Source organism: Bacteroides sp. AM37-9, from assembly GCF_003603455.1.
Classification (GTDB): Bacteria; Bacteroidota; Bacteroidia; order Bacteroidales; family Bacteroidaceae; genus Bacteroides; species Bacteroides xylanisolvens.
Genome location: NZ_QTNF01000048.1, coordinates 1 through 41,323, shown reverse-complemented (window position 1 = coordinate 41,323; position 41,323 = coordinate 1). Strand labels below are relative to the sequence as shown.

The window sequence follows — 41,323 nt, the reverse complement described above, 5'->3', positions numbered from 1 at the left end:
CAACTAATATCACTGTTTAACAATCAATTACGCGACTTTACAGGTCACACCCAGGTCTTGTTCAAATTGAGCATAATCGTGTAGGCAGATTCGTAGGCATCCGAGATGTCCGCCATGAATTTCGGGTTGATGGGATTGCACCTGTGCGAACGTCGCGGATCATCGAAATTGATGACATAAAATTCCGGCTTCACTTTGTAATTCTGAGTGTGTTTAAGTAGATGGTTATAAGCAATTTCGGACAAATCTGGAAACTTATAATCGTAAATATACATGGCGAAGGATTTTTCAATCTGCTGTTTTATGTAGTTGTTTACCACTGCGTAGCTCTTACCCGAGCCGGGAGTTCCAAGCACGATGGACGCACGAAAAACATTTACAACATTAATCCATCCGTTCCATTCCCTGCCTTGATAGACGAACTTTGTCGGCAGGTTGACGGAATACTCGTTCTCCATGAGCCGTGTCTCCTGCATGAAACTCTCGTTGGCGGTATTGAATACATCTTCCATGAGGTTGTGTTTCAGCATCCGGCTTATCCACACGCCGGACATCAACAACAGGATATACCCGGCTGTAAGTGTTGCCGTGTACAAGGTGGCATTGACCATCGGACTGAACGGCAGGTCGAGCATCCACCAGTTCATGAAAAACAGCACCAATCCGGCAAGGAAAGAGGCATATATTTTCTGCCATGTCATCTTCTGATTCTTTACGCCTTTTGTTCCCAAACACGAGAGGGCAAGGAATATGACGGCAAATACTTTTGTGATGAGCAGGTTGCTGAAAAGCCCCGCTGTCCTCTGGAAATTCAGGAGTATCCTGTCGACTACCCCGATATTGATACCCATATCCACGAATGAACGGTAGCAGTACCAATAGACGTGGATGACAATAAACACGATGGATATGGCACGCATGAACTCCATGACCTTGGCCAGTCCCCTCAAATCATCTTCTTGTTGCATAATGAATATAGTTTTAATGGTTTATAAAATCTGTAATCAGGATATTCCGCGGGAACGGCGTTTCTTTTTCTTCTTGCGTTGCAGCCTGCGGGCAAGCGCCTCTTCCTGCGGGTCGGGACCGTTGGCGTCAATGCCGAAGATTCCGAAAGCCTGTTCGATGGAGCTTTCCATTTCGGAGGAGAAAACGCCTTGCCGATTAAGAGCAGGCATTGGCATATCCAAGTCAGGCATATTGGTCGGACTGTTAAACAGCCGCTCAAAAGCGTTTGCCGAAAACTCTTTTCCAAGTCGGGAACCGTTATATACCTCACGGTTCTTATGGTCGATGAAAGTTGCGCCATAGATACGTCCTTCATCATTTTCACGGAATACCACATCAATACCTTTCCCGGCGAGCAAACGGGTGAACTCCTCCTTGTTTCCACGGCATCCGTGCATGGCAAGCGCCACTTCGTTCCGTATCTTCGGTTGCCATTTCTTGTTCTTGTATTCACGGGCGTTGTACCCGATACGCTTTTCCAATCCCTCGTAGCCGTAGCGTTTTTCGATAAGAGAAGATTTGACGGGCGTACATATCGGCTTGCCACTATCATCGGTCATCGTATAGACAATTCCATTATAGGGTGTTCCTTCAAATTCGCCTTTTACTTGTTTCGCCTCGATATTGAAACAGGAGAGCAAGGCGCTGTACTCGCCGAAAGACTGGAAACGATAAGTGGAGAATACACTCTTGACGATATTGGAAACCTGCCGCTTCACATCACCATTTTGGTAGTCAGCCTTTTTCAGATACGGCTCCAATAGTTCCTTGCGCTTGTCATCCACCTGTTTCAACCCGAATTTCTTTTCCAGTTCCCGGCAGGCTTTCATCGAGCGGTTCCACTCGTAGGCGTCGTCTATCTTTTCACCTTTTTCGTTCACGCAGGTGGAAACGATATGGATATGCCTCCGGTCTATGTCCTCGTGCATATATACAATGTAAGGCTGGTTGCCATAGCCCATTCGCTGCATATACTCCCTGGCCAGTTCCGTGAATTGCAAATCCGTGAGCCGGTCGTCCAAAGAAGGGTTCAACGATATATGCAGGACTGGCTTTTCTGTATTCTTGTTGGCAAGCAGGTAGTTGTCAAACGCCCACAGGGTCTGTTGCATGACACGCTCCGTGTTCCCCGACACATTGGCAATCATGCGGTTCCCGTAAATGATGCGGGCTGTATTGTCGTTCACTTTCTGCAGGTTGTAGATGATTGCACCGTAGAGCGAAGCACCTCTGTTGATTTTAGCCACCATTTTCCTCCTCCTTCCGTTGTTTTATCAGATAGTTTTCTTCAAACTCACGGGTCAGCATGATAATCCGCTTGCTCAGCAACACTAAGTCTATTGTTGCTTTTTCCAGATTACGGAGCAGGACGAAAGCCCGTTTCTCCCCGAAATTTGTCTTTACGGCTTTCACCGTCTGGTTGTAGTTGTTGCCGATACTCTGGAATTGGTGGTAGAAATTGGTCAGGCGGATATAATAATCCATCGTCGCCTTGTCTATTCTCACCACCTTGATTTCCTTGCCGAAAATCATTGTCTTGATAAACTTGGAGCGTTCTTTCAATCCTGATTTTTGGAATTGAATATCAAAACGTCCGTTCTCTTCCGAGTTCAACCGTACCACATAACGATGCACGGCAGGGTCGGATTTTGGTTTCCTGCCTGCGCTTTTTCTTGAGTTTTTCTTCTTGTTTTCTTCCATACGCATTGATATTTTCAGTTTCTAATCTTCCGGCCCCGGATTCACGACTTTGGAGTGAATCCTCCCCGAGCCGTCAGGCGAGTGGCAAGTTGTTTTGAGTGCCCGAATTTATTTCGGGTGCCTCAAAACACAACTTGCTATGTTCGCTTGAACATGAATTTTCCTTCGTCAAATTAAGTTTTGACCTTCAGCCTCATTCTTCGGCTTCGGGAAACCTCCGCAGCGGTATCCGTTCCGTTGCCGGTGCAAAGTTATGGCGGTTTATCCTATTGTAAAATAGCGGGTTATATGTAACGTGATGACAAATGATGACACAGGTCGTCACCTCCCTTAAAACATAGTGCAGGTATGAAAAAATACCCTTTTATTTGCAGCGTGAACGGTAAAACAAACCAATAATCAAGTGGCTGTCCGTTGTATTGTCGGTTAGCGAAAACACTTGTTGCAACAGGTGGGCAGTGATTGTTTACTTGCTTTGTTGGGGCAGATAACTATCGGTTGGTCGGTTTGCCGGTTGGTGAGCACAAAGTAACCATATCACTAACAAACCTTGTCACAAAGCAAACAACAGACAAGTAAAACAATAGTGTAATAAACCATTAAAAAAGTTCAGTTATGAAGAAGAATCCGTTATTCGTTGCGGTCAGCAACCAGAAAGGTGGGGTCGGCAAAAGTACAATGTTGGTAACACTTGCCAGTCTCCTGAATTATTCGATGGGCAAGAATGTGGCTATCGTTGATTGTGACGCCACCCAGCGCAGCCTGTTCAATCTGAGGGAACGGGACATGGAGATGGTGGAGATAAACAAGAAGTACATGGTGTTGCTGGAGGAACAGAGGCTCAGGGGATGCAGGATTTATCCTATCAGGCAGGCAAAGCCGGAGAATGCACGCCAGGTGGCCGGAGAGTTGGCGGCAAAAGCAGATTTTGATATCGTTTTCATAGATTTGCCGGGGTCTATGGACATATCCGGCGTTTTGCAGACCATTTTCAATGTGGATTATGTATTGACCCCCATTGCCGCTGACAATTTCGTTATGGACAGCAGTTTTGTCTTTGCCAAAAGTGTTATGAAATGTGCGGAAAACCGGAAGAACATTCCCTTGAAAGACGTGTTCCTGTTCTGGACCAAGGTAAAGAAAAGAAGCAATACCGAAGTGCTTGACAATTATATGGCACTGATGAAGAAACAGGGGTTGAAAATTCTGGATTCAATGATTCCCGATCTCTGTCGCTATGACAAGGAACTCTCATCGCGGACACGTACCTATTTCCGCTGCTCGCTCCTTCCACCGCCGGCAGGACAGCTTAAAGGCAGCGGATTGCAGGAATTGGCAAACGAACTGATTGTAAAATTTAACCTGTAATTGAGATATGGCAAAGAAAATTGTAAAAGTGAATGAAGAAAAAATCAGGGGGTATATGGTCGGTGACATTCCTGATGCCATCGAGAACGAGGATATCATAGTGGTTGAGGTTCCGGAAGAGGAAAACAATGAAAGGCAGGATACGGAAAAAGGAACTGCCCGGAAAAATCCCAAACCTTGCAATATGCCCGAATGTGACAGTAACTTTCGTCAGAAGTATCTGGTGAATACCCCCATGCCAGGACGCATCCAGGTGTACCTGAACCGCAAGCTGTACGACGAGATAAAGAATTATCTCCATGTGATAGCTCCCGAAGTAAGTATTGCGAGCTATATCAGTAACATCATCGCTGAGCATATAGAACTCAACATCGAGGAAATCACCCGAATGTATAAAGACCGTTTTTCACCCCCTAAAATTCAATAGTCATGGAAACAACATTAATTTATTTTTCAGTAAAAGCCATGTCGGCAACCTACATATTATATAAGGTATGGATGTTCATTTTCAGTCCGAGAGTTTATAATTTTTGGGATAGTCAGCTTCGTCATATGCGTATTGCACGTATCCGGTTATGGAAATCACGCAAAAAGCGGATGGCGGAAAAAGCAAGGAAAGCCCGGTATAGGGCAAGACTGGACAAGGCTGAAGCGTGGATTGCACAAGCGGAGAAGGATATCCTTAAAGTCGGGCATGAAGAGAAAACCGAAACGCAGCCGAATCCACTGGACGAGTACAATGAAGTAATCGGAAAGACAAAAATAGTCTATCTTGAAGACCCGGACATGGCGAGAAAAACTCCCACACGTTCTGAACCTATGAAGAAAGAGCCTATAGAGGAAGATGAGGATATAGATCCGGATGATGTGATAGATGGTTTCTCTTCACAAAAGGGACTGACAGAATCGGAAAAACGGGAACTTATGTCAAATGACGGGTGTGTTCCTGACCCGGATTTTTCAAGGGCACTGACTTTTGAAGAATTGAACAATGTCGCTGATGTACTTATTTTGGGGACGGATGACAGAAAGAAAATCCGAAATGCAGCCGAAACCCTGTACCAACTTCAGGATACAGACCTGTTCAGGTTCTTTGCAACCGAATTGAGTACTCAAAGCCAATTGGAAAAACTGCTTAAGGAAAATATGCCAAATGGAAAAGAGGCGCCAAAACAATCTTTGGAACAGATTAGAATTGATTGGAATAAATACATGTAAATATGGAATCGAATGTGAAAAACAAAAAACAACAAGCAATGCCGAAGTCAGAAGCAGAATCTTTTGGCATAAAAAGAAATCCTGCAATTCGTGCCCCACGCATCTATCTATCTGAAGAAGAAATCATCAGAATTATGCGGAAAGAAACCGCTATTAAAAAGAAGATAGGAAATCTTATTGATAGTATGCTTTGTGATGACTCACAAATTTCAGAAATGGATAATACAAAAAATGAGACAGGGGCATTCGATATAAATGAATTTGTTTAATTGCTTCTTTGTTGTCATATTTTTCAGAAGGCATGTCGATGTGATATCGGTGTGCCTTTTCCTGTTTTTGGAAATTTATATATATCCCAACTGTCTCTTTTTATTTCCATCGTCATATTAAATTTCTGCCAATATTGGCACTTATATATTATGGACTATAAGGTAATGCTGACAAACAAGTATTTAAGAGAAATCAATGCAAAATTCTATCTTTGCAAAAAAATGAACGATGGCAGTGACAAAAGCGATATTAGAAAAATGGCTGGTGGCGCAGAAGCGTCACCGCCTTTCAGACAGGCAGGTGCAGATGGCCCGTGAATTGGGTCTGAATCCCGACAAGCTCGGCAAGATAGACAACCACAGGCAAGAGGTCTGGAAAGCTCCGCTTCCACAGTTTATCGAAAGTATCTATTTCAAGCGGTTCAAACGTGAGGAACCGGAAACGGTCAAGCCTCTGAAACAGATCATGGCGGAAATGGAGGCTAAGAAAAAGCTGCAAAAAGAGAAAAAGAAGGAGCGTAAGATGCAGCAGGAAACGGGTTCTGATATAATTTAAAATTCTGTTTATATCAAAAGCCATTTTTATTATCTTCCATTGAATAAAAATGGCTTTTGGTATGGGGAATGAAGCGGGAGCATTAATGCACAAGTGCCGGTATAAAGTTTTTCTTATTACCCATGTATGGCATCCATTACAAAACCGTTCATCTTTTCCGGACTGAAGTTCTCATAAAGAAGCAGGTCGCAAATCGCACTTCCGTTCATGTCATCTTTCTGAAAGTCCGCCACAAATGCGCAGACCGGTTCATCCTTACAACCGGGAGTCTGATAATACAACCGGATATTTTTTCCTATATATAATCCGATATCAAGCTTTAACTGCCGCATTGACAACGCCAGCCGTCCGGACGGTTCACTGTCAGGCAACTCTACTACAACAGGAAGAACCGGCAGACAAGTGCCGTCCTTCTCTTTTTTACAGAGCAGTATATCGGGATGTCCGGAGTCATCCCCACCTGAATGCCACATGTCCCGGAACACCATTGTCCCGTTGGTCTTTTTCCATCCGAGATATCTCAGGCAATACCCTACATCCCGCAGATAATCTCCTTTTATCGCTCCCGGTCTAAGACAAGGTGACAAATCCTCCACAATTTCAGGCCAGTTTTCATTCATGGTTCATAGTTTTTTTCAATATTATTATTCAAGATACGGGCTGTACACATCATCAGGAGCCGCTTCCGGATATCGGATACTGCCTCGCGATACATAAAGCCGGGCTACCGGATTGATTCATAAAGACAAAGATACCGGTTTTGTCCGGACATTCAAGTTATAGTTTCTTAATATATCCTGTTTGTCCATTCCGGCTTGTTCCCGGTTCATGTGGATTTGCATAAGTTATGTAAATGTCACAACCCGGTTCCCACTATCTCAGCCTTTCGTGGATGTTGATGACCGGCTTGCCGCATTCCAACGCCTTGCTTACCGTGTAGAATGTTCCCCCTTTCGGTACGAGGTCCCAATAGGCAACGATAACATCCGCCTTACGTACCATGTATTCATCCCTGCGCAGGTAACAGCCCTTGTGGTAATTCTCGGAAACCATGACCACCTGGTCCATCCTTTCCAACAGACGGGCATACAACAGCCGGTCTTCCGCTTCAAACCACAAGGGCTGTTTCCGAAAAGGTACTGCCGCTATGAGCTTGATACCTTCGTATCTCTCCCTGACCTGCAAGACCGCCTCCGCAGCAGTCATATCAAATCCGCTGGCCATCCCGGTGTAGTATTCCTTGTATCCCTGCCCGTACAGTTCTGTTACCATTCCAGCCACAGCTTCCCTGATTTGTGCAAGTATCCGGGGATCGTTTCCGAACCCTTGCAGAATACGTTCCTTACGGTGTCCCGTGAAAGCCACTGTCTGATTGTTTCTTGTTTCCATGTTATCTTCTGTTTTTTGTTTTACATATATCCATTCAAACCGAACGGTATTTTATTTCCTGAAGGCTTTTCCGCCCCGGTCCGGAATCCCGCAAGGCTTGCCGTGAAAAAATACCGCAAGCGCAGCGAGGATGATTATTTCACGGCAACCAGCCCGCAGGGCCGCCTTGCCGGGCTTCTCAGGACACGGGGCTACCTTTGCCGGAAGAAATGAAATGCCGCTTTCTCCTTATCCTGTTTTTACTGTTTCATATTGCCGGGAAAACCCTTTTTGAATGGTTGAAAATTCCCTGCCGATGTAACGTGATGTCATACGGTGTCACATATCGTACAGTTTGTAAATCAATAAATTAAGCACTATATATTCGCAGTCGAAATCATTTTTTGTCTCACTAATTAAAAGTTTCGACACATGAAAAAAAGATTCTTTTTGGCAGCCATGACGCTGCTGGTTTCAATGGGGGCATTTGCCCAGGGCAACGGTATCGGTGGAATTACGGAAGCTACCAATATGGTCACTTCGTATTTCGATCCCGGCACCAAGCTGATTTACGCCATCGGTGCCGTTATCGGCCTTATCGGAGGCGTGAAGGTCTATTCCAAGTTCTCGTCAGGCGACCCGGATACCTCAAAGACTGCCGCCAGCTGGTTCGGTGCGTGTATCTTCCTGATTGTCGCCGCCACCATCTTACGCTCATTCTTCCTGTAATATGGCGGAATTCAATGTCAACAAGGGGATTGGGCGCAGCCCGGAGTTCAAGGGACTCAAGAGCCAGTACCTGTTCATCTTTGCGGGAGGATTGCTCGCGTTGTTCGTAATCTTCGTCGTCATGTACATGGCAGGTATCGACCAGTGGGTCTGCATCGGTTTCGGGGTCGTTTCCGCATCGGTGCTGGTCTGGGTCACTTTCAGGATGAATTCGAAATACGGTGAATGGGGCCTTATGAAACTCCATGCGCTGCGCAGCCATCCCCGCTACATCATCAGCCGGAGAAAGTTCCTCCGGTTGTTTTCTCCAACCATTAAAAACAGAAAAGCATGAAAAACGTAATGAAAACAGCCACGCTGGAAAGCAAGTTCCCACTGTTGTCCGTGGAGAACGGCTGCATCATCAGCAAGGATGCGGACATCACCGTAGCATACCGGGTGGAACTGCCGGAACTGTTCACGCTGACACGTGCCGAGTACGAGTCCATGCACTCCACCTGGGCAAAAGCGGTAAAGGTCTTGCCGAACTACAGCATCGTACACAAGCAGGACTTCTTCATCGAAGAGGGATATAAACCGGATATTTGCAAGGAAGACCTGAGCTTTCTGAGCCGCAGTTTCGAACGCCATTTCAACGAGCGGCCGTATTTGCAGCATACCTGTTACCTGTTCCTTACGAAAACCACGAAGGAGCACAGCCGGACAACCAGCAGTTTCAATGCACTTACAAGGGGATTCATTATCCCCAAGGAAATGCAGGACAAGGAAACCGTCACCCGGTTCATGGAGTGTTGCGGACAATTCGAACGCATCGTGAACGACAGCGGCCTGCTACGTATCATCCGCCTGACGGATGAGGAAATCATCGGGAGCAAAAATTCCGCCGGCATCATCGAGAAGTATTTTTCCATGTCGCAGGAAGATGCTACCTGCTTGCAGGATCTGTCACTCGGTGCCGGGGAAATGAAGGTGGGCGACAACTACCTGTGCCTTCATACGCTTTCCGATCCGGAAGACCTGCCGTCGAACGTGTCAACCGACTGCCGGTATGAAAGGCTCTCGACAGACCGGAGCGACTGTCGGCTGTCCTTTGCCGCACCGATAGGCATTCTGCTTACCTGCAACCATGTGGTGAACCAGTACCTCTTCATTGATGATTCGGCGGAAATTCTCAGGAAATTCGAGCAGACTGCACGGAACATGCATTCGCTTTCCCGTTACAGCCGTTCCAACCAGATCAACCGCGAATGGATTGAAGAGTACCTGAACGAGGCGCACAGCAAGGGGCTGACCTCCATCCGCGCACACTGCAATGTCATGGCCTGGAGCGATGACCGGGAAAAGTTGAAGCGCATCAAGAACGATGTAGGTAGCCAGCTGGCGTTGATGGAAGCGAAACCGCGTCACAACACGGTGGATGTGCCGACTCTGTTCTGGGCGGCAATACCCGGCAATGCCGGAGATTTCCCGTCCGAGGAGAGTTTCCACACCTTTATTGAGCAGGCCCTATGCCTGTTCATCGGGGAAACCTCCTATAAGGATTCGCTCTCTCCGTTCGGCATCCGTATGGTGGACCGCCTGACCGGAAAGCCGGTCCATCTGGACATTTCCGACCTGCCGATGAAGAACGGCACCATCACGAACAGGAACAAATTTATCCTCGGCCCGTCCGGCTCGGGCAAGTCCTTCTTTACCAACCATATGGTGAGGCAATATTACGAGCAAGGGACACACGTGCTATTGGTGGATACGGGCAACTCCTACCAGGGGCTGTGCAACCTGATCCACGCGAGGACACACGGCGAGGACGGGATTTATTTCACCTACGAGGAGGATAATCCCATCGCCTTCAATCCTTTCTATGTGGAAGACGGAATTTTCGACATCGAGAAGAAAGAGTCCATCAAGACGCTTATCCTTACCCTGTGGAAGCGTGACGACGAGCCGCCGACACGTGCCGAGGAGGTGGCACTATCTAATGCGGTCAATCTTTTTCTGGAGAAAATCCGCAGGGACAGCAGCATAAAACCCTCCTTCGATACCTTCTATGAGTTTATCCGTGACGAGTATCAGGATATCCTGAAAGAGAAGCGAACCCGTGAGAAGGATTTTGACGTGTGGGGATTCCTGAATGTGCTGGAACCTTATTACAAGGGTGGCGAGTATGACTTCCTGTTGAATTCCGACAGACAGCTTGATTTGCTTGGCAAACGGTTTATTGTCTTCGAGCTGGACAATATCCGTGACAACAAGGTGCTACTTCCGATTGTCACCATCATCATCATGGAGACTTTTATCAGCAAGATGCGCAAGTTGAAAGGTATCCGGAAAATAATCCTTATCGAAGAGTGCTGGAAGGCATTGGCATCCGCCAATATGAGCAACTATATCCGCTACCTTTTCAAGACCGTCCGAAAGTTTTTCGGCGAGGCCGTGGTCGTGACCCAGGAAGTAGAGGACATCATTTCTTCTCCGATTGTCAAGGGCACCATCATTAATAATAGTGACTGTAAGATTCTCCTTGACCAGCGCAAGTATATGAACAAGTTCGATGAGATCCAGACCTTGCTCGGTCTGACCGACAAGGAGCGGGCGCAGATACTTTCCATCAACATGGCAAACAATCCTTCCCGAAAGTACAAGGAAGTGTGGATTGGTCTCGGAGGCTCACAGTCAGCAGTCTATGCTACGGAGGTTTCACTTGAGGAGTACGTCTGCTACACCACAGAAGAGACCGAAAAACTTGAGCTGATGCGGCTTACGGAGAAACTCGGAGGCAATATAGAGCTTGCCATCAGGCAGTTGGCCGATAGCAAGCGAAGCCAGGTGAAAGGGATTGGAATCACATGAAAACCGAAAAACAATCACGAATCATGGAAATGAAAGAATGGATAAAAGAACAGCAGCGCCGCTATCTGGACGAGCCGCGCCTCAAGGAGTTGACGGAAGTGATGAAACAGACAAGGGTACTTGTCCGGAAAAAGGAGTACCGGAAGCTGTCGGAACTGGTCAGGCGGTACAGGAAGTCGGAGGATGTGATTACCCAAGTCTCCTGCCTGTTGTCAGCCTCGTACCTGTTCCCGACACCGGAAAAAACGGCGGAAACGGACAGGTCGGAACTGATGGAGGCATTGAAAGATACTTATTTCATGGAGAAGAACGGTTCCCGGCTTATGGATATCAGACCTGAAGAAGCCGTCCCTGTCCACCGAATGCTTGCCATGTACACATTCATGCAGGATGTTTACTCGAAGGAAAATCCGGAAAGCAAGCAGGAACGTCCGTCACCGCAAGAAGTGCGGTCATCTGTCCGGATTCTGGACTTCCATCGGAAAGAGAGCGACATGTGGGAACTCTGCAACCTGGCCGTGCATCTTATGCCACCTTCACGGTATGTGGCACTCAGGTACGGGCTTGCGGATGATTATGACAGGCTTGACAGGCTGAACCGTTCCGGGCCGGAACCAGCATATGATGAGGGGGTGATATTGGAAAGCCGTCTGTGCAGGAATGCGGAAAAGGCTGCGGAAAGCATCAAGGATGTCCGTCTGCCGGATTTCTATTTGGAAAGACTGGATGGAGAACTGGAGATTTTGGGACGGATTGCGGCCTCACCGGATGTGGTTCACGACATCCTGCAAATCAGTCCTGATTTTCTCGCCAAGTACGGCATAGACAAGAACGTTTCCGCGACGGAACGCTCGTGTCAGGCAGAGAAAGCCTACCGGGAGCTGGATGCCCGTTTCGTCAGAATGACCGGACGCAGGCCGTATGCAGACGAACTCTTCGCCTCCATCAGACGCAAGAGGGAGAATTCCGGAATAGAGAACCGACCGAGACAGGCGCAACGGACCATCCTCCGGAACCCGCCGTCCAAAGGGCGGAAAATGGGAATCTGACTTTTAACAGAATTATTCACAATTAAAAATAGAAACATCATGAAAAAGAAAATTCTTATGCTGTGCATGGGCTGCTTCCTTGTCAGCCTCACAGCGAAAGCCCAATGGGTAGTGAGCGACCCGGGCAATCTGGCGCAGGGAATCATCAATGCTGCCAAGAACATCGTTCACACATCCTCCACTGCCACCAATATGGCGAATAGTTTTCAGGAAACCGTGAAAATCTACCAGCAGGGCAAGGAGTATTACGACGGGCTTCGCAAGGTCAAGAACCTTGTCCGTGATGCCCGCAAAGTCCAGCAGACCATCCTGATGGTGGGCGATATCACGGACATCTATGTCACCAGCTTCGAGCGTATGCTCAGCGACCCGTATTTTACGCCGGAAGAACTGAGCGCGATTGCTTTGGGATACACCAAACTGCTGGAAGAAAGTGCCCATTTGCTGAACGATTTGAAGACGGTGGTCAACGAGAACGGGCTTTCCATGAACGACAAGGAAAGGATGGATATCATCGACCGCTGCTACAACGACATGTTGCAAAACCGCAGTCTGGTACAGTATTACACCAACAAGAACATCGGGGTGTCCTACCTGCGCGCCAAGAAACAGAACGACCTAGACCGCGTGATGGCACTCTACGGCTCACCGAACGAACGTTATTGGTAATTCCTAATCCGCTTTCATTATGTTATTGTTGGCTATAGATTTTGACAACCTGCATCAGATTTTACAGAATCTGTATGTGGAAATGATGCCGCTCTGCTCAAAGATGACCGGTGTGGCAAGAGGCCTTGCCGGTCTGGGAGCGCTTTTCTATGTGGCGTATCGTGTATGGCAGGCTCTGGCACGTGCCGAGCCTGTGGATGTCTTTCCGCTTTTGCGTCCGTTCGCTTTGGGGCTTTGTATCATGTTCTTTCCGACACTCGTTCTGGGTACGCTGAACAGCATCCTCTCGCCCGTCGTGAAAGGGACCCATACCATATTGGAGTCGCAGACCTTTGACATGAACGAGTACCGGGCACAGAAGGACAAGCTGGAGATTGAGGCGATGAAACGGAATCCCGAGACAGCCTATCTGGTCGACAAGGAGACTTTTGACAACAGGCTGGACGAGCTGGGTGCGTTTGACGCTATAGAAGCCTGCGGGATGTATGTGGACCGCGCGATGTACAACATGAAAAGGGCCGTACAGAATTTCTTCCGGGAACTGCTGGAACTTCTGTTCAATGCGGCGGCGCTGGTCATCGACACGCTGAGGACATTCTTCCTGATAGTCCTTTCGATACTCGGTCCGGTTTCTTTCGCCATCTCCTGCTGGGACGGTTTCCAAGCTTCTCTCAGCCAGTGGTTCGTCCGCTATATCAGCATCTACCTTTGGCTTCCTGTCAGCGACCTGTTCAGCAGTGTGCTGGCGAGAATCCAGGTGCTGATGCTACAGAGGGATATCGAGCGGCTTTCCGATCCGGATTTCATCCCCGACAGTTCAAACGCGGTTTACATCACTTTCCTCATTATCGGCATCATCGGGTATTTCACCATACCGACCGTATCAAACTGGATTGTGCAGGCCGGAGGCGGTGCAGGCAACTACCTCAAGAATGTGAACCAAAGGGCATCCCAGGCCGGTTCCCTGGTGGCTGGTACGGCAGGAGCAGCGGTGGGAAACATTGCCGGAAGGCTTATCAAATAATAACAGTATAAAACATTTACAGAATGGAATTCAAATCATTGAAGAATATCGAGACCAGCTTCCGACAGCTGCGTCTGTTCGGGATTGTCTATCTGTGTGTATGCACGCTACTTGTGTTTTTTTCCGTATGGAAGGCTTACACTTTTGCGGAAGCGCAACGGGAGAAGATCTATGTTCTGGATGAAGGAAAGTCGTTGATGCTGGCCCTTTCACAGGACTTGGAGCAGAACCGTCCGGTGGAGGCAAGGGAGCATGTCAGGAGGTTCCATGAACTGTTCTTTACGTTATCCCCTGACAAGAGTGCGATTGAGGGTAATATCCAACGGGCCATGTTCCTCAGTGACCGTTCTGCCTATGCCCATTATGTGGATTTGGCAGAGCAGGGATATTACAACCGGATCATTTCGGGAAACATGAGCCAGCGGATTGGGATTGACAGTGTCAGGTGCGATTTCAATACCTATCCGTATGAGGTCGTGACCTATGCGAAACTCTCCATTATCAGGGAGAAGAGTGTGACCGAACGCAGCCTTGTCACACGTGGCAGGCTGCTGAACTCCACCCGCAGCGACAATAATCCGCACGGTTTCATCCTTGAAGCCTTCCGTGTGGTGGAGAACAGGGATATCAAAGTGTATGACCGTTAAAATTTTGAATGTATGAAACAAATGTTTGTAAGAATCAAGGAAACCGTTGCAGAAAAGCTTCGGGGTTTGTGTGCCGGGCTTTCTCCGGAAAAGAGAATGTTGACAGTCATCGTGCTGGCTGTCCTGTTTGCTCTCGGAAATTTCTATCTGATTTTCCGCGCCATCTATGACATCGGGCGGGAAGATGTACAGCGGGACATCATTGAGATAGCCCCGTTGGACATTCCGGATATCGTTCCTGCCGATACACTCCCGGATAAAAGGGTGCAGGAGATGGAAGAGTTTTTTAACCGATTCAATCAGAAAGAAAATGAGTAATGATATTAATAAATTAAAACAGAGGCTGGAAATCAGGAAATACCTGGTTTTTGCCGGGATGTTCCTTCTCTTCCTCGGTGCGATGTGGTTCATTTTCGCACCGTCCGAAGAGGACAAACAAAAGGAGGAGAAAAATGCGGGCTTCAACACCGAACTGCCTGACCCGAGAGGAGCCGACATAGAGGAAGACAAGATTGCCGCCTACGAGCAGGCTGACATAAAGCGCAAACAGGCGGAAAAAATGCGTACACTGGGAGACTTCTCAGGTGTTGCGGATGAAAACTCCGGAGCTGTCGTGGCATTGTCATCGGATGCGGATACCAAGGATGGCAGTCCACGTGCAAGTGACAGTAGGAATGAAGCCCGCTCTTCATCCGTCTCCGCCTACAATGACATCAACAGGACTCTCGGCAACTTTTACGAGTCACCGCAGGAAGACCCGGAAAAGGAGGCCTTGAAAGCCGAGGTGGAACAACTGAAGCAGACGGTTGCCGCACAGAATGCACAGCCGGGTTATGAGGAACAGGTGGCACTTTTGGAAAAGTCCTACGAGCTCGCAGCCAAATACATGCCGGGTAATGGCGGCAAAAGGATGGACAGCCGCCCGGAGGATGAAGAAGCCGGACGGGATGGAAACATGAAGGCCGTTCCCGTCGGGCTGGTCTCCACTCCCGTGGTTTCATCGTTGCCGCAACCGGTCCGGGATTCCGTGTCATTAACGGGAAGGACATTGGCGGAAAGATTCCATACCCCGATTGGTCACAGGAATGAAAAAGACGTGAGGAATACCATATGTGCCTGCATCCACGGGAACCAGACTGTAATCAGCGGTCAGGGTGTGAGGATGAGACTGCTGGAAGCGATGCGTGTAGGAAAGCATGTCCTTCCCAAAAACTCCTTGCTCATCGGAGAAGGGCGCATACAGGGAGAAAGGCTTCACGTCAACATCCTTCAGGTGGAATATGGCGGTACCATCATCCCCGTGAAACTTGCCGTGTATGACAATGACGGACAGGAAGGCATCTTCATTCCGGGATCCATGGAAGCAAACGCTGTCAAGGAGGTTGCCGCCAATCTGGGGCAGAATCTCGGCACGAGCATCTCCATCACCAACCAGTCGGCAGGCGACCAGCTACTTTCCGAACTCGGGAAGGGTGCCATACAGGGTGTTTCACAGTACATCTCCCGGAAGATGCGTGAAGAGAAGGTGCATCTCAAATCCGGTTACACCCTGATGCTTTATCAGAATGACAATCAATGACAACCCATTAAAATTCAATCAACATGAAAAAGTTATTTGTAATGCTTGCCCTTGCATGGGGCACCATGGGCGCCTTTGCCCAGACTGAAACCGACAGCGCAGCGGTAGTAAACAAAGGAATCACACCGGTCAAGGAAGTGTATCCCCAAAAAGAGGAAGACGGGGACCTCTATCACGGGCTGACCCGAAAACTCACTTTCGACCGGATGATACCGCCGTACGGTCTGGAAGTGACTTACGACAAGACCACGCATATCATCTTCCCGTCTTCGGTGCGTTATGTGGACCTCGGATCGCCGAACCTCATTGCAGGCAAGGCGGACGGTGCGGAAAATGTCATTCGTGTAAAGGCTACCGTAAAGAATTTCCGTGAGGAGACCAACATGTCCGTGATAACCGAAAGCGGAAGTTTCTATACATTCAATGTAAAGTATGCGGAAGAACCGTTGTTGCTGAACATCGAGATGAAGGATTTCATCCATGACGGAAGCGAAGTGAACCGTCCCAACAACGCCCTTGACATTTACCTGAAGGAACTCGGCAGCGAGTCTCCGAAACTGGTATATCTCATCTCGAAGTCCGTCCACAAGAACAACAAAGGGCACATCAAGCATATCGGGAGCAAGGCGTTCGGCATCCAGTACCTGCTGCGCGGTCTTTACACCCATAACGGGCTGCTGTACTTTCATACACAAATCAGGAACCGGTCCAACGTACCTTATGAAGTGGATTTCGTGACATTCAAGATTGTGGACAAGAAGGTGATGAAACGTACCGCCATCCAGGAACAGGTGATATTTCCTTTGCGTGCTTACGACTATGTAACAACTGTCGCAGGGAAAAAGGACGGGCGCACCGTCTTCGTCCTGGACAAATTCACCATTCCCTCGGACAAGGTGCTGGTGGTGGAAATGCATGAGAAAAGCGGTGGAAGGCACCAGACCTTCACCGTGGAAAGTGAAGATATCGTGAGAGCCAGAGTTATAAACGGACTTAAAGTAAAGTAGTCATGAAGAAGTATCTGTTCCTATTCGTTACAGCCGTGTCGCTTGCCCTGTTCCCGGGGCGGGCACATGCCCAGCGGTACCTGCCCGGGATGAAGGGCGTGGAACTGCGCGGAGGATTTGCGAACGGCTCGAAATCCCCCTTGAATCATTATGCCGGATTTGCCGTTTCAGGATATACCAAAAGAGCCGACCGTTGGGTCATAGGTACCGAGTATCTGATGAAGAATTACGGGTACCGGAACGTGAATGTGCCCTGCGCACAGTTCACGGCAGAAGGCGGCTATTACCTGAAATTCCTGTCGGACCCGACCAGGACGGTCTTTCTCTCCATCGGCGGTTCCGCACTGGCCGGCTATGAAACCGTGAATTGGGGAGACAGGATGCTGTATGACGGCTCAACGCTGCTCGCCAAGGATGCGTTTGTCTATGGCGGTGCGATAACCCTGGAACTTGAGACTTACCTGACAGACCGCATTGTCCTGCTTGCCAATATCCGGGAACGTGCCTTGTGGGGAAGTTCCCTGGATCTGTTTACAACCCAATTCGGATTGGGAATCAAATTCATTATCCATTAAAACTGTACATCTATGACTATAGAAGAGATAAAAGCTATCCCTATCGCCGCTTTTCTGGCAAGGATGGGATATGAACCGGCAAGAAGACGGGGTGACGAATACTGGTATCTGGCCCCGTACCGGGAGGAACGCACCGCCTCGTTCCAGGTGAATGTACGAAAGGAAATCTGGCATGACTTCGGCACCGGGCAGGGAGGTGACATATTCAATCTTGCCGGGGAGTTTATCGGCAGCGGGGATTTCAAGGCGCAGGCCAGGTTCATCACAGAGACATGGGGCGGCCTCGCCCCCGAGCACAAGACCGTTTCCCGCACTGATGGGAATAACAGGGAGGATCTCCTCAAGAAGGAGAGTTTCACGGATGTACGCTTCGGGCCTCTATACAACAGAGTCCTGCTCCGATATCTGGCGGAACGCGGCATTAGCAGCGATGTGGCTGTACCGAACTGTCGGGAAGTCAGATATACCTTGCACGGGAAACGGTATTTCGCCATCGGATTCAGGAATGTCAGCGATGGATACGAGTTGCGCAACCGGTTTTTCAAGGCCAGCCTGTCACCTAAGGACATTTCACTGATGGATAACGGTTCGGACACATGCAACCTCTTCGAGGGGTTTATCGACTGCCTTTCGTGGCTGGAACTCGGTCTGGGATATGGAGACGACTATCTTGTGTTGAACTCGGTGTCATCGCTGGAACGCTCGTTCCCTATTCTTGACAGGTACGAGAGGGTCAACTGTTATCTGGATCGGGATGAAGCCGGACGGCGCACGCTGGAGGCACTCCGCAAACGCTATGCGGATAAACTGGTGGATTGTTCCTCTTTGTATAAAGGCTACAAGGACCTGAATGAATACCTGCAACATAAGTTCCTGTAAGTGTCGAATAAAGTATAACGTATTAAAATCTGATAGAATATGAATGCAATGAATAAAAAAAGAGGATTGGCCGGAATGGTGGCAGTCCTGTTCCTGGGTCTGGCGGTTTTGCTGTTGTCCGCCTGTTCTGATGAAATGGAAGTACAGCAGTCTTATCCGTTCAAGGTGGAGAACATGCCTGTTCCCACACGTATAATAAAAGGCGAGACGGTGGAAATACGCTGTGAACTCAAACGTGAAGGACATTTTTCCGATGCCCGCTACACCATCCGCTATTTCCAGCCGGACGGCAAGGGTACGCTCCGCATGGATGACGGGATGGTGCTGCTGCCCAATGACCGCTATCCCCTTGACAGGGAGGTGTTCAGGTTATACTACACTTCTGAATGCGAAGATCAGCAGACAATTGACATCTATTTTGAGGACAACAGCGAACCGGCACAGCTTTACCAATTGACTTTTGACTTCAACAACGAGACGGAGGACGAGGATTCCGTCGTGACTGCGGATAGTAAGGAATTGCCGGTCACAATTGTCGGACACTAAGCCGGTCCTGCCTATGATGAAGTTAAAAGCAATATGGTTTGCGGTACTTTCCGCCACGGTCTTTTTTCCGGGTATGCCTTCAAGGGCGGAGAATCCGGTAAAGGCAAGTCCGGACAGGTTCAGTCTTGCGGTCGAGTGTGTCAAGCGATTCGAGGGCTGGCATGGAGAGAAAAAGCATTGGCCTTATGTCGGGTGGGGTCACAAGGTTCTTCCCGGGGAGAGGTTTACCAACAGCATCTCCAAAGCGCAGGGAGACTCCATTCTGAGGGAAGACCTCCGTAAGCTGTGCCGCATGTTCAGTTATCTGGGGCGTGATTCTTTATTGGCAGCAGTCCTTTCATATAATGTGGGACCCTACAGATTAAAAGGATATGGAAAAAGACCGAAAAGCCGTCTGTTAAAGAAGCTGGAGTCGGGAGACCGCAATATTTACAAGGAATATGTCTCTTTCAGGTGCTATAAAGGAAAAGTGGTTCCGAGCATCGAACGGAGAAGGAAGGTGGAATTCATGCTGCTTTTTGAAGAGTAAATGAAAAAGGGAGAATCTTTCAGTTGTTATCACTGTCAGGTTCTCCCTTATTTCTTTGGCTTGAGAAGCTTGCATGTCAGTTTATCGGAACGGCATCCTGTACTTCCACCTCTTCAGAGAGACGGGAAAGCAGGAGTTCCGCCATGGCTCCGTTCTGTGGAATAAGGGCCGGGAAGTCTGTCTTTCCAGGCTTATATATTTCAGTGGCCACGTTGTACAAATCCCATGCGGTAATCTGTCCCTTGCTCATGGCCAGTTTCAGCACCTCTTCCGTGAAGATGGAAATCTGGCTCTGGTTCAACGGGTAGGTTTCTACAGTGGATGACAGGTTTCTGTCCGAACTGTCATGGGAAACGCGCAAGGCTGTCAGCAAGCCGATGTACAGGTAGATTTCCTCCATCGGGATAATCCGGCGTTTCAACCGCTGAATCCTTGCAATGTCCTCGTTCATGTTCACCTCGAAATTGGCCAGCCAGCCGTCCACGGTTTCGAAGAGCTCATCGGTTGTCACCTTCTTTTTCCCGTAATTGCTGATGCTCCGCTGCGGTGAGAGGATGCACTGGTTATGGCATATCTTCACGCAGGGGCCTATGGCTGCCTGTATGCCGTCCTGGTGGTAGGCGACGACCAGTGTGGTTGTCAGCTCGTCCGTCTCCCAATCCCTGATCCGGATAGTAGCGAAAATACGGCGCAGGATATGGGCTTCCACGGCTTTTTCGCCATGTGTCTGTTCCACCTGCGGGAGGATGCTCACTCCCGGCTGTGTCTTGTTTCTGTTCTGGGCAGCGAAGATTTCTTCCACCTCATAATCGAGATTGTATTTCTCGCAGATGTCCATCATGCGCCGGATGACCTGGTAATGGTAGATGCCCTGCACCGGATTGTTGTAGATGTCATTTTCTTTATAGGTGCGTTGAAGTGTCTCGAAGTTCATCACTTCAATTCCGTTTTTCTGGAAGTCAAACTGCTGTTGTCTTTCCATTACTGTCAATGTCGTTTCCATATTGAATTGAATTTTATAAAGTTAATACTGTCGTTTGCCTCTCATCAGGTGTGTATCTGCCATCCATGGAACGGCTGTAGTGTCACGGCGAAAGAACGGTCCGGTATTCCGTGATAGAGCAGACCGCCCACGATGCCTGTCCTTCCGTCGGGATAGTGTTGGGTGAAGCCGAACGAGTATGGGGCATGGTCATAGTAGAGTGAAATTTCGCTGGGACAGTCAGGATTTTCCTCCCAGCTCTTCAACCGTTCCAGGCATTTCCGGAGTGAGGTGTCACCGATGGATTCGGCATAACGCTTAACATTCTCGAAATGTTCTTCATTCAGGATTTTCATGATTCATTGTATTTTATCTGTTAAACACGTCCGGCTCCGGGAGCCGGTATTTTTATTTCTCACCTGCCTGACTGTCCCGTGGCAGTACCCGCAAGGTTTGGCGAAAGAAAATACCGCAGCCGTCAGGCGAGGATGATTTTCTTTCAGCCAACCCCGCAAGGGGCCTGACCTTGACAGGGTACACCGGACACGGGACTACCTTTGCAGGGTGGGAAATAAAATACACGGTAGTGTGCTTTGCATGGTCTGTGGCGATTCTCTTCCTGATTTGTTCGCCATTGCCGGACAAAAGATGTATTTTTGCAATTCTAATTTCAGTTTTATGGAAAACTATATAAAGAAAGCGGCGGATGCTTTCCTTGTGGAGCGTCCGTACGGTATGCGTGTGGATTACAGGAAGAAAGGATTCGTGCTGTTTAACCGTAACCTCAATGTGTTGGGAAATGCGGAACAGACCCGTCTGGAAGAACTGCCTCTGGAGCGGTTCAATGTGGAGGAGATTCCGTTGGAGGGTGAAGTCGTGGAGGAACACGCAGGATTTACCGATGTATTCTTCTATACCGATCTGACCAATCCCTATGCCGGATATGTGCTGAATTTGCAAAAGCTTAAAGCCTATAACCGGTTGATGTTTCCGCTGGCAATGGCGCTGAACCGTGAATTGTGAGGCCGGAAGCCGGTAGCGGTAACAGCTGCATGGAGCAGACCTTTACCGCCCCGGATTTAATTATTTGCCCTCTTTTTCTGTAATGAACGCCAGATAGGCGGACACGGCCTTATGGCATCCGGTAAAGTCCGGAGTCCGGCAGCCCTTGATTTTCCGGGAACTGACGGTGCCGTTCCTGTCAATGCCCCTCACATGCCTGTTGAATGTCCCTTTGGTTCTGATATGGATGTCAAAACCGTCCCTTCCGGTGATTTCAAGGAACATTTCTCCCGTAATCCGTTCCCCGTCCAGGAATTTCCGTTTCTGTTCATTGAGTAGCCACTGATGTTGCTCTTCCTGCACTCTGCGCTCTTCCGCCTCTTTCTCCTTCTGCTCCCTGCGTTTCTGCTCCTGTATTCTTTTATACTCCTCACGGGCTTGCACCAGGGAAGTGGTGTCAAGTCCGAGAGCCTCGAACACGCGGACGGAGATCAAATTGACGAAGGCTCCTCTTTCCGCACTTTGAAGCGTATCCGCAATCCAGTTCCTGCAATAGGTGGCGGCTTCCTCTCTGCAACCTTCTCCCTTGAGAAACCGGCGTGAATACTGCCCGCTGGAAAAATAAACGTTTTCAATCCGGCAGACCACATGGAAACAGTCATCGTCTTCATTCCCGTCTTCGTTCTTTCTTGACAGGGAGAGATATACATTCTTCGCATACGGCTCCAGTTCCATATAAGAAGCCACGACGGTATTCCCGTCAGACTTGTACTTGAACACTTTTGCTTTCATTGTTACATTTTTTTTGATTGTCCGTTCATATAATCCGTAATTCTCATTTCCAGTTCATCGTATATCCGGTTGAACAGTTCCTGGTACTCTTCCAGAAAAGCCCCGTCCGTATCGCACATGTCTTCGAGTGTCTTTCCATTTGCACGGCACAGCTCCGTATCGGCCAGCTCACAGACAATCTCGCTGAGCATCGAGCGGTCCTTGTCTTCGGGAAGCAGCCCTCCTTTTTTCAGGAGGCAGTAGTTACGGATATTGATTCGCAAATACAGGTCCGCCTCTTTCCACCGTCCATCGGGAAAAAGAGAGAATGCCTGTTTCAGTCCGTCGGGCTGTCCGCCCCACCATTCGTTCAAATTGTTCGGTTCCATATTGATAAGTTTAATTGATTACTGTCTGTTTGGTTTGCCATTGCCGATGGGCGGTGATGTATTCCTGGCGTTCCTTCTCCAGTAACGCTTCTGCTTCGGGAGTGTAGCCGATAAAACGAATGTAACCGCCGTTATATCCGGTAAGCTTGCACCGAATACCGGCTTTCTCCAATTTGTCGATCCGTTTCTGAGCCAGTTTCGCGCTTGAATAATCCTTCGGCCAGAAATAATGCTCTCCGTGTGAGCCGTAATGGTCTTCTCCGAGTATCATTTCGCCGGAATGCCTCCTGTGTTCGATGAAATCAAAGCGGGCTGTGCCCAACGCCTGCCTGATGGCCTTATGTGCCGGACCTTCGGGATGCTTGAACACTTCCGGCTTGTCCTTCCCCTTGCAGTCAAGTTTCGGCAGTTCCACCTTGTAAGGCTTCCGGTAACTCCCTATAGCCAATGTCAGGTAGAAATTGGTATGGAAATAATCCGTCATCGCATCGCTGTCATCGAAGTTGTATGACATGACAAAGTCACAGACATTCAGCATCACCTCCTTGGCACGGTCTGTAAGATCGGGGTTCCGCTCTATGTTGTAGTGGTTGATATGATCCTGTACTTTGCCGGATTCCCTGGTGAACGCCTCAAAGTCCGCACTCATCAGTTTGATGTAAATGGAATTGTAGTTCTCCCGTCTGACGGAGAACTTATATCTCGGATAGGTTTCCTTTAGCCAGATTCTCACAAGTTCTACGATTTCAGGGGCATGTTGCCCTTTGTAGTTGCGACCTTTCCAACGGTATTCATTATACACGTACTCGGTATATTCCTTTGCCGTGGCACCCGGATAGTCATGTTCATACCCGGTTGATGCGGCAGAGACATCCGGTTTGTCTTTCCAGACTTCAAAGAGCCTTTCAAACTCGGTGTTCACCTGTTGCATGATGGCAGTGTCACCACCCTTGTCCGGGTGGTGCTGCAATGCCAGACGGCGGTATTCCTTCTTCAGGTCCGCCAATGAATGTATGTTATGAAAATAAGCCATAGCTATAGGTATTTATGCCCCTGCGAGGCGGTTGATAAAATATTCCTGGTTGTCAAGGTCAAGTCCGAGGTTGCTGCACGCCATTTCGATGTCATCTTCCCTCAGGTCGTCCGCCTCCTGCAACTCGCGCAGGTACCGGATTTCAGAATCCAAGTATTCCTGCGCTTCCATATGGCTGCAACTGCATGAGTTGCTAATCTGTTCAATGATGTTAATCTGCATATTATTCGTTTTTAGAATTATACCTGTTGTAAATTTCCCGTTTATGTTCGTAGTCCCGGCTGTTCCACCATTGGTCTGCCGCATCAATGAATGTCTGCGTGTTTTCGGAAGGCGGAGAGTCACAGACTTTCAACCCTGTGATTTGTTCCTTTGTTTCAAAACCGCACGACTCCCACCAGCCCTGCATCTTTTGTGTGAACTCCGCCTTAGTACAGAAAAAGACCTGAACGCCACATTCTTCGCACCATTTCCCATCGCACCACAGCCCGTTATTGTCATCATGCACATAGCTGATACGTTCATCCGTATTGGCGTTTATCCATGCTTGGATTTCCAACTGCCGTGAACCGCATTCTTTACAGACAAGGATGTCGGAATCGTCCGGCTCTTTTCTGAAAGCCCTGCCGTCATAGAGTGTAACGGCACGTTCCACGAGTAGTTTCTGGTTGTTTTCCGATAACTCGGCAAAGAACCGTTCCGCCGCGCCGAATATGGACTTGTCCGCCAATGCGGACCATTTATCCCAGAAGTGCCGGTACATATCTCCAAATACGACCTTGCATTCTTCCTTGCTCCAGGCGTTCCACATATAGTAGAAGAAGCTGGAGACAGCATTTTCCGCTTGATATTTCATTGTTCTTCAGCTTGTGGTTCTACTTTTTTGCTCTCTTCCAGTTGCTGCCATACAGCCTCATACATTCCGGAAAGCCAGTCGATGTTGCTGGCTCCGAGTTCGAACGGGCTGTAACATTCCACTTCATCACCGCTTTCTTTCTCTTCGGCAAGGACGGTCAGGCTGCTGTCCGTTACCCGGAGTCCTGTCACCCTGCATTCGTAGGGGTCTCCGTTCTTGCCAAACCATATCACCCAGACCGGGTCATAATCCTCTTCCGGAAACCGTATCGCGTTCATGGCATGGTCATGGAGCAACTGCCGTATCGCTTCGATGATGTCTTTTCGCAGTTCTTCGATCCTGTCTCCGAACACCGACATGGGGGATTTCCCGCCTCGCTGCCTTACGGAGAGAACCTGCAAGTCCGGATGACAACCGAACTTCCAGTCCGTCACTTCATCGTCATCCCGCGTTGTGTGGATGTTGCCGCCCAATACCAGACCGCAGTCTTCCGCCACCATGCTTTCCGCTTCTTCACGGTCTTCCGCCACCACTGTGTAAGTACCCTCGAAGATGTACCTTACTTTTACATCATATTTTCCCATAATCTTCTATGATTTGATTGTTGATCAGTTGATTTTATCAGGATACAATGCGAACCGCATCCCCGAAAAAGGAGTCGTCCACCCCATATACATGCCGGACCGAACAGTCATATTTGGAACGTTCGTCATCCAGCCGGAAGCGGAAACCATGATAGTCCTTGACTTCCAATTTCAGCTTTACGTCCCGTTTCAGTTCCATTTCAAGCAGGCTTCCACCACCATACGTCGAACTGAAAAGTCCGCAACAGTTGCCTTTGGGGATAATGACCTCTTTCAATGAAAAGTCGGCTTCATACAGCTCTTTCAGGCTTACCCTGCCGATGTAAGTCAGCAGGTTCGCCCCGCAGCAGGAATTGATAAGTTCCTCGTAGAATTGTTCGTAGGAAACCTGCTCCTTGCCGTTCCGGTTCTTACGGTTCGGGAAACGCCCGTAAGCCCTGTAGCCGTGTTCTGTCAGAATTTTCTTTACCCTCGCCGGATTGAGGTTAAGGCTGTCCACCATGTCCCCGAAGTAGGATTCCTCGTACCTGTAACCGCCTTGCGATTCAAACCGGTTGGAATTGATGCAGTCATAGTTGGAAAGCATTTCCACACGGATGGGGATGTCATCCGTATGCCTTACCAATTCCTTCACCACGTCCGAATCGTTGCGGCTGTAAATCTCGTCACGGATTTCATCTTCGTATTCATCGAAGAAGTCATCGACCGCTTCCCCGTCAAAGTCATGGAATACGGCACATTCCTCTTTCAGTTTCGCAATAATCTCACGGACAGCTTCCCATTCGGCATCGCTGTACCACTCGTCTGCCTTTTCCCACAAATGTTCGCGGCTCTTGCTGTCAAGGCATTTTTGAATCAGTCCGCAATGATTGTCAAGGTTGTCATTGTAGTCCGTCCATATTAGTGTATAGGCCGGTTCCATCAGGGATTTGATGAAATCCAATGTCAATGTTTTCTGTTCATCCATTTCTGTTACCTGTGTACGGCAGGATTCCTTTTCCCGTACATACCGTTATAAATGACGGAAGCGGCCTTCAAGCCGCCTCCGTGTTGTTTCCTAACCATACAGTTCCTTCACGATCTTGTCATATATTTCCTTTGCCATTTCCGTATTCCGGTTGAAGTGGAAATAAGCCGTGTATCTGTATCCTGTTCTTGGCACTCCTCCGCACTGCTGTATTGCCCTGTCTATCTCCCAGTCGATATCACCTATGCCAAGAGATATGCTTGTGCCATGCAGCATACACCGTGCGAGTTTCAATGCGGAATCTGTCTTGTCTTCCTTGCGCAACCGGTCGAAAGCCATCAGCGCGATTTGTCTGTTTGAAATCTTTATCTCTTCCATATATTTTGCATCTGTTTGGGTCAGACAATCCCGGTAAGTTGCCTGAATCGCGCAACTATTTCATTGCATTTGCTTTGGGCAAGTTCCTCATATTTTTTGCAAATGGCACAGTATGCCTTCCAAGGTTGGCCTCTAAGCTCGTGCTCGTATGAGGACCTGACCAATTCCGGATATTCTTCAAAAAGTGTCTTGAATGCTTTACGCCATTTGCGCCCTTGCCACAATCCGTTTGCTATCAATGTTATGAATTCAAACATCTGTTCGTCTGTTTTCACATCCAATGCATAAAAATGGTCTGTTGTCGGCCACACGTTGTTGGAATGCTGCCAAGTTTCTATCTGCTTGGTTTTGGCATTGTATGCCATTCTTGTAATTACCTGGTGACTCATATTGATATGTTTTTAGTTCATTACCGTATTGTCTCTTTTCCTGTCACGGCTTGCCAGCATCCCGAAATGGATGCTGAATATGCGCCGGCTGAAGCAGAGCGGCGAGTTGTATTCCACCCGTTGCCACAGGGTAAAGTGGTTGTCGGAGAATGACCATCTGAAATATCCTGACAACGAGCCGAATAGCGGATTGGCATTCCTGTTTATCAGGAACCTGTTCACATCCACGATGTGCCCTGCCGTCAGGAGAATGTTCAGTATCTCCACAAACGCCATTTGCGAATAGGGGTCAACCGGCATTACCGGTCCTTTGAAGTTGATTTCCATCTTGTATATGTTTATATGCTTTAATCGTAATTGTCATCGAATACCTCGAAACGGGGAATACCCGTGTCGAAATAGTTGCTTGATATGCCCGGACAGTACAGCAGGCTGTCATCCCCGCTGTCCGGGCAAGGCTCATCGTCGATATAGGCCGCATTTCCATAAAGTTCGATATAGTGCGCCACCAGCAGGTGCGGGTCTTCCGTACTGATGTCATGCCCGTAACGGTCACACCAGTCGAAGAAGCAATCCTTGTCGGGTTCCTCCAGCTGTTCCATCGCCTCCCTTATCTCGAAGAAGTTGGGACACAGCCATTCCCGGTTGATGAGCAGGTCCGGGATTTCCTCCCATTTCGTGTACCTGTATTCCGGAGTTTCCTCTTCGGGGAACAGTTCGGAGCAGGTGCACAGGAATTCCCCCATGTCGCCGAAGTCGGACATTTGCAGCAGGTTGTCTTTTTCCTGCCCCATGTCTATGAGATGCTGCGTGGTCACTGCCACTTCTGCCTGATTCAAGTCCATGATATTCTTCATTATAGTTTATGATTCGGAACCGGGGATTTCATTCCACAGGCTCCAAAAGGTCCGCACCCCGGCAGTGCAGGGTTTTTCGGGAAAATACCGGAGCCTCCGGCGAGGATGATTTTCCCGAAAACCGCTTGCGGCATGACCTTGCCCTGCCGGTAAGGGGGCGGGCTACCTTTGCCTGTGGAATGGAATCTGCGGTTTCTCATTTGTTTTTCCATTTTTCAGTTCATGATGCGCTGGCTTCCCCAGCTGATATGTATTTTCCCTTCGCTGTCACGCTCCCTGACCAGCAGGCTCTCGATGACGGACATGGTGACGTCGAACTCCTCGAAGATTTCCGACTGTTCCTTTACTTCGCCCGTCTTGATGAACTCGTTCAGCCGCTCTTTGGTAAGCACCAGCGCCATCAGGTTCTGCTCCACGGAGTCCTTGTAGGTGACATAATGCACGTCCTTCAGCTCTTTGGAGTCGAGACGGATGAAACGGAAGTAGAACTGCTCCATCTTCGGGATGTTCCATTGCAGGGATTCAAGTATCACGTCGTTGCAGGTGGGTATGTTCACCGAACTGCTCAGGCTCTGCTGCGTGCATACCAGTATGCCGTTGATGGTGGAATCGAACTCCGTCACGATGCTTTGCCGTTTCTTGAACGCCACGTCGCCCTTGACCACAAATACGGGACGGTCAGGAAAACATTCGCGGAGACGGCTCTCGTAAAGGTCGAATGCGGCTATGGACGTGCAGCCGACAGCCACTTTGCCGGGTATCTTCCGTACCAGCCTTTCGATGTACCTTGTCTTGTTCGGAATCCCGTCTCCGGAATAGCCCTCTATCAGGTGTGGGACGGAGCAGGCCTTGATGAGCAGCTTGATCTGGCGCATAAGCCGGAGTCCGGCATCCTTCTTTGCATCCCCCGTGCTGTTGTAATACAGTTCGCAGATGCGGCAGAACTCCTCGATGATGACACGGTAAACCTCACGCTCGCTGTCGGACGGGCTGACGGTATGTGTCCGTATCTTGTATTTTTCTCCTGCAAAGTCCCTGAACTTGCGTGTAATGACGGTCTTCCCGATAAGGCCGGCCAGCTCCTCCTTGTTATAGACATCCTGGTTCTGCTTCTCAATGCCGAACACGGTGGATTTCCCCGGACAGTGGCAGGCACGGAAAAGCACATGCCCCCTGAAAGCGGGGAACGGCTCACCATAGTGCGGATTGTTATCTTCCTCTATCTCCTTGTCCCTGTTCTCGTGGTACACCCGACTGCTCCAACAGACCATGTTTATGGAATTGTTATACAACAGCTCAAACTGGCTGTACAGTTCGGCGATGTTGTTGCGTGTGGTCGTACCGGTGTCGAGTATCTTGTATTTGAGGCGGCGGAAGAGACCGAGGATATGCCTTGTACGTTGTGACGACGGGTTGGTTATCTCGTCCGACTCGTCGAAAACAAGGCACAGTTTTCTTGAACTGCGTTTGACGAACCTTGCCATGCCCCGTTTCAGCTTGCCGAGCATGGAGGTGGATAGGACGATGAACACGTCTTCCGGCACAGTTTCCAGGTCGGCATTGTTCCTTGCCACCCGGAACTGTTCCCTGTTTATCGAGAGGAAGGGTATCCATGTCATATTGGTGGCGATGGCAGGAGCCAGTATGATGACATTCCGTACTTTGCGGAATTTGAGCAGGTATTTGGCACGATGGTACACGGCGGCAGTCTTGCCAGAGCCTTGCTGCCAGTTCAGCAGCGCGTGGCGTTTCTGCAAGACAAGGTTCAGGTCGTGTTTCTGGAGCGTGGTAAACTCGCAGGTCTCGCCGTCCTTGTTGATGAATGCACACCGGTCCAGGTATTCTTTCAGCCTGTCATCTTCTTCCATTTCCGGGAACAGCCGGTTCTGCATTTCGTACTCTCTCCGCTTGCGTCGGATCAGTTTCTCCGCCGCACGGATTTGACGCATGTTCTTTTCTGTCGGCACTTCCGGTATGGGCAGTTCAGTACGTTCCAGCACGAGGTCGTTGATACTTGCCGCCTTGTGCGGAACTTTGTCAAGGAGTCGCGGAGCATATTGTTTCAGTTTGAAGCCGTATGAGGTCTTCACCAATGCCACTTCCTTGCGAGGTACGGTATTTTGCGAGGTGATGTACCTGCGGATGACGGCAAGCACTTTCTTCGGGGTCAGTTTGTTCTTCTCCCATTGCTCCACCTGCTCCCGCGTGGCGTTCTCAGGCGGTTTCTGGTTACGGAACTTCGTGACCAACGCTTCCGCCTTGTCTATATGTTTGTTCAACTTGGCGTGCGCCTTCAGCTCGTACATGTACTTGGCAAGTTTGTACTCGAACAGCTCAAGTTCTTCCTTGTCGATCCGGTTGGTTTCGCGCATCAGGTCGAAACGCAACCGGTGTTTCATCGCCCTGGCCTCGCCGATGCGCTTTTTCAGCTCGTCCGCCGTTATGAATTCTTCCGCGTTGTAAGCCTGCATCTTGATGTGGCCCGATTTACGGAGAAATACCATGATTTTCGTATTGAAGTCATGGACTCCGACTGCGGCAAAGGCTGACGGGCCCAACTTCGTCTGACCGACAAATGAGAATCTGCCGTTTATACCGGCTATCCGTGTCTTCTCCCAGAACCCGCTCTGCATGAAGGAACAGGGCACGATGACCATCAGGATTCCTGCCGGATTGAGCACATCGTAAGCCTTGTCCATATAGTATTCCTGCGACAGTTTGTAGTCGAACTTCAAGTTAAAAGGAGGATTGCCGATGATAACATCGAAACGTTGTTCCGGATAGTATTGCCGGATGTCGCATTTCTCGATATGGGCTTCCGGGTAGAGGTATCGTGCGACAGACACGGCCTTGCCGTCTATGTCGAAGCCGTAGGCATTATGCGGGTTGGGCAGATGGTTGAAGAAATTGCCCATACCGCAACACATGTCAAGAACCATTTCGGATGAGACAGGACACAGCATATCCACCATGTCCCGGCATATTTCATGCGGGGTGAAGAACTGTCCCATCTCGAACTCCTTCTTCGCTTCGGCATACTCGTGGTAGCTGGCAAAGTCGGACTGTTTGAGGTTGTGCAGCCCTCCGATACCGGTATAGCAGTTGTAGATGCTCTCCGCCGGAATGAGGTCCTTGCCGGAGTCTATGGCGAAAAGTATCTTCTCGTTGACTTCGGCACGCATACCTTGCGGTATCTGTTGGGGGATGATGGCATACATGACTTTATCTGTTTATCGTTAAAAATGAAAACACCCCGCAAGGATTGCCTTACGGGGTGCTGTGTAAATCTTATCATGGTCAGTTTTCTCTTAGGGTGATTTCATCCAGATGCAGACGCTTGAAACAACTTTCGGCTGCCGCACTGTCCTTGAACCGGACATCGATACGTCCGTTCTTGTAGAATCGGATTTGCTCGGCATTGGTGGTCGTAAGGTCGTACCAGTCTGTGACAGAAATGTCGTTGTCATCAAAACGGATAATCATCTTTGAATTTCCATTCAGTATGTCATCCGCACCGTAGGCAATGCCGGCACACAGGGTTTCCAGTTCTCCGCCGTAGTTGTAGGAGATTCTGTTCCTTTGGTTGTATTGCATGGAAAAATCGTCGAAACGGATGATTTCGGGAAAGATTATCTTGTCCTTCTTCAACTCCGTCTTGACTTTGCTCCAGTATGCCGGTCTGACAACTTTGCTCAGGCGTGCGAGCAGTTCTTCCACGGCCGTTTCCCGGAAACTCTTGCCGCCCAAGTGTTCGATGACTACATCTACATATGTGTCATAAACAGGACGGAAGCCCATCGGAAGTTTTTTTTCGTCTATTTTATACTCAGGAACCGACACTTTGTAAGTCCTGTTGAAATAAGAAATGATGCGGTTCGCAAAATTCGCGTTGGCGTTTCGGTTCTTATCCACCAGATCGTTAATCAGATCAAACGGTTTGAACTCGTTGTGTGAATAGTCTTCCCTGTCGTTATGGTAAGTGTAGAAATCACGCATGGAAACCTTGCCGTTTTCTTCGTAATGGAACTTACGTTCGGCTTGGTATTGTTCGGCTTCTTCCTTGAAGACGGCGTACCAGCGGTCAATCTGGTCGAGTGTCTTGTAAAGCAGGTTTTGCTGCGTCTGGCAATAGACACGGTCCTGTTCCGTAATCTTGTCCTCGTTTCTCACTTGTACGCTCAGAATGCCTTGAAGCAGGTCGGGAGCGTTGCCGGCCTTGGGTGCTGTTGTCGTTTGCATATCTGTTAGGGTTAAATGTTAAAAATTATCCGGTTTAATCCGGTAGAAATAAGTGATGTGCTTTTCCATGTCCTTGACTATCTTGACCTGCTCGGGATGGAAGTTGAGCCTCCTCGTTTCGATCGGGGCATTAAACGTTTCCCATTCGGCGGAAGGTAAGAACACATATTCCCGACGGAAACACCATAACACGATTTGATTATCCCAATTTCCCTTGAACACCGTTCCTTCGTAGTCCTTCAGGAACTGCCGGAACTCGGCTTCGTCCCGAAAAGCGATGTCAAAGCCTTGATAGAGATTGCCGTTTTCCGATTCCTCCCTTTTGTGTAGGTAGAACTTCCGGTAGGTCTCGGTCGTGAAATCTCCATACCTGGGATTGGGTTCGGCATAAAACCATAACGGTACCTTAGCCAGAAATGACACCGAACCGTTGGCGCAAGCACCGCAATGCCCCCAGTCCTTGAACACCCCTTCCGTCCATTTCAGGAATTTCAGTTCCTCCGGATTCACGGAATGGAATGCGCCTCCGCTGACACTCAGACGGATATTGCCGTCCTCTTCCCACACGAAAGGCACATACGGCTGTTCGCATACGGAAAGATATCCTTCTTTTGCACTCCTGCTGTCAATAAGGGCGTTTCCGTAATAATCCCCGTGTTCGGTTACATATACCAGCCTGTCGCCGATTTGAGGTGTAATTTCGGAGCGTGTCCGCTCAATGAGTTCAACATAATTGTTGGCCATATCCACATCTTTCTGTGTCAGCCAATGCTGGTGGTCGTATGAAACATTCCGCTCTCTGAGTGTTTCGATACTGTACTTTTCTTTTGTTACCTGCTGTGACATAACAATTTATTTTTAGTGATCCGGCTTTTCGGGGCCGGAGTTCCCGTAACTACAGGCCATAAAAGGTCGTGTCCCGTACATGCAAGGTTGGCGGGAAAAATACCGCAAGCCCTCCGGGCGAGGATGATTTTTCCACGACACCCGGAGGGCTTGACCTTGCTTGTACGAGCAGGACACGGGTTACCTTTGCCTGTGAGTTACGGGGATTCGGCTACGGTATGGCTGTCATGTCCGCTGTATATGTTTCTTGAAATGACCGTGATATTTTATGCCCGAAAATTACCGGCAATCACGAAAAAATGCTACCTTTGCATCAAGAAAAAAGAGTTATTTGAAAGCATGAGGAATATAGTGATTCTAAACAGCTTGGAATTTTCTTATCCGTTGCCCGTTCTCATGCGAGTTTTCTACAAAGCGTTGATAATCAAATAAGATACTTCAGATTACAACAAATATAGGCATTTTTTATGTTATTCTGCAATTAATGCTTACCTTTGCCTATCATTAGTTGAAAGTTTAAGCCTTTAAACTTCAACTTAAAAGCTTGTAATTATGAAAAAACGAGTGCTCGTAGGAATGACCGCATTGCTTCTTTCCCTCTCGTTGCTAATGGCGCAAGAGATACCGGCAGGAGTGATTACGGCATTTAAAAGAGGAAGCTCGCAAGAGCTAAGTAAGTATATGGGGGACAAGGTAAACCTGGTGCTCCAAGGTCGCTCGACAAACGTTGACAAACAGAAAGCAACAGCTGCGATGCAGGAATTCTTTACGGAGAATAAAGTCAGCGGATTTAACGTGAACCATCAGGGAAAACGAGACGAATCAAGTTTCGTTATCGGTACGTTGGCTACTACTAATGGGAACTTTCGTGTGAACTGTTTCCTGAAGAAAGTGCAGAATCAATATTTAATACATCAAATAAGAATTGACAAGATCAATGAATAAGGAAAAAGAACTGATCGACAAGTTGATCGATCTTGCTTTTGCAGAAGATATAGGTGATGGTGATCATACCACCCTTTCATGTATTCCCGCTACGGCAATGGGAAAATCAAAATTGCTTATCAAAGAAGCCGGTGTATTGGCAGGTATCGAAGTTGCCAAAGAAATCTTCAATCGTTTCGACCCCACTATGAAAGTGGAAGTGTTTATCAACGACGGAACAGAAGTGAAACCGGGCGACGTAGCAATGGTAGTGGAAGGAAAAGTGCAATCTTTGCTTCAGACCGAACGCCTGATGTTGAACGTGATGCAGCGTATGAGCGGCATCGCAACCATGACCCGCAAATACGCAAAGGTATTGGAAGGAACAAATACCCGTGTGCTCGACACCCGTAAGACAACTCCCGGTATGCGCATCCTCGAAAAAATGGCAGTGAAAATCGGTGGTGGAGTAAACCATCGTATTGGTTTGTTCGACATGATTCTTCTGAAAGACAACCATGTAGACTTTGCCGGAGGTATCGACAAAGCTATCACTCGCGCTAAAGAATATTGCAAAGAAAAAGGCAAAGACCTGAAAATAGAAATAGAAGTCCGCAGCTTCGACGAACTGCAACAAGTTCTTGACCTCGGCGGAGTGGATCGTATCATGTTTGATAACTTCACTCCCGAGATGACTAAGAAAGCAGTGGAGATGGTAGCAGGCAAATACGAAACCGAATCTTCGGGCGGCATTACCTTTGATACCCTCCGTGACTATGCCGAATGTGGCGTAGACTTCATCTCGGTAGGGGCTTTGACTCATTCAGTGAAAGGACTGGATATGAGTTTCAAAGCGTGCTGATTTTTTTTCACCACAGAGGACGCAGGGTACACAGAGGAACAATGATAGGAAATTCTTCCTATAAAGTAAGTTTAAAATCTCTGTGTACTCTGCGTCCTCTGTGGTGAACTCTCTTCTGTTCTTTAACTTCTTTTAGCAATATTCCTTGCAGCATTCCTCAAACTCTTGCGTCTAATGAGTAAAACGACGCAGACATACGTTCGATTTTAAAAAAAAGTAATTGACTTTGGAAAACGAGATAGAACTGATAAAGGGCTGTCGGGCAGGAAAGGATTCAGCCCGAAAGGAACTTTACACTCTCTATTCCAAACAGATGCTGGCGGTATGTTTCCGCTATACGGGCGATATGGATGCGGCGCACGATGTACTGCATGACGGTTTCATCAAGATTTTTACCAACTTCTCGTTCCGGGGCGAGTCTTCGCTCTGTACATGGATCACCCGGGTGATGGTTACTCAATCACTCGATTTCCTGCGGCGGGAGAAACGAGTCAGCCAGTTGGTAGTGCATGAAGAGCAGCTTCCCGATATACCGGATATATCGGACTCGGGAGGAGGGGCTGGAATCTCCGAAGAGCAATTGATGGCTTTTATTGCTGAATTGCCGGATGGTTGCCGAACCGTTTTCAACCTTTATGTGTTTGAAGAGAAATCGCACAAGGAGATAGCCAAGATGCTTCACATTAAGGAACATTCGTCTACTTCGCAGTTGCACCGGGCCAAGTATTTGTTAGCAAAAAGAATCAAAGAGTATAGGAATCATGAAGAAAGAAAATGATGAAATAACCGATCTGTTTCGCACGCGTCTCGCTGATGCAGGGATGAGTGTACGGGATGGCTTTTGGGAAGAGCTCTCGCAGGAAATACCTGTGGCTTGCCAGCATCGCCGTCGGATTCTGCTCTTCCGTGTGGCGGCTGCGGCATCTGTATTGCTCGTTTTGGCGGCCTCGTCGGCTACTTTCTTGTATTTCTCTCCCAAAGAAGAAATGGAAGAAGCATTTACAAAGATAGCCGTGACAAATGGAGGGCAGATGGATGGAGATGGAATACGCGTTAATCAGTTACCGTTGCCGGTAGAACCGGTGTTGCCGAAACCGGCTCCAAAGTCTTACGGTATGCTGTCACAATACACGGAGGAAGAAGATTCGCTTTCTATCACTTTCTCCATGTCGTTTTCTTTTTCTGCCACCACTTCTACAGGAAATGGCAACCGATATGGTAATCAAGGGAATAACGGCTTTTGGCAGGCAACAAACGGTGATACGGAATCATCTGTTGCTCCGGAAGAACAATCGAATGTGAATGTGGCTCAACCCAAAGCGGTGAAAAAGCATCGCTGGGCGATGAAAGTTCAGGTAGGCACGGCGCTTCCGGCTGATAATGGTACTTATAAAATGCCGGTTTCCGCAGGGGTAACGGTAGAGCGTAAACTAAACGAATCTCTCGGAATAGAAACCGGACTGCTTTATTCAAACCTTCGTTCGGCGGGGCAGCATTTGCACTATCTGGGTATCCCCGTTAAAGTAAATGTAACACTGGTAGATACGAAGAAATTTGACCTTTACGCTACCGTAGGCGGAATAGCCGATAAATGTATCGCCGGCGCGCCGGACAACAGTTTTAAAGAAGAACCTATCCAACTGGCAGTGACTGCCGGCATTGGAATCAATTATAAGATTAATGACCGACTTGCTGTTTTTGCCGAACCCGGAGTTTCGCATCATTTCAAAACAGATTCGAAACTGGCTACGGTACGAACGAAACGGCCGACTAATTTTAATTTACTTTGCGGACTTCGCATGACGTATTAATCCTTATGAAAATGAAAAAAACACTACTAATGCTGTGGATGGCTGTTTGCCTGATCGTATCTTTTACAGGATGCACCAGCGAAGAAATGGATTATAACAATCCGGATGTTGCCCTTTTTGTGAAACAATTGAAGTCGGGTACGTACAAGATGAAGAATGATAAAGGGGTGGTGGAGGTCCCTCATTTTACGGAAGAGGACATCCCCGAACTTTTAAAATATGCAGAAGATCTGACCATTATTCCTTCTTTTCCGTCGGTTTATAATATGAACAACGGTAAAATTCGGTTGGGCGAGTGTATGCTTTGGGTGATTGAGTCTATCCGTCAGGGCACACCTCCGTCATTAGGTTGCAAAATGGTATTGGCGAATGCCGAAAATTATGAAGCAATCTATTTTCTGACTGATGAGGAGGTGCTCGATGCAGCCGCTTGTTATCGTAGTTGGTGGGAAGAGCGCCAATATCCGAAAACAAGATGGACGATCGATCCGTGCTACGATGAGCCGCTTTGTGGATCGGGTTATCGTTGGTGGTAACAAAGGAGGAGCTTTCGGAAAGTAAAAAATAGGAAACATTCATGTGGGAACGTTTGTTTGTATCAGTAGTCTTATGCTGCTGACAGGGGATTACTACGCTCAAAAGACCGCTTCTCGTAGGAGAATATAGGTGGTAACGTAAGGGAGAAACGTATGTGCATTAGTGTATATGAAGTGCTCCAAAATAACAGGTAATGAAAGAGGATAGAGGATGGATAGATTGAAACGGTTTATTGCAACGATGGTACTGTGCCTGACGGCTTTATTTGCATATTCGCAAGTATGGACGGCGCAAGACTCTTTGCATTTGAAGAAATTGCTGGAGAGTGACCAGGAGTTGCATTTGAATATGGATGCTGTAAAGTCGATTGATTTCGGAACTGCGGTTGGTACTCCCCGAATGTCGGAGGAGAAAAGCTGGATGATGCCTGATGAATCGCTTCCTGAAGCATTGCCTAAACCGAAAGTGGTGTTGAGTTTGATGCCATATAAAGCGAATACCCGTTATAACTGGGACCCTATCTATCAGAAGAAGATAAAGATTGATAAAAACACTTGGCGGGGAGATCCTTTCTATGAGATACGCCATCAAAGATCCTACTCGAACTGGGCACGTAATCCGATGGCGAAAGGGGTGCGTAAATCTTTGGATGAGATACAGGCGAGTGGAGTACGTTTCCGACAGTTGAGCGAACGTGCCAATGGAATGATGGTGAACACGGTAGTGATGGACGCACCTATTCCCTTGTTTGGTGGAAGTGGGGTATATATCAATGGCGGAACGGTCGGCGGACTTGACCTGATGGCTGTCTTTACCAAAGAGTTCTGGAATAAGAAAGGCAGAGATAACCGCGCCCGCACATTGGAGGTTTTGAGAACTTATGGAGATTCTACAACTGTGTTGATAAATAAACCGATTGAACAGATTGCACGCTGAAGACGTTATAATGATGTGTTGATGTAACAATGTGTAATGTACTGACTTGAGAGCGTTTGTAATTGAATAATTAGTATATTTGTGTATTGTTATGTTGGCGCATTGTTATATAACTCTGTCGTTATCATTGGTATTTTGGCATATTAAAACATAGATAAATAATTAATTATGAATAGAATTACTTCCCTTCTGGGTATTCAATATCCTATTATTCAAGGTGGTATGGTGTGGTGTAGCGGTTGGCGTCTTGCTTCTGCCGTGAGCAATGCCGGCGGATTGGGATTGATCGGCGCCGGTTCTATGCATCCGGACACTTTACGTGAACATATCCGTAAATGTAATGCGGCCACAAAATTTCCCTTTGGAGTGAATATCCCTTTGATGTATCCCCAAATAGAAGAGATTATGAATATTGTAGTGGAAGAGGGAGTGAAGATTGTTTTTACCTCTGCCGGAAATCCGAAAACGTGGACCGGATGGTTGAAGGAGCGTGGAATAACAGTTGTTCATGTCGTTTCATCTGCTCGTTTTGCTATGAAATGTGAAGAAGCCGGGGTGGATGCAGTAGTAGCTGAAGGTTTCGAAGCCGGAGGGCATAATGGACGGGAGGAAACAACGACTTTCTGTTTGATTCCTGCTGTGCGTGAGGCTACCACATTGCCTTTGATAGCCGCGGGAGGTATTGGTACAGGAGAAGGAATACTGGCTGCTATGGTGTTGGGGGCGGAAGGTGTGCAAATAGGAACACGTTTTGCGCTGACTGAAGAGAGTTCTGCGAGTCCGGTATTTAAAGAGTATTGTTTGAGTCTCGGTGAAGGGGATACTAAGTTGTTGTTGAAAAAGCTGGCTCCGACACGATTGGTAAAGAATGCTTTTCGTGAAGCGGTGGAGAAGGCTGAAGATAGTGGTGCAACTTCCGAGGAATTAAGAACTTTGCTCGGACGCGGACGTGCTAAGAAAGGTATCTTCGAAGGTGACTTGGAAGAAGGTGAACTGGAAATAGGCCAGGTCTCGGCAATAATATCCCGTCGACAGTCGGTGGCAGAGGTGATGAATGAATTGGTTGAATCTTATCGGCAAGCTGTGGAGAAAAAATATTTGTTTGAACGATAAATGATCATTTTGCGGAGTGCCCTGAAAGGGCTTAATTATATAGCGTAGGGCAACGCCCTACGTAAAAGCGACAATCTGAATTTGCGCCCTGAAAGGGCATAATTGTATATAGTTCCGCCCTTTCAGGGCTTGTGGCTGGTGTGTTTTTTTCGTAGGGCGTTGCCCTACGCTATATAATTAAGCCCTTTCAGGGCACCCCAATAAATATATAATTGTAAGGCTTTCAGCTTAACCGCTAAATTCTCATTCAACCGCTAAATTCTCATTTAACCGATAAATTCCCATTTATTATAGGCTGACAGGTTCGTATTTCAAACCAAATACATCGGCTACAGCTTTATAAACGATTTTTCCTTCTACAATATTCAGTCCAAGAGCCAATGCCGGATTATCTTTGCAGGCTTTTTTCCATCCCTTATTTGCTAAAGCGATCACGTAGGGGAGGGTAGCATTAGTCAGTGCAAGAGTGGAAGTATAAGGTACGGCTCCCGGAATATTAGCTACTGCATAATGAACGATTCCGTCTACAATATAGGTCGGTGCACTGTGGGTGGTTGGGTGAGAAGTCTCGAAGCATCCTCCCTGGTCAATTGCTACATCTACTAATACTGTGCCGGGTTGCATCATCGAAAGCATCTCTTTAGTAATCAGATGTGGTGCTTTATCGCCGGGAATCAATACGGAACCGACAACTAAATCAACATCCGGCAATTCTTTTCTGATTCTTAGTTCGGATGCATACAATGTCTTTACATTCTTAGGAAGTGTTTCACTCAAATAGCGCAAACGTGCCAGATTTATATCTGTGATAGTGACGTCTGCTCCCATTCCCGCAGCCATTTGCGCAGCATTGCTACCTACGATTCCGCCACCTAAAATTAATACTTTAGCCGGTTTAACACCTGGTACACCTCCCAAAAGAATACCTTTTCCACCTTGCGGTTTTTCTAGGAAACGGGCACCTTCCTGAATAGACATACGTCCGGCAACTTCGCTCATCGGAATTAATAAAGGTAATGTATGGTCTGCTTCTTCTACAGTTTCGTAAGCCAGGCATATTGATTTGTTGGAGAGCATGGCAAGGGTTAACTCCCTGTCGGAAGCAAAATGGAAATAAGTGAATAGTAACTGTCCTTTTCTTATTAAGTTATATTCAGTGATTATCGGCTCTTTCACCTTTACGATCATCTCGGCAGTAGCGTAAATATCTTCTATTGTTGGCAGGATATGTGCGCCGACAGCTTGATATGCTTCATCCGGAAAACCGCTATTTATTCCCGCTGTATGTTGGATAAATACCCGATGCCCTTGTTTTACCACTTCAGCCACTCCCGAAGGTGTCATGCCTACACGGTTCTCATTGTTTTTGATTTCCTTTGGTACTCCGATAATCATAATGTTGCGTATTAAAGATTTAACATGTTCGAAAGTACGAAAAATCCCCTTACGTTGTTGTTCGTAAGGGGATGTTTTAGAACAGAATGTCTTCGCGTGTTGAGATGAATAAATGCGTAGAGTGGTTGTTTTATAGACATTCACTGCCCTGCTTGTTGATTTTCATGCTTTTTCCATAGAGACCCACTCGAGCTATGTTGTTATAAAAGGGTTCTGCGATATCGTACTTAAAAGGAAGTACTTCTTCATTATCTTTGTTTATGTATCCCCACTTGGACGACTGGCTTTCAATGCAAACGGCAGCTAATCCTTCAGAAAAAGAGCATCCATTATCATATTCCAGCGGAATGACAACTTCTCCTTTCTTATTAATGAATCCAACTTTGTTGTGTAGTGAGACGAGGGCTAATCCTTCCGCGAATTGCTCCATTTGACTGTAAGTCGGTGGAAGAATGTAGTTTCCTTGTCTGTCAATCAGTCCCCATAATCCATCGTGACATACTCGTGCACATTCTTGCTCAAACGAGTGAGCGGCTGCATATTTAAACGGAATCCGTATTTGTCCGGTATGGTCGATGAATCCGTATTGAGAATTGAGTACTACCATCCCTAATCCTTCTTTAAACGAGAAAGCCCGTTCATACATTAGAGGAATGACAATGTCATATTCTTTATTAATGTATCCCCATTGGATTTTTCCTTTAACCGGTGCCAATCCTTCAGAGAAACGGCCAATGGCCGAGAAGCGCTTTTCCTTATTAGCTACCCCATAAGCTAAAAAAGAAGCGAAGAACTTTGTAATAGTGCTGCTCATTTTCTTTATTGTTTGGGCTCACCCGATAATCATTGGGGGTATGCATAAATCTTAGCCAGTCTAAAGA

The 41,323-nt window shown here is 47.9% G+C and carries 50 protein-coding genes and 1 pseudogene; 27 read left to right on the top strand and 24 right to left on the bottom strand.

Annotation, left to right across the window (positions count from 1 at the left end):
- Positions 1–47: 47 nt before the first annotated feature.
- The 3 genes and pseudogenes from DW862_RS23515 to mobA all read right to left on the bottom strand — a co-directional run.
- Positions 48–968 (bottom strand): annotated as a pseudogene (locus DW862_RS23515) (YWFCY domain-containing protein); the annotation flags it as partial.
- Positions 969–1,004: 36 nt separating this feature from the next.
- Positions 1,005–2,258: a conjugal transfer protein MobB gene (gene mobB / locus DW862_RS23510; protein WP_032560423.1), complete on the bottom strand. Its 1,254-nt coding sequence runs from the start codon at positions 2,256–2,258 to the stop codon at positions 1,005–1,007.
- Positions 2,248–2,715, bottom strand: a complete 468-nt coding sequence (gene mobA, locus DW862_RS23505; RefSeq protein WP_032560424.1) for a conjugal transfer protein MobA — start codon at positions 2,713–2,715, stop codon at positions 2,248–2,250. The genes mobB and mobA overlap by 11 nt, the downstream gene beginning before the upstream one ends.
- A gap of 609 nt (positions 2,716–3,324) precedes the next feature.
- Here mobA and DW862_RS23500 point away from each other — a divergent pair.
- The 5 genes from DW862_RS23500 (at position 3,325) to DW862_RS23480 (ending at position 6,120) form a co-directional block, all read left to right on the top strand.
- The gene (locus DW862_RS23500) at positions 3,325–4,077 is read left to right on the top strand and encodes a ParA family protein (RefSeq protein ID WP_005644302.1); all 753 of its coding nucleotides are present in this window, start codon (positions 3,325–3,327) and stop codon (positions 4,075–4,077) included.
- Between the two features lie 7 nt (positions 4,078–4,084).
- A complete protein-coding gene (locus tag DW862_RS23495; RefSeq protein WP_008777817.1) occupies positions 4,085–4,504 on the top strand; it encodes a DUF3408 domain-containing protein in 420 nt (139 codons plus the stop codon).
- Between the two features lie 2 nt (positions 4,505–4,506).
- Positions 4,507–5,295 (top strand): DUF4122 family protein, encoded by a 789-nt coding sequence (locus tag DW862_RS23490; protein ID WP_008777818.1) that lies wholly within the window; start codon positions 4,507–4,509, stop codon positions 5,293–5,295.
- A 2-nt stretch (positions 5,296–5,297) separates the two neighbouring features.
- On the top strand, positions 5,298–5,564 hold the full coding sequence (locus DW862_RS23485) for a hypothetical protein (protein WP_117589793.1): 267 nt from the start codon (positions 5,298–5,300) through the stop codon (positions 5,562–5,564).
- A 229-nt stretch (positions 5,565–5,793) separates the two neighbouring features.
- Entirely contained in the window at positions 5,794–6,120 is a 327-nt protein-coding gene (locus tag DW862_RS23480; protein WP_008777820.1) for a hypothetical protein, read from the top strand.
- A gap of 116 nt (positions 6,121–6,236) precedes the next feature.
- Here the strand turns inward: DW862_RS23480 and DW862_RS23475 are convergent, their stop codons facing one another.
- Both DW862_RS23475 and DW862_RS23470 read right to left on the bottom strand, forming a co-directional pair.
- Positions 6,237–6,740, bottom strand: a complete 504-nt coding sequence (locus tag DW862_RS23475; protein WP_008777821.1) for a hypothetical protein — start codon at positions 6,738–6,740, stop codon at positions 6,237–6,239.
- A 253-nt stretch (positions 6,741–6,993) separates the two neighbouring features.
- Positions 6,994–7,509, bottom strand: coding sequence for an SLOG family protein (locus DW862_RS23470; RefSeq protein ID WP_117616062.1), 516 nt, complete (start codon positions 7,507–7,509; stop codon positions 6,994–6,996).
- A gap of 411 nt (positions 7,510–7,920) precedes the next feature.
- Here DW862_RS23470 and DW862_RS23465 point away from each other — a divergent pair, with 411 nt between their 5' ends.
- From DW862_RS23465 to DW862_RS23400, 14 genes are read left to right on the top strand one after another with little or no spacing between them, the layout of a single operon-like run.
- Positions 7,921–8,217 (top strand): DUF4134 domain-containing protein, encoded by a 297-nt coding sequence (locus DW862_RS23465; RefSeq protein WP_005644316.1) that lies wholly within the window; start codon positions 7,921–7,923, stop codon positions 8,215–8,217.
- A gap of 1 nt (position 8,218) precedes the next feature.
- Positions 8,219–8,551, top strand: a complete 333-nt coding sequence (locus DW862_RS23460) for a DUF4133 domain-containing protein (protein WP_008777826.1) — start codon at positions 8,219–8,221, stop codon at positions 8,549–8,551.
- A complete protein-coding gene (locus tag DW862_RS23455) occupies positions 8,548–11,067 on the top strand; it encodes a TraG family conjugative transposon ATPase (protein ID WP_117589901.1) in 2,520 nt (839 codons plus the stop codon). Before DW862_RS23460 ends, DW862_RS23455 begins: the two co-directional genes overlap by 4 nt.
- Positions 11,064–12,116: a hypothetical protein gene (locus DW862_RS23450; RefSeq protein WP_008777831.1), complete on the top strand. Its 1,053-nt coding sequence runs from the start codon at positions 11,064–11,066 to the stop codon at positions 12,114–12,116. Before DW862_RS23455 ends, DW862_RS23450 begins: the two co-directional genes overlap by 4 nt.
- A 39-nt stretch (positions 12,117–12,155) precedes the next feature.
- On the top strand, positions 12,156–12,785 hold the full coding sequence (locus DW862_RS23445; RefSeq protein WP_008777832.1) for a DUF4141 domain-containing protein: 630 nt from the start codon (positions 12,156–12,158) through the stop codon (positions 12,783–12,785).
- Positions 12,786–12,804: 19 nt separating this feature from the next.
- Positions 12,805–13,809 (top strand): conjugative transposon protein TraJ, encoded by a 1,005-nt coding sequence (gene traJ, locus DW862_RS23440; protein WP_008777833.1) that lies wholly within the window; start codon positions 12,805–12,807, stop codon positions 13,807–13,809.
- A 23-nt stretch (positions 13,810–13,832) separates the two neighbouring features.
- Positions 13,833–14,456: a conjugative transposon protein TraK gene (gene traK / locus DW862_RS23435; RefSeq protein WP_008777834.1), complete on the top strand. Its 624-nt coding sequence runs from the start codon at positions 13,833–13,835 to the stop codon at positions 14,454–14,456.
- A 12-nt stretch (positions 14,457–14,468) separates the two neighbouring features.
- Positions 14,469–14,774 carry a TraL conjugative transposon family protein gene (locus tag DW862_RS23430; RefSeq protein ID WP_005644331.1) on the top strand — a complete coding sequence of 102 codons (306 nt, stop codon included), beginning with the start codon at positions 14,469–14,471 and terminating at the stop codon, positions 14,772–14,774.
- Positions 14,767–16,035, top strand: coding sequence for a conjugative transposon protein TraM (gene traM / locus DW862_RS23425; protein ID WP_117616064.1), 1,269 nt, complete (start codon positions 14,767–14,769; stop codon positions 16,033–16,035). The genes DW862_RS23430 and traM overlap by 8 nt, the downstream gene beginning before the upstream one ends.
- A 23-nt stretch (positions 16,036–16,058) precedes the next feature.
- Entirely contained in the window at positions 16,059–17,042 is a 984-nt protein-coding gene (gene traN, locus DW862_RS23420; protein WP_117589876.1) for a conjugative transposon protein TraN, read from the top strand.
- A gap of 2 nt (positions 17,043–17,044) precedes the next feature.
- The gene (locus tag DW862_RS23415) at positions 17,045–17,617 is read left to right on the top strand and encodes a conjugal transfer protein TraO (protein ID WP_005644336.1); all 573 of its coding nucleotides are present in this window, start codon (positions 17,045–17,047) and stop codon (positions 17,615–17,617) included.
- 12 nt (positions 17,618–17,629) lie between these two features.
- On the top strand, positions 17,630–18,496 hold the full coding sequence (locus tag DW862_RS23410; RefSeq protein WP_117589877.1) for a toprim domain-containing protein: 867 nt from the start codon (positions 17,630–17,632) through the stop codon (positions 18,494–18,496).
- Positions 18,497–18,535: 39 nt separating this feature from the next.
- On the top strand, positions 18,536–19,042 hold the full coding sequence (locus tag DW862_RS23405) for a DUF3872 domain-containing protein (RefSeq protein ID WP_005644341.1): 507 nt from the start codon (positions 18,536–18,538) through the stop codon (positions 19,040–19,042).
- Between the two features lie 13 nt (positions 19,043–19,055).
- A complete protein-coding gene (locus tag DW862_RS23400) occupies positions 19,056–19,571 on the top strand; it encodes a glycoside hydrolase family protein (protein WP_008779475.1) in 516 nt (171 codons plus the stop codon).
- A gap of 76 nt (positions 19,572–19,647) precedes the next feature.
- Here the strand turns inward: DW862_RS23400 and DW862_RS23395 are convergent, their stop codons facing one another.
- Together DW862_RS23395 and DW862_RS23390 are read right to left on the bottom strand one after the other, a co-directional pair.
- Positions 19,648–20,574, bottom strand: a complete 927-nt coding sequence (locus DW862_RS23395; RefSeq protein ID WP_008777839.1) for a hypothetical protein — start codon at positions 20,572–20,574, stop codon at positions 19,648–19,650.
- Between the two features lie 44 nt (positions 20,575–20,618).
- Positions 20,619–20,909 carry a DUF4120 family protein gene (locus tag DW862_RS23390; protein WP_005647125.1) on the bottom strand — a complete coding sequence of 97 codons (291 nt, stop codon included), beginning with the start codon at positions 20,907–20,909 and terminating at the stop codon, positions 20,619–20,621.
- Between the two features lie 322 nt (positions 20,910–21,231).
- Here DW862_RS23390 and DW862_RS23385 point away from each other — a divergent pair, with 322 nt between their 5' ends.
- Positions 21,232–21,576, top strand: a complete 345-nt coding sequence (locus tag DW862_RS23385; protein WP_005647127.1) for a hypothetical protein — start codon at positions 21,232–21,234, stop codon at positions 21,574–21,576.
- 60 nt (positions 21,577–21,636) lie between these two features.
- Here DW862_RS23385 and DW862_RS23380 read toward each other — a convergent pair whose 3' ends face one another.
- The 15 genes from DW862_RS23380 to DW862_RS23310 all read right to left on the bottom strand — a co-directional run bounded on the left by DW862_RS23380 (position 21,637) and on the right by DW862_RS23310 (position 32,864).
- The gene (locus DW862_RS23380) at positions 21,637–22,347 is read right to left on the bottom strand and encodes a hypothetical protein (RefSeq protein ID WP_117689223.1); all 711 of its coding nucleotides are present in this window, start codon (positions 22,345–22,347) and stop codon (positions 21,637–21,639) included.
- Positions 22,348–22,349: 2 nt separating this feature from the next.
- Complete coding sequence (locus DW862_RS23375) at positions 22,350–22,715, bottom strand: hypothetical protein (RefSeq protein WP_005647131.1); 366 nt, start codon at positions 22,713–22,715, stop codon at positions 22,350–22,352.
- Between the two features lie 10 nt (positions 22,716–22,725).
- Positions 22,726–23,748 carry an LPD29 domain-containing protein gene (locus tag DW862_RS23370; protein WP_005647133.1) on the bottom strand — a complete coding sequence of 341 codons (1,023 nt, stop codon included), beginning with the start codon at positions 23,746–23,748 and terminating at the stop codon, positions 22,726–22,728.
- A 12-nt stretch (positions 23,749–23,760) separates the two neighbouring features.
- Complete coding sequence (locus DW862_RS23365) at positions 23,761–23,970, bottom strand: hypothetical protein (protein ID WP_005647134.1); 210 nt, start codon at positions 23,968–23,970, stop codon at positions 23,761–23,763.
- A gap of 1 nt (position 23,971) precedes the next feature.
- A complete protein-coding gene (locus tag DW862_RS23360) occupies positions 23,972–24,604 on the bottom strand; it encodes a hypothetical protein (RefSeq protein ID WP_005647136.1) in 633 nt (210 codons plus the stop codon).
- Positions 24,601–25,188 (bottom strand): hypothetical protein, encoded by a 588-nt coding sequence (locus DW862_RS23355; RefSeq protein ID WP_005647137.1) that lies wholly within the window; start codon positions 25,186–25,188, stop codon positions 24,601–24,603. The genes DW862_RS23360 and DW862_RS23355 overlap by 4 nt, the downstream gene beginning before the upstream one ends.
- 37 nt (positions 25,189–25,225) lie before the next feature.
- Entirely contained in the window at positions 25,226–26,155 is a 930-nt protein-coding gene (locus DW862_RS23350; RefSeq protein WP_005647139.1) for a hypothetical protein, read from the bottom strand.
- 90 nt (positions 26,156–26,245) lie between these two features.
- On the bottom strand, positions 26,246–26,533 hold the full coding sequence (locus tag DW862_RS23345) for a hypothetical protein (RefSeq protein ID WP_005647140.1): 288 nt from the start codon (positions 26,531–26,533) through the stop codon (positions 26,246–26,248).
- Positions 26,534–26,553: 20 nt separating this feature from the next.
- Positions 26,554–26,922 (bottom strand): hypothetical protein, encoded by a 369-nt coding sequence (locus DW862_RS23340; RefSeq protein ID WP_005647142.1) that lies wholly within the window; start codon positions 26,920–26,922, stop codon positions 26,554–26,556.
- Between the two features lie 12 nt (positions 26,923–26,934).
- Complete coding sequence (locus tag DW862_RS23335) at positions 26,935–27,249, bottom strand: hypothetical protein (protein WP_005647143.1); 315 nt, start codon at positions 27,247–27,249, stop codon at positions 26,935–26,937.
- Between the two features lie 20 nt (positions 27,250–27,269).
- On the bottom strand, positions 27,270–27,767 hold the full coding sequence (locus DW862_RS23330; protein WP_005647144.1) for a hypothetical protein: 498 nt from the start codon (positions 27,765–27,767) through the stop codon (positions 27,270–27,272).
- An 11-nt stretch (positions 27,768–27,778) separates the two neighbouring features.
- Positions 27,779–27,979: a hypothetical protein gene (locus DW862_RS23325; protein ID WP_034530148.1), complete on the bottom strand. Its 201-nt coding sequence runs from the start codon at positions 27,977–27,979 to the stop codon at positions 27,779–27,781.
- Between the two features lie 15 nt (positions 27,980–27,994).
- Entirely contained in the window at positions 27,995–30,997 is a 3,003-nt protein-coding gene (locus tag DW862_RS23320) for an N-6 DNA methylase (RefSeq protein WP_117616066.1), read from the bottom strand.
- A gap of 79 nt (positions 30,998–31,076) precedes the next feature.
- On the bottom strand, positions 31,077–32,018 hold the full coding sequence (locus DW862_RS23315) for a hypothetical protein (protein WP_008777842.1): 942 nt from the start codon (positions 32,016–32,018) through the stop codon (positions 31,077–31,079).
- A gap of 18 nt (positions 32,019–32,036) precedes the next feature.
- Complete coding sequence (locus DW862_RS23310; RefSeq protein WP_005647149.1) at positions 32,037–32,864, bottom strand: DUF4121 family protein; 828 nt, start codon at positions 32,862–32,864, stop codon at positions 32,037–32,039.
- A gap of 552 nt (positions 32,865–33,416) precedes the next feature.
- On the opposite strand from DW862_RS23310, the gene DW862_RS23295 reads away from it, so the two are divergent.
- The 7 genes from DW862_RS23295 (at position 33,417) to DW862_RS23265 (ending at position 39,047) form a co-directional block, all read left to right on the top strand.
- Positions 33,417–33,809: a DUF4783 domain-containing protein gene (locus tag DW862_RS23295; RefSeq protein WP_004311346.1), complete on the top strand. Its 393-nt coding sequence runs from the start codon at positions 33,417–33,419 to the stop codon at positions 33,807–33,809.
- Complete coding sequence (gene nadC, locus DW862_RS23290; RefSeq protein WP_004314515.1) at positions 33,802–34,650, top strand: carboxylating nicotinate-nucleotide diphosphorylase; 849 nt, start codon at positions 33,802–33,804, stop codon at positions 34,648–34,650. The genes DW862_RS23295 and nadC overlap by 8 nt, the downstream gene beginning before the upstream one ends.
- Before the next feature lie 226 nt (positions 34,651–34,876).
- A complete protein-coding gene (locus DW862_RS23285; RefSeq protein WP_004300758.1) occupies positions 34,877–35,428 on the top strand; it encodes an RNA polymerase sigma factor in 552 nt (183 codons plus the stop codon).
- Positions 35,412–36,461 carry an outer membrane beta-barrel protein gene (locus DW862_RS23280; protein ID WP_004314513.1) on the top strand — a complete coding sequence of 350 codons (1,050 nt, stop codon included), beginning with the start codon at positions 35,412–35,414 and terminating at the stop codon, positions 36,459–36,461. Before DW862_RS23285 ends, DW862_RS23280 begins: the two co-directional genes overlap by 17 nt.
- Positions 36,462–36,472: 11 nt before the next feature.
- Complete coding sequence (locus DW862_RS23275) at positions 36,473–36,997, top strand: DUF4943 family protein (RefSeq protein ID WP_008644616.1); 525 nt, start codon at positions 36,473–36,475, stop codon at positions 36,995–36,997.
- A gap of 211 nt (positions 36,998–37,208) precedes the next feature.
- Complete coding sequence (locus DW862_RS23270) at positions 37,209–37,934, top strand: DUF4858 domain-containing protein (RefSeq protein ID WP_004314511.1); 726 nt, start codon at positions 37,209–37,211, stop codon at positions 37,932–37,934.
- A 168-nt stretch (positions 37,935–38,102) separates the two neighbouring features.
- A complete protein-coding gene (locus tag DW862_RS23265) occupies positions 38,103–39,047 on the top strand; it encodes a nitronate monooxygenase family protein (protein WP_008644618.1) in 945 nt (314 codons plus the stop codon).
- 288 nt (positions 39,048–39,335) lie between these two features.
- On the opposite strand, the gene ald is transcribed toward DW862_RS23265, so the two are convergent.
- Positions 39,336–40,442, bottom strand: coding sequence for an alanine dehydrogenase (gene ald, locus DW862_RS23260; protein WP_008025781.1), 1,107 nt, complete (start codon positions 40,440–40,442; stop codon positions 39,336–39,338).
- Positions 40,443–40,572: 130 nt separating this feature from the next.
- Positions 40,573–41,256, bottom strand: coding sequence for a WG repeat-containing protein (locus DW862_RS23255; protein ID WP_120070772.1), 684 nt, complete (start codon positions 41,254–41,256; stop codon positions 40,573–40,575).
- Positions 41,257–41,323: the final 67 nt, after the last annotated feature.

Bases quoted from the DNA above. Each gene is read 5' to 3' on its own strand.
- DW862_RS23325 (WP_034530148.1), bottom strand. From the start codon at position 27,979: ATGAGAAACCGCAGATTCCATTCCACAGGCAAAGGTAGCCCGCCCCCT.
- traM (WP_117616064.1), top strand. From the start codon at position 14,767: ATGAGTAATGATATTAATAAATTAAAACAGAGGCTGGAAATCAGGAAA.
- DW862_RS23455 (WP_117589901.1), top strand. From the start codon at position 8,548: ATGAAAAACGTAATGAAAACAGCCACGCTGGAAAGCAAGTTCCCACTG.
- DW862_RS23365 (WP_005647134.1), bottom strand. From the start codon at position 23,970: ATGCAGATTAACATCATTGAACAGATTAGCAACTCATGCAGTTGCAGC.
- DW862_RS23405 (WP_005644341.1), top strand. From the start codon at position 18,536: ATGAATGCAATGAATAAAAAAAGAGGATTGGCCGGAATGGTGGCAGTC.
- DW862_RS23330 (WP_005647144.1), bottom strand. From the start codon at position 27,767: ATGGACTTGAATCAGGCAGAAGTGGCAGTGACCACGCAGCATCTCATA.
- DW862_RS23295 (WP_004311346.1), top strand. From the start codon at position 33,417: ATGAAAAAACGAGTGCTCGTAGGAATGACCGCATTGCTTCTTTCCCTC.
- DW862_RS23495 (WP_008777817.1), top strand. From the start codon at position 4,085: ATGGCAAAGAAAATTGTAAAAGTGAATGAAGAAAAAATCAGGGGGTAT.
- DW862_RS23270 (WP_004314511.1), top strand. From the start codon at position 37,209: ATGGATAGATTGAAACGGTTTATTGCAACGATGGTACTGTGCCTGACG.
- DW862_RS23370 (WP_005647133.1), bottom strand. From the start codon at position 23,748: ATGGCTTATTTTCATAACATACATTCATTGGCGGACCTGAAGAAGGAA.
- DW862_RS23470 (WP_117616062.1), bottom strand. From the start codon at position 7,509: ATGGAAACAAGAAACAATCAGACAGTGGCTTTCACGGGACACCGTAAG.
- DW862_RS23395 (WP_008777839.1), bottom strand. From the start codon at position 20,574: ATGGAAACGACATTGACAGTAATGGAAAGACAACAGCAGTTTGACTTC.
- DW862_RS23350 (WP_005647139.1), bottom strand. From the start codon at position 26,155: ATGGATGAACAGAAAACATTGACATTGGATTTCATCAAATCCCTGATG.
- DW862_RS23355 (WP_005647137.1), bottom strand. From the start codon at position 25,188: ATGGGAAAATATGATGTAAAAGTAAGGTACATCTTCGAGGGTACTTAC.
- DW862_RS23500 (WP_005644302.1), top strand. From the start codon at position 3,325: ATGAAGAAGAATCCGTTATTCGTTGCGGTCAGCAACCAGAAAGGTGGG.
- DW862_RS23485 (WP_117589793.1), top strand. From the start codon at position 5,298: ATGGAATCGAATGTGAAAAACAAAAAACAACAAGCAATGCCGAAGTCA.
- DW862_RS23265 (WP_008644618.1), top strand. From the start codon at position 38,103: ATGAATAGAATTACTTCCCTTCTGGGTATTCAATATCCTATTATTCAA.
- DW862_RS23490 (WP_008777818.1), top strand. From the start codon at position 4,507: ATGGAAACAACATTAATTTATTTTTCAGTAAAAGCCATGTCGGCAACC.
- DW862_RS23390 (WP_005647125.1), bottom strand. From the start codon at position 20,909: ATGAAAATCCTGAATGAAGAACATTTCGAGAATGTTAAGCGTTATGCC.
- DW862_RS23340 (WP_005647142.1), bottom strand. From the start codon at position 26,922: ATGAGTCACCAGGTAATTACAAGAATGGCATACAATGCCAAAACCAAG.
- mobA (WP_032560424.1), bottom strand. From the start codon at position 2,715: ATGCGTATGGAAGAAAACAAGAAGAAAAACTCAAGAAAAAGCGCAGGC.
- DW862_RS23430 (WP_005644331.1), top strand. From the start codon at position 14,469: ATGAAACAAATGTTTGTAAGAATCAAGGAAACCGTTGCAGAAAAGCTT.
- traN (WP_117589876.1), top strand. From the start codon at position 16,059: ATGAAAAAGTTATTTGTAATGCTTGCCCTTGCATGGGGCACCATGGGC.
- DW862_RS23400 (WP_008779475.1), top strand. From the start codon at position 19,056: ATGATGAAGTTAAAAGCAATATGGTTTGCGGTACTTTCCGCCACGGTC.
- DW862_RS23415 (WP_005644336.1), top strand. From the start codon at position 17,045: ATGAAGAAGTATCTGTTCCTATTCGTTACAGCCGTGTCGCTTGCCCTG.
- DW862_RS23445 (WP_008777832.1), top strand. From the start codon at position 12,156: ATGAAAAAGAAAATTCTTATGCTGTGCATGGGCTGCTTCCTTGTCAGC.
- DW862_RS23480 (WP_008777820.1), top strand. From the start codon at position 5,794: ATGGCAGTGACAAAAGCGATATTAGAAAAATGGCTGGTGGCGCAGAAG.
- DW862_RS23380 (WP_117689223.1), bottom strand. From the start codon at position 22,347: ATGAAAGCAAAAGTGTTCAAGTACAAGTCTGACGGGAATACCGTCGTG.
- mobB (WP_032560423.1), bottom strand. From the start codon at position 2,258: ATGGTGGCTAAAATCAACAGAGGTGCTTCGCTCTACGGTGCAATCATC.
- DW862_RS23475 (WP_008777821.1), bottom strand. From the start codon at position 6,740: ATGAATGAAAACTGGCCTGAAATTGTGGAGGATTTGTCACCTTGTCTT.
- DW862_RS23375 (WP_005647131.1), bottom strand. From the start codon at position 22,715: ATGGAACCGAACAATTTGAACGAATGGTGGGGCGGACAGCCCGACGGA.
- traJ (WP_008777833.1), top strand. From the start codon at position 12,805: ATGTTATTGTTGGCTATAGATTTTGACAACCTGCATCAGATTTTACAG.
- ald (WP_008025781.1), bottom strand. From the start codon at position 40,442: ATGATTATCGGAGTACCAAAGGAAATCAAAAACAATGAGAACCGTGTA.
- DW862_RS23460 (WP_008777826.1), top strand. From the start codon at position 8,219: ATGGCGGAATTCAATGTCAACAAGGGGATTGGGCGCAGCCCGGAGTTC.
- DW862_RS23410 (WP_117589877.1), top strand. From the start codon at position 17,630: ATGACTATAGAAGAGATAAAAGCTATCCCTATCGCCGCTTTTCTGGCA.
- DW862_RS23360 (WP_005647136.1), bottom strand. From the start codon at position 24,604: ATGAAATATCAAGCGGAAAATGCTGTCTCCAGCTTCTTCTACTATATG.
- nadC (WP_004314515.1), top strand. From the start codon at position 33,802: ATGAATAAGGAAAAAGAACTGATCGACAAGTTGATCGATCTTGCTTTT.
- DW862_RS23465 (WP_005644316.1), top strand. From the start codon at position 7,921: ATGAAAAAAAGATTCTTTTTGGCAGCCATGACGCTGCTGGTTTCAATG.
- traK (WP_008777834.1), top strand. From the start codon at position 13,833: ATGGAATTCAAATCATTGAAGAATATCGAGACCAGCTTCCGACAGCTG.
- DW862_RS23320 (WP_117616066.1), bottom strand. From the start codon at position 30,997: ATGTATGCCATCATCCCCCAACAGATACCGCAAGGTATGCGTGCCGAA.
- DW862_RS23280 (WP_004314513.1), top strand. From the start codon at position 35,412: ATGAAGAAAGAAAATGATGAAATAACCGATCTGTTTCGCACGCGTCTC.
- DW862_RS23335 (WP_005647143.1), bottom strand. From the start codon at position 27,249: ATGGAAATCAACTTCAAAGGACCGGTAATGCCGGTTGACCCCTATTCG.
- DW862_RS23450 (WP_008777831.1), top strand. From the start codon at position 11,064: ATGAAAACCGAAAAACAATCACGAATCATGGAAATGAAAGAATGGATA.
- DW862_RS23345 (WP_005647140.1), bottom strand. From the start codon at position 26,533: ATGGAAGAGATAAAGATTTCAAACAGACAAATCGCGCTGATGGCTTTC.
- DW862_RS23315 (WP_008777842.1), bottom strand. From the start codon at position 32,018: ATGCAAACGACAACAGCACCCAAGGCCGGCAACGCTCCCGACCTGCTT.
- DW862_RS23385 (WP_005647127.1), top strand. From the start codon at position 21,232: ATGGAAAACTATATAAAGAAAGCGGCGGATGCTTTCCTTGTGGAGCGT.
- DW862_RS23255 (WP_120070772.1), bottom strand. From the start codon at position 41,256: ATGAGCAGCACTATTACAAAGTTCTTCGCTTCTTTTTTAGCTTATGGG.
- DW862_RS23275 (WP_008644616.1), top strand. From the start codon at position 36,473: ATGAAAAAAACACTACTAATGCTGTGGATGGCTGTTTGCCTGATCGTA.
- DW862_RS23310 (WP_005647149.1), bottom strand. From the start codon at position 32,864: ATGTCACAGCAGGTAACAAAAGAAAAGTACAGTATCGAAACACTCAGA.